Raw genomic sequence first — 56,330 nt, 5'->3', positions numbered from 1 at the left:
GCCTTCTCCTGCTTGTATCGTCCTCCGCATTTCGAATGATTCGAGACGCCAATGAAGCTTTTCGACTGCCCGCATTGCGGCCACCGTCTCTATTTCGAGAACGCGCAATGCCTGAACTGCGCCAGCCTCGTGCTCTACGATCCCGAGCATGCGCGCTTCGCGCTGTCCGGCGCCGACGTATTCCATTGCACCAATGCCGACGAATGCGCCTGCAACTGGATGGCGGAGCCCGGCCACGCCTTCTGCCGCGCCTGTGCGCTGAACCAGCTGATCCCGGATCTGTCGGTCGACGGCAACCGCCGCCGCTGGATCCGTGTCGAGGCGGCAAAGAAGCGTGCCGTGTATTCGCTGCTCGCCTTCGGCCTGCCGGTCGCACCCAAGAAGGACGTTGGCGACGAGACCGGCCTCGCTTTCGATTTTCTTGCCGATCCGATCGGCGGCGGTCCGGGCGGCGAGCGTATCCTGACCGGCCACGACAACGGCCGGATCACGCTCAACGTCGCCGAGGCGGATTCGGCAGAGCGCGAGCGGCGACGCGTCGAGATGGGCGAGAACTACCGCACGCTGCTCGGCCATTTCCGCCATGAGCTCGGCCATTACTATTGGGACCGCCTGATTCGCGACGATCCGCAGAAGCTTGCCGGTTTTCGCGCTTTGTTCGGCGACGAGCGCGCCGACTACGAACAGGCGCTGAAGACCTATTATGCCGATGGCGCGCCGCCCGACTGGCAGCAGCGCCATATTTCGGCCTATGCGACGTCGCACCCATGGGAGGACTGGGCCGAGACATGGGCGCATCACATGCACATCACCGACACGCTGGAGATGGTGCATGCTCTGAATTTCCCGCTCGGTCGGCTGGAGACCGTCGAAGCCAACGAGCTGCCGCGCGCCGATACCGGCGGCGAGCTGCAGCCGGCACCATCGGAACCCGCCGCCAGGCCGGAGCCTTTCGAAAGAATCCTCGACCGCTGGCTGGTGCTGTCGGAGGCGTCCAACTCGATCAACCGCTGCATGGGCCTGCCCGATCTCTATCCCTTCGTCATCTCGGACGTGGCGGCGCAAAAACTTGCTTTTGTTCACGAGCTTTTGACCGACCTGCCGAAAACGACTGGAACAAATCGTGAGCCGGCGGAAGCCTTTTAGCCGGAACGCATGCGGCTTTGCTTCGTTTTCCGTCCCAAGGGACTGTGAAACGGAGAGAAGACCATGAAACGCATATTGTTTCCGGCGGTGGCCGGAGCGCTCATAGCGATGTCGGGTTCTGCTTTGGCCGACACCGCCGTCTCGGCCATCACTGATCTCAATGTACGCGCCGGCCCCGGCCCGCAATATCCGGTGATCGGCGTGCTCGCGGCCGGCCAGTCGGCGACGCTCGACGGCTGCATCGCCAACAGCAAATGGTGCACCATCGCCGAGGCCAACGGCCAGGGCTGGGTCTATTCCGACTATGTGACGGCCGATTTCGGCGGCAGCCGGGTGGTCCTGACACAGCGTCCGGCCAGCGCCGACATTGCCGTCGTGACGCCGCCCGCCGATAGCGTCGAATATTCCGACAGCTATACCGGAGCGATCGTCGCCGGCGAGGCGATCGAGCCTATCCGGAGACCGCCGGCCGAGATCCGTACCTATGTCCGTACGCATCGGCTCGATCCGGTCTATCTCGAGGGCGAGGTGGTGACGGGCGCTACGTTGCCTGACACCGTCGAGCTGCGTGAGATTCCAGACTATGATTACCGCTACGTCTATGTGAACGGCCAGCCGGCACTGGTCGATCCGGGCAGCCGGCGTATCGTGTACGTCGTGCGCTGACGTTGCAAAACAGGGCGGTCGCCCTGTAATGGCGGCCGCTCGCACTCCCGACATTGCCACAGACCGGTGTTGCCCCTGCAATACCGGTTTCCACATCGGGGCCGATGTTCTAGATCTTGCGAGCCGAAGCACCAGCCAGCGAGCCCGCGTGACGATCGACCCAACCGCCTTCCAACTGTACCGGCACACCGCCAACAACAAGAGCACTTTGCCGCGGCTTCTGCTTGGAACGGCGGTCGTTATCCTGTTCTGGCTCGGAACGACTGCCGCCGTGCTGTTCGGCGGCGCCTATGCCTTTGCCGTTTGGCAGGCGTCGTCTGGCACCGCCCCGCCAGGTGGAGGAGCGGTGCAGGATTTCATGGCCTCTCCAGCGGGCATCCTGGCGGCGCTGGCTTCATTTGCCGGAATCTGGCTCGGCCTTTGGGCTGCCATGCGCTGGATCCATCGCGAGAAGCTGACCGCCCTGATCGGCGTCAGCCGGCGCATTTCGTGGTCGGGGTTCCTGAAAGGGCTGGCCGCGGTGCTGATCACCTCGCTGCTTTCCGAGATCCTGCTTTATGGTTTGCAGCCCGACATCACGCGCGGCGCGATCGGCCTGTCCTCGTGGCTTTTGTTCCTGATCCCGATCGCCGCCCTGACCTTTCTGCAGACCTCGTCGGAGGAGATGCTGTTTCGCGGTTATCTGCTTAGGGGTCTGGCGAGGCGGTTCCAGAACCCTTTCATCTGGGCGCTGCTGCCGGGATTGCTGTTCACCTCGCTGCACTGGAGCCCAGGTTCGAGCGCTGCCATCAATGCCTGCGTGCTGGCCTCGATCGCCGCCTTTGCGCTGTTGCTGACGCTTCTGGTCTATGCAACCGGCAATCTCGGTGCCGGCTTCGGCGCCCATCTCGGCAACAATCTGACCGGCTTCCTGCTGATTTCGCATCAGCAAAGCTATAATTCCTTCGCCCTGTTCAACGCCAAGCCGCTCGAAGCCGCCGGCTGGACGACTTTAGATGCCGCCCTCATCGCTGCGATAGGGATCGTCAGCAGCCTGTTGACCGTTCTGCTGCTTTTGCATCCGCGCTCGCCGCTGAAGGTCGAGCCGGATATGGTGCGCGCCGGCAGCGTGCGCTGATGCGCCTTGCTTGGCCGTCCTGAGGATATTTGGCGCAAAGCTGACCAAAGCTTGACTCCGCGGCCGATTTCCTGTCTACACGCCGCGAATTCCGCGACGAGTATTCCTCCGAGCAAACCGACCGGGACGCCGAAACCTCTTTGAGGTGAAGTGCTGTAAATCGATCCCGGAGGCCAACACCCGGCAGCGCTGTGCGCCCCCGGGTGCTTTTTGGCTTTGGGCTTTGCCCGGACCGGCTTTTGCTTGGACAGTTGGCGCGAACGCATTACCTCTCGGGCATCATCCGGGTGCCAGGGAAAAGGAAAAAGAATGTTTGAATCGCGACAGGAACGCACAAGAGGCGTTGAGGGCCATCGGCCCGACAGGGATCAAAATGAATCCAAGGCGCTGTCGCGCGGCGGGTTGACCAATGTTTGAGTCCCTACAAGAGCGCCTTGGCTCCATCCTGAACGGCCTCACCGGCCGCGGCGCCTTGTCGGAGGCTGATGTCTCGGCGGCGCTGCGCGAGGTGCGCCGTGCGTTGCTCGAGGCCGACGTGGCGCTGGAAGTGGTGCGTTCCTTTACCGACAAGGTGCGCGAGAAGGCCGTCGGCGCCGCCGTGGTCAAGTCGATCAAGCCCGGCCAGATGGTCGTCAAGATCGTCCATGACGAGCTGGTCGAAATGCTCGGCGCCGAGGGCGTCGCCATCGACCTCAACGCACCGGCTCCGGTCGTCATCATGCTGGTCGGCCTGCAGGGTTCCGGCAAGACGACGACCTCGGCCAAGATCGCCAGGCGCCTCACCGACCGTCAAAACAAGAAGGTTTTGATGGCCTCGCTCGACACGCGGCGTCCCGCCGCGCAAGAGCAGCTCCGCCAGCTCGGCGAGCAGGTCAAGGTCGCCACATTGCCGATCGTCGGCGGCCAGACGCCGGTCGATATCGCCCGCCGCGCCGTGCAGGCAGCCAAGCTCGGCGGCCATGACGTCGTCATCCTCGACACCGCCGGCCGCACCCATATCGACGAGCCGTTGATGGTCGAGATGGCCGACATCAAGAAGATGTCGTCGCCGCACGAGATCCTGCTGGTCGCCGATTCGCTGACCGGCCAGGACGCCGTCAATCTGGCAAAGAGCTTCGACGAGCGCGTCGGCATCACCGGCCTCGTGCTGACCCGCATGGACGGCGACGGTCGCGGTGGTGCAGCGCTCTCGATGCGTGCCGTCACCGGCAAGCCGATCAAGCTGATCGGCACCGGCGAAAAAATGGACGCGCTGGAGGAATTCCACCCCAAGCGTATCGCCGACCGCATCCTCGGCATGGGCGACATCGTCAGCCTCGTCGAAAAGGCGGCCGAGAACATCGACGCCGAGCAGGCGGCGGCAATGGCCAGGAAGATGCAGTCGGGCAAGTTCGACCTGAACGACCTCGCCGGCCAGCTTCAGCAAATGTCGAAAATGGGCGGCATGGGCGGCATCATGGGCATGATGCCCGGCATGGGCAAGATGAAGGACCAGATGGCCGCCGCCGGTCTCGACGACAAGATGTTCGGCCGCCAGCTCGCCATCATCTCGTCGATGACCAAGGCCGAGCGCGCCAACCCCGATATTCTGAAGCACTCGCGCAAGAAGCGCATCGCCGCCGGCTCGGGCACCGACGCTGCCGAAATCAACAAACTGTTGAAGATGCATCGCGGCATGGCCGACATGATGAAGGCGATGGGCGGCAAGGGCAAAGGCGGCGGCCTGATGCGCGGCATGATGGGCGGGCTCGCTTCCAAGATGGGGCTCGGCGGCATGATGCCTGGCGGCCCAGGCGGTCCCGGAGGCGGCATGATGGGCGGCGGCATGCCGGATCTCTCCAAGATGGACCCCAAGCAGCTCGAAGCCTTGCAGAAGCAGGCCCAGGCGGCCGGGCTCGGCGGCATGAAGGGCTTGCCCGGTGGTCTTCCCGGCGGCGGTGGCCTGCCTGGGCTGCCCGGCGGTATGAAACTTCCCGGCCTGCCGGGCGGTGGCGGGCTGCCTGGCCTCGGCAAGAAGAAGTGAGGGCGCCATGAACGAAGAGAAGGACATGGCGGACGCGCGTGCGGCGCTGGCCAATTATCGCGCCTCGATCGACAACATCGACGCGGCGCTGATCCACATGCTGGCCGAGCGCTTCCGCTGCACCAAGGCAGTCGGCGTGCTGAAGGCGGAACACGGCCTGCCGCCTGCCGACCCGGCGCGCGAGCAGCAGCAGATCGCCCGCCTTCGCCAACTGGCGAAGGACGCCCATCTCGACCCGGATTTCGCGGAGAAATTCCTGAACTTCGTCGTCCGCGAAGTGATCCGCCATCACGAGCAGATCGCCGCATCCAACGGCGTGACGAAAACCGGCTGAAGACCAGCCACCAACCGATCAACCAAATCAGAGCTTTTAGGAGAAAAGAAATGCCACTGAAAATCCGATTGGCCCGTGCGGGCTCGAAGAAGCGTCCCTATTACCATGTCGTCGTCGCCGACGCGCGTTCGCCGCGCGACGGCCGTTTCATCGAGTCGCTCGGCTCGTGGAATCCGCTGCTGCCCAAGGACGGCGAACGCGTCAAGGTCGACGCCGAGCGCGTCAAGCATTGGCTGGCGCACGGCGCCCAGCCGACCGACCGCGTGCTGCGCTTCCTCGATGAAGCCGGCATCGCCAAGCGCGAAGCCCGCTCCAACCCGAAGAAGGCCGAGCCCGGCAAGAAGGCGCAGGAGCGCGCAGCCTTGCTGAAGAAGGCGCAGGAGGATGCCGCCGCGGCCGTTGCCGCCGCTGCAGCCGCGCCGGCCGGGGCGGAAGCCGCCAGCGCCGAATAAATCTTCTCCACAACCACGAAACGGCGGGCTTTGCCCGCCGTTTTGCCGTTCATCTGCATGGTGCGGCCGATCAATAGCCCTCTGGGCAGCTCGCAACGTACACACGACCGTTACGATCGCGATAACGGCACTGGCCGCTTTCGCTGGCACGGCCGATCAGCGCACCGGCCAAGGCGCCGGCCGCACCGCCGATCACCGCGCCCTTGGTCGGGTTGCCGGCCACCGCAGCGCCGACCGCCGCACCGCCCAGGCCACCAACGGCCGCGCCTTGCTCAGTACGGGAACAGGCACCGAGCGGCACCAGCAGGGCCATCAAGATCATCACCTTTTTCATTGTCGTTCCTCTCCAACAGGGTGCCGTCCTCGCCGCTGCACCCCCTAACTCGCAACCAGGCGATTTGATCCAAAGAAGAAGATCGGCTGCCGCCCGGCGGCGCTCAATTTGATCCAAAGAGTAGAAAAGCGGCGGCGGACCACACCCTCTCCGGCGGCGTGGTCACCATCGAACGGCTTTCGAAGTCGCCACTATTGGCTGAACGGGATCAGCGCACGCACCCTTGGATCGCGCAGATACAGGCCACCCCAGAGGATGGCCCCGAGATAGACGCCGAACAGTATATGCGAGAACAAAGGGCTACCGATACGCACATGCGTGGCGACGGCGCCGCCGAGATAGGCGGTAAGCAGGATGGCACCGAGCACCGAGGTGCGTGGCAGCGCGTAAAGCACGGTCGAAACCAATCCAATGATGCCGAGCATGCGCGAGACATTGGCATCGGCCGGCCAGCCGAGTTGCACCATGGTCTGGGTGACGATTTCGAGTGGCGGCAGCTTGATGACGCCGTCGAAGATCATGAACAGCACGATGACGGCGCTGAGCGCGCGGCCGGCCCATAGGGCACGCCGTGAGACGGGTGCTGCCTGAGACATGGTCATTGATGTTCCCTCCGGTCGTTGTGAGCACTGGCTCTTTCGCCAGCTCGAAACCAAGGACGCGGCCCATGACGGCAATCCGACACGCCTCCAGCTCTTTTTCAGCTCCGGGGGACGGCGACCTTGGATGTGCAAGTTCAGCCGGCAACCAACCTGGCCAGGTCCACCTTGCGTGGTGAGGTGGAGGGCGTTATTGAAAATCCGTAGGGGTGTCTTCCGACGCTCGACGGCAGCAGCCGCCTGATCGCACGACGAAAGCAACCGATGGCCGGAGAGACCGACCTGAAAAAGTTGCTGGCGGCAATGACGCCGGAATTGCTTGCCGGCGTTCATGTCTTCACCACGTTGCCACCCGATGCGCCCGTTCCCGACAGGCTCCACCCGGTGATGCTATTTCGCGAGCGCGAGGGCATGACGCTGATCGTGCTTGAAGACCAGGCCAAGGCCGCTGGCCTGAAACCCGTGTTCCGCTGCCGGATGCTGACGCTGAACATCCATTCGTCGCTGGAAGCGGTCGGCTTCCTCGCCGCCATCACCGCTCGGCTGGCCGCCGCCGGCATCGGGGTCAATCCGGTCTCGGCCTTCTACCACGATCATCTGTTCGTGCCCGCCGACCGGGCGGAGAAGGCGCTGGAGTTGTTGTTGGACCTGGCGGAGGAGAACCGGCTGTGACACCGGCGCCTTGCTGCCTATTTGAGACGCCTGTGCTGCCCCTCATCCGCCTGCCGGCACCTTCTCCCCGTGAACGGGAAGAAGGGCGCTAACGGCCGAAGGCCGAGCCCGCGACTGCGGGCCGCCGGTTATCCGGCGCCCCCGCGGAGGGCCAGCCGCGAAGCTGCGATGCGGCCCGTGAGCGAAACAACGGCCGAAGGCCGAGCCCGCGACTGCGGGCCGCCGGTTATCCGGCGCCCCGGCGGAGGCCAGCCGCGTAGCGGCGATACGGCCGTGAGCGAAAAGTTATGCTGCCTTCTTCTTCGGCTGGATCAGCCCGCGCTCGACCAGCAGCTCGGCGATCTGCACCGCATTGAGTGCCGCGCCCTTGCGCAGATTGTCGGAGACGATCCACATCGACAGGCCGTTGTCGATGGTCGAGTCCTCGCGGATGCGCGAGATGAAGGTGGCGTCCTCGCCGGCCGATTCCAGCGGCGTGATGTAGCCGCCGTCCTCGCGCTTGTCGATGACCTGGCAGCCCGGCGCCTCGCGCAGGATCTCACGCGCCTCATCGGCGGTGATCGGCTTTTCGAACTCGATGTTGACCGCTTCCGAATGGCCGATGAACACCGGCACGCGCACGCAGGTCGCCGTCAGCTTGATCTTGGGGTCGAGCATTTTCTTGGTCTCGGCCACCATCTTCCACTCTTCCTTGGTGAAGCCGTCGTCGAGGAAGACGTCGATATGCGGGATGACGTTGAAGGCGATACGCTTGGTGAACTTCTTGACGTCGACCTGGTCGGCGACGAACACCGCGCGCGTCTGCGTGAACAATTCGTCCATGCCTTCCTTGCCGGCGCCGGAGACCGACTGGTAGGTGGCGACGACGACGCGCTTGATGGTGGCGGCGTCATGCAGCGGCTTCAGCGCCACGACCAGTTGCGCCGTCGAGCAGTTCGGGTTGGCAATGATGTTCTTGCGCGTGAACAGCGAGATCGCATCCGGGTTCACTTCCGGAACGATCAGCGGCACGTCCTGATCGTGACGGAAGGCCGACGAATTATCGATAACGACGCAGCCCTGCTTGCCGATCTTCGGCGACCATTCCTTGGAGACGTTGCCGCCGGCCGACATGATGCAGATGTCGGTGTCAGAAAAATCATATTGGTCGAGCGCCCTGACCTTCAGCGTGCGGTCGCCGAACGACACTTCCGTGCCCTGGCTGCGCCGCGAGGCCAGCGCCACCACCTCGCTCACCGGAAAGCCGCGCTCCTCCAGTATGTTGAGCATTTCCCGGCCCACATTGCCCGTGGCGCCGACGATCGCAACCTTGAAACTCATCAGAAATCTCCTGTCCCTCTCCACTCGGTTTCTGGAGAAAACCCGCCGGCCGATGCGGGTTTCAACCCCCGGGCCGGACCCGGGAGAGGGTGGTTAGGCCAAGGGAATCAGACCGTTTTGGTGGTCGTTTTGCCGGTTTTTTTGAGCAACAACGTGATTTTGCTGGAACGAGGAGACGCAGCGACGCGCCCGGCCCAATGGTTCGCATCGGGGCCGGGGATGTCGAATGCAAGGAGCGCCATCAGAAGGCCGCGCATCGAAAACTATCCCGTTCGGTGCCGGCTTTTACGCGGTTTGCGTCCAGAGTCAATCGCAACCAGGCCGACCCGCCCGCCCTGTACAATGACAGCGGCACGAAGTACGAACGAGCATCGTCTGGCTCGTGGCGCCCGTCCGTGGCGCTTGCCGACATTTGACCCGTCGCCGGGTATTCAGAATCCGAATTTCGAAAGAGCAAGATGTCCAATTTCGAAGCTATTGTTCCCGCGCTGGCAAAGGCGCTGGAAAAACGCGGCTATGTCGAGCTGACGCCGGTGCAGAAGGCCGTTCTCGAGCTTGGCCAGGCCGATGCGCTGGTTTCGGCCCAGACCGGCTCCGGCAAGACTGTCGCCTTCGGCCTGGCCTTGGCGCCGACCCTTCTCGATGGCGCGGAGCGCTTTTCCCATGCCGCGGCACCTTTGGCGCTGGCCGTGGCGCCGACGCGGGAGCTGGCCCTGCAGGTAACGCGCGAGCTGGAATGGCTCTACGAACTGACCGGCGCCACGGTGGCGTCCTGCGTCGGCGGCATGGACATGCGCACCGAACGGCGCGCGCTGGAGCGTGGCGCCCATATCGTCGTCGGCACGCCCGGCCGCCTGCGCGACCACATCACCCGCAATTCGCTCGACATGTCGGCGCTCAAGGCAGTGGTGCTCGACGAGGCCGACGAGATGCTCGATCTCGGCTTTCGCGAGGATCTGGAATTCATCCTCGATGCTGCCCCGGCCGAGCGCCGCACGCTGATGTTTTCCGCCACTGTGCCGCGCTCCATCGCCACGCTGGCCAAGGGCTATCAGCGCGATGCGGTGCGCATCTCGGCCTCCGGTGAGGAAAAGCAGCATCTCGACATCGAATACCGGGCGCTGAGCGTCGCCCAGGCGGACCGCGAAAACGCCATCATCAACGTGCTGCGCTTTTACGAGGCCAAGAATGCGCTGGTGTTCTGCAACACCCGCGCCGCCGTCAACCATTTGACGGCGCGCTTCAACAACCGCAACTTTTCCGTCGTGGCGCTGTCCGGCGAGCTTAGCCAGAACGAGCGCAGCCACGCGCTGCAGGCGATGCGCGACGGCCGCGCCAAAGTCTGCATCGCCACCGACGTCGCGGCGCGCGGCATCGACCTGCCCAATCTCGAGCTGGTCATCCATGCCGACCTGCCGACCAACCCGGAGACGCTCCTGCACCGAAGCGGGCGAACGGGACGGGCGGGACGCAAGGGCGTCAGCGCTCTGATCGTGCTGAACAATGCCCGCAAGCGCACCGAGCGGCTGCTGCAGAGTGCCGGCCTTGCGGCGACCTGGGCGAGCCCGCCCTCGGCCGACGACGTGATCCGGCGCGATGACGAGCGCATTCTCGCTGATCCGGTCTTCAGCGAGCCTGTGAAGGATGAGGAGCGCGGCTTCGTCCAGGCGCTTCTCGATCAGCACGGACCCGAACAGGTTGCCGCCGCCTTCGTGCGGATGTGCCGCTCCAGCCGCTCGGCGCCGGAGGATCTTCCGGACGTGGCGCCGTTCAGGCCGTCGGGCGAAAAATTTGCGCGCCGGGACGAGGCGCCGAGCCGCCGCGACGATTTCGGCGACAGCGTCTGGTTCTCGCTGTCGGTCGGACGCCGGCAGAATGCCGAGCCGCGCTGGCTGATCCCGATGCTGTGCCGGACAGGCGGCATTTCCAAGCGCGAGATCGGCGCCATCAAGATGCAGCCGGAGGAAACCTTCGTGCAGATCGCGGCGGACTGGGCCGAGCGCTTCCTCGCTGCGATCGGTCCCGACCGCAAGCTGCAGGGCAACATTGCGGTCAAGCGGCTGGACGGCACGCCGGATTTGTCGCGGGCCGGCCATCAGGAACCACGGCCCGACAAGAAGCCGCACCGCGGCAAGCGCACCTTCGATCAGAACGCGCCCAAATTCGAGAAGCGCGCACCGGTCGACCAGCGCCCGGCATTCGAGGCAAAGCCCTGGGCCGGGAAACCGGCCAAGGCGAAGTTCGAAGGCGGACCGGCGAAACACAAGAAATCGAAGAAACGGCCGGGGTAAATAGCCGGCACTCTCCATTTCCGCACGCCCCTTGCGGTCTGCCCGAACTTTGCACAGTCTGGGCCGGGCAATCGGGGGCAAAACATGCGCGGCGAAGTTCTTCATTACGACGAAGACCAGGGCTTCGGGTTCATCACCGGAGCCGACGGCAACCGCTACACTTTGGCACGCGAAGATTTACGCCGCGAAGCATCGGTTGCCGGAGGCACGACAGTCGAATTCCAGCCGGCTGGCGGACAGGCACGCGATGTTTTTTCGATCCGCGCCCAACCTGCCAGTGCGCCCGCCGACGCCTCCCCTGCAACCGCCGCGCCATCTCAGGCCGGCAATGCGCCAGCGGCACGTCAGCCGCAACATTTCGGCCGTTCCGTTGAACAAAGTCCGGCCGAATCCGCCAGCCTGTGGAACTATTTCTGGCTGGGCCTGACCGAGAATTACTTCAACTTCGCCGGCCGTGCCCGCCGCAAGGAATATTGGGGCTATTGCCTGTTCTGGACGATCGCGCTGATTGTGGCGATAGGATTGGGCGTCTTCATCGACAATGCCATGGGCAATCTCGACAACAGTGAATTGCCGGCAGTGACGGTCGGCCTCTCGGGCCTCTTCCTGCTGGCGACAGCCCTGCCGTGGTTCGGGCTCAACGTGCGTCGCCTGCACGATATCGGCCTGACCGGCTGGCTCATCCTGCTTTTCCTGATCCCGACCTTCGGCACCGTGATCATCCTGATCTTTGCGTTGATCCCGACCCAGCCGCGCGAAAACCAGTGGGGTCCGGTGCCGGCGGGAACCAGGGTTTAGCCGGAGCATCCCTCCACTTCGTCATCCCAGGGCGGAGCAAGGAGCGAAGCGACGCCGCGCAGACCCTGGGATCCATGCCGTTACCTCGCGGCAGTGCGCCTGCGGACCAGAACCGCACGCTATCACCCTGTTCCGCGAAAAGTTCGAACCTCTCTGGATTGTTTTCTCGATCAGCTCGATCTTCCATTGGCGTGGCCAGCGCTTCGGCGACTTCTCGCGCTGGATGGCGTCACGAATGTCGAAATGTTCCTCGTACCAGACCAGACGCTGCACGCCGTAACGGCTGGTGAAGCGTGAGCCTTGGCCGGTTTTGTGCTCCGGCACACGGCGGCCGAGATCGTTGGTGACGCCGATATAGATCGTGCCACGCTTCTGGCTCGCGGTCATGTAGGCATAGCCGGTCATGATGTAAGCGTAGTTGGCGCTGTTGGGGATGCAAGTGTAGTTCTGAACCGCTGCATTCTTCGGCTGATGTGACGGCATGGATCCCAGGGTCTGCGCCGCGTCGCTTCGCTCCTTGCTCCGCCCTGGGATGACGAAGGCGGGGGTTACGGCTAATCGCAGATGTTGGAGATTGGCGGCTGGAGATGATCCGACAACTCCCGGCCACAATCCCTCTTTCAGGCTCAACGCATTAGATCATCTGCGTGCAGAGGCACCAGTTGCGGCATCCCCGGTCGCCGCCCAGCGGAGGTCGACCGCCATAGGATTAGCCCAGGAATTTGGCGATGATCGCATCGCCCATCTCAGCGGTGCCGACCTCGGTCATCCCCGGCGAATGAATATCCCTGGTGCGCAAGTCCTGGTCGAGAACGGCGGCGATCGCGCCTTCCAGCCGGCCGGCCTCGGCCACCATGCCGAAGGAATAGCGCATGCACATGGCGAAGGAGGCGATCATGGCGATCGGATTGGCGATGCCCTTGCCGGCAATGTCGGGCGCCGAGCCGTGCACCGGCTCGTAGAGCGCCTTGCGCTTTTTTGTCTTCGCATCCGGCGCGCCGAGCGAGGCCGACGGCAGCATGCCGATCGAGCCGGTCAGCATGGCGGCGATGTCGGACAGCATGTCGCCGAACAGATTGTCGGTGACGATGACGTCGAACTGCTTGGGCCAGCGCACCAGCTGCATGCCGCCGGCATCGGCCAGCATGTGGTCGAGCTTGACGTCGGCATACCTGGCCTTGTGGGTTTGCGTGACGACCTCGTTCCACAGCACGCCTGATTTCATCACATTGCGCTTTTCCATCGAGGTGACGTGGTTCTTGCGCGTACGTGCCAATTCGAAGGCAACGCCCGAAATGCGCTCGATCTCGAACGTATCGTAGACCTGCGTGTCAATGCCGCGCTTCTGGCCGTTGCCGAGATCGATGATTTGCTTCGGCTCGCCGAAATAGACGCCGCCGGTGAGCTCGCGCACGATCAGGATATCGAGGCCTTCGACCACTTCCTGCTTGAGCGAGGAGGACGCCGCCAGCGCCGGATAGCAAATGGCGGGTCGAAGATTGGCGAACAGTTCCATGTCCTTGCGCAGCCGCAGCAGACCCGCCTCCGGACGCACCTCGTAAGGCACCGCATCCCATTTCGGCCCGCCGACGGCGCCGAACAGCACCGCGTCCGCCGCCATTGCCTTGGCCATGTCGGCATCGGAGATCGCCGCGCCGTGCGCGTCATAGGCGCAGCCGCCGACCAGCCCCTCGTCGGTGACGAAATCGCTGCCGAACCTGTCGTTCATGGCGGCGATCAATTTCTTCACCTCGGCCATCGCCTCGGGGCCGATGCCGTCGCCGGCAAGCAGGAGAAGATTTTTCGAAGCCATGAGAACCGTCCCGATTGTTTTAGCGCACGAACGCGGCCTTGCTAAACGCCAAGCGGCCGGCGCGCAAGCCTGCGGTTCAGAGCATCGGACCCAAAAGCGGAAACCGGTTTTGGGAAAATCCGGTGCTCAAGACAAATCGCCTACAGATGCGAGAGAATGTTGACCAGCCTGCCGAATGGGTCGCGTACGAAGAAGCGCCGCACACCCCAGGGTTCGTCCGCCGGCCCGTATTCGATGACGAAGCCGGCGGCCTTCATCGCTTCCAGCGCCGCATCGACATCGTCGACCTCGATCGACAGGTCAGGCACCGGCGTGCCGGAGCCACCTTGGGCCATGAAGCTGACCTGTACGGTCATTGTTTCTTGCGAGCCGTAGGTCGTAATCCAGCCTTGATCCATCAGCACGTCAAGACCAAGCACATCCTGATAGAAGGGTTTTGCCGCCGCGATATCCTGCGTGTCTATGTTTGCAACGATGCGTCTGACCTTCACCATGGGCCGATCCTCGTTCTAACCGTGTCGTTGTCGCAACCGTGACAGGCATCAGGCTGTGCGCCGTAGCGCCGTCACCTCGATCTCGATCTTCATCTCCGGCTTGTTGAGCTGGCACACGATCATCGTTGCCGCCGGCCTGATCTCGCCAAACGCCTCGCCGAGGATCGGGAACACCACATCCACGAAAGCCGCATCGGTGATGTAGTAATGTGCCCGCACCACGTCGGCCATTTCGAAACCGCCATCGGCGAGCGCCTTGGCGATCGTTGCCAGGCAATTGCGCGTTTGTGCCTCGACGGTCTCCGGCATCGACATGGTCGCATAATCGTAGCCGGTCGTTCCGGACACGAAACACCAGTCGCCCTGCACCACGGCGCGCGAATAGCCGGCGGTCTTCTCGAAGGGCGAACCGGTGGAGATCAGTTTTCGCATGGTGTCCTCCGATGGTTGTGAGTATTTTGCAGGGACGACGCCGATCCCGCCATGGGCCAACACAGATGGATAGGCGGTGCAACATCTTTGATGTCGGCGGGACGGCCTTCTGCCGGGCGTTCGTCGTTCGGAAAGTCAGGCAATTAACTTCACCTTCGCTACGCGGACCACTCCTTACCCCGCTAGGGGAGGTCGGCAGCTTCGACGGCCGCTGCAATTTCTGCTTGCATTGAGGAACAAAAACAGAACTATATAAGTATCCGCGAGGGCAGTCGCAGTAACTCCGAGGGAGGATCAGAACCATGTCATGCCGCGTCGACGCGCTGGCGCCCGCATTTGTTGCAGGGCTTTTGCGCGTGCCGCTGTTGGCGCTGCTCCTCGCGGGGATTGTGGTGCTTAGCGCAATGAGCAGTTCGGCACACGCCGCCGGCAAGGATTATGCTGCCTGTTTCAGCGACGGCAAGGTCGGCGCCGACGAGCAGATCGCCGCCTGCACCGCTATTGCCGAGGACAGCGAGGAGATCCCCGATCTGCGCGTGAACGCCTATTTCGTGCGCGGCCTAGCCTACACCCGGAAGAACGATATCGACCACGTCATCGCCGATATAACCGACGTCGTCGTGCTCGATCCGACTTACACGCGCGCTTTTACCAATCGCGCCATTGCCTGGGAAGACAAGGGAGACTTCGATCGAGCCGTTGCGGACTATACGCGCGCGATCACGCTCACGCCGGACGATGCCAGCCTCTACGTCGATCGCGCCGGGGCGCTCGGCAAGAAAGGCGAGCACGATCGCGCCATTGCCGATTGCGACAAGGCGATCGACATCGACCCTGCCAACGAGATGGCCTATGGCGTGCGCGGCATTGCCTGGAAAGACAAGGGCGACGCGGCGCGGGCCCAGGCCAATTATGACAAGGCACAGAGCGTGCGAACGGACCCTGTCACGCCTTACCATGACCGCGCCCTGTCATGGATCGCCAAGGGCGAGCGCAGGCGCGCCGAAGCCGACTGCAAGCATATTGCCGGGGTCGATGTAGACAAGGGGCGCGATTGCGCGCGCCTGATCATCGAGGCTTTGGGCGAACCGGACGACGGCAGTGGCGGCGCAACCGGCTCAAGCGCCGCTTCCGCCCAAAATGCGAATGGAGTGGAATGGCAGAACAAGGGCGACCATACCCGCGCCATTGCCGCGTTCGACGAGGCGATCCGGCTGGATCCGGCAAACTCCAATTTCTACTTCAACCGCGCCAAGAGCTGGGGCTCAAAGAAAGACTATGCGCGCGCTCTTGCAGATCTGGATGAAGTCGTCCGCCGCGACCCGGCCGACGCCCAGGCCTACCGAGTACGCGGCATGATGATGGCCCGGATCGGCAATTCAAAGGAGGCATTTGCCGATCTCGACAAAGCCATCTCTTTGATGCCGGCCGATCCAAAGTCGTACTTTATCCGGGCCCTTGTCTGGAAGGCCAGCGATCCGGACAAGGCAATCGCCGATCTGGACAAGGCAATCGCGCTCGATCCGACCAACGCCGATTACCGCAAGGAAAGGCTAAGCGTTCAACTCGACAAGCGCAGGGCAATTCCGAAAACCGCGCAAGCAGCCGACCCCGTGGCCAGCCAGGCTTATGATGCAGGCGCAGCCGCCGACGCGCCGGCCGCGCCACCAGCGGCCAAGCCAGCCGCACCTCCCGCATACGAGCCGCTGCAACTCTACCCCAAGAAGGAGGATCATTCCGAACTCGTTGCCTGGAATCTGAAATGGGGGCTAGAGCAACAGCTCCAAGGGGATGTCGCCGGCGCAATCGATGCGTTCAGCTTTGCGATCCAGCTCGACCCCTACAACGCCGAAGCGTTTTACGACCGGGCGCTTGCCGAGGCGTCGCAAGGCAACGACGCCCTTGCCGCCACCGACTGCAGGCGCGCCGTCGACCTCGACCCGAAGCGGGCGGGCTCCTGCATCGAACATGCGCCGGGCGAACCAGCCCGGTCGGCCGTCGGGAAGATAAGAGACCCCGCGGCTGCAAAAGTCCTGATCGAGCGCGCCGAGGCGCGACTTGCAGAATATAGCAGCAGCGGCGCGCTTCTCGATCTGGCAAAGGCCATCAGCCTCGACCCGGACAACGCCGACGCCTATCTCGTCCGCAGCCGCGCCAGGGCATTGAACGGCGACGAGGCCGGGGCCGCAGCGGATTGCCGGCGCGCCACCGAACTCGATCCGAAGCGGGCCGGAGCCTGCGGCGGACAGGTTGCCGACGGTGAACGCGGACCGACCCCGCAGCCGGACAGTCAGGAGGCGAAGCCTCAAGCTCCGGATATCATGGCCACGGACGACACGCTGGCGGCAAAGGCCTTGGAGGCGAAGGACCCGCGCGCGCTGGAAGCGGTGCTTGGCGGTGATGCCTTCCTGGACATGGGCAAATACGACGAGGCGATCGGCGCATATGATCAGGTGATCGCGCTCGATCCCAACAACCGCTTCGGCTATTTCGGCCGCGGCAGGGCCTGGACCGCCAAACGCGACTACAGCAGAGGGATTGCCGATTACGACAAGGTCATCCAGCTCGCTCCCGATTTCGCCGCGGCCTATTTCCGCCGCGGTCTCGCCAAGGTGACTACCGACGACGCCGACGGCGCTCTCGCCGATTGCGACCGCGCCGCAACGCTCGAGCCGAAGGCGCGCGACGCTCACTATTGCCGGGGCATGGCGTGGCACGCCAAGGGCGACGCAGGGCGCGCGATCGCCGCCTATTCGGTGGCAATCGTGATCGACGCGAAGGATGACGCCAGCTATTACGCGCGCGGCATGGCGCGGGCCGACCAGAAGGACTATGACGGCGCCATCGCCGACTTCGACCAGGCCATAAAGCTCAATCGTCGCAATTCAGACTATGCGGTCGCCCGCAAGGCGACGGTGGCTGCGCTGGCAAAAGGTGCTGGCGCGCCGGACGCCGTCGGCTCGGATCAGAAAAACCTCAAGGCTTTCATCGATCGCGGCGATGCCTTCTACGACAAAGGCAAATACGATCGCGCCATAGCCGAATACAGCAAGGCGATTGCGCTCGATCCGAGAAAGGCCTCGGCCTATGTCGGCCGCGGCACGTCGCTTGTCGAGAAGGGCATGTATGACGCAGCCATCAACGACTTCGGCAAGGTGATCGAACTCTATCCCAGCTATCTAGACGCTTATATCGGCCGCGCCGTCGCGTGGACGAACAAGAACGAACTGGATCGCGCCATCGCCGACTATAGTCGCGTGCTCGCATTCAAACCGCAATATGCGCCGGCTTATTTTGCGCGTGGCAGCGTCTGGTTCACCAAGGGCGACTTCGACCAGGCGATTGCCGACTTCGACCAGGCGCTGAAGTTCGATCCAAAGATGGCCCCCGCCCGCAAGGGCCGCAAGTTGGCGATAGTGGCAAGAGACGAAGCGAACGCATCGAAGATGTCGGGCAAGGCCGCTGGCCGGGCTGGCGAGCAAGTGACCAGGCCGGGTTGGACTTCGCTGGCCGCGCAGACGTTCAACAAGGGTCGAGCGCTGTATGGAAAGGACGACTATGACGGCGCCATAGCCCTTTACGACAAGGCGATTGCGTTCTTTCCGGCATTCCACGATGCCTATCTGGCCCGCGCCATGTCATGGGAGGCCAAGGGCGATTACGCTCATGCCGTGGCTGATTACAGCCAGGCGATCGCGCTCAACCCGAATTTTGCCGAGACCTACTATGACCGCGGCCAGAACCGCGGTTCCCAGGGAGATTACGACGGGGCGCTTGCGGATTACGACAAGGCCATCACCCTCAATACCAAGGACGCAAGGGTCTATGCCGATCGGGGTCTCATATGGATGGGCAGACATGAGGACGCCGCGGCACTGCGCGATTTCGAAAGGGCGCTCAGTCTCGACCGCAAAAATCTCTTTGCCTATCTGGGCCGGGGCGTCATACGGATCAGCAAGGCGGACTATGACGGGGCCATCGCCGATTTAAGCCAGACGATAAAACTCAAGCCGGATTTCGCCACCGCCTATAAAGTGCGAAGCCGCGCGTGGGACACCAAGGGCAACCATAAGCGTGCCGAGGCCGACCGCAAGAAGGCATTGCGCCTCGGAGCGAAGTGAGGCTTGGCTTTTCGAACGACGAACGCCCGGAGCGGCAGCGAAGGGCCGAGGCCGGCAGGACGGAGGCGATGGAAAGGATCCCGACAAACTGCTTTTTCCTGCAGCCGTGCCAGTGAATTGGGCCGAAGTCACGACATGGCTCAGTCGCCAGACTAGAGTCTTTCACGTTTTGACGGAAGCGTATCCGGCGTTTGCGAAGTAGTTCTTGCATTCGCCGGGTTCGATCGTCGCAACGAGTTGGCCGATGTGGCGCCAAGTGTCCTCGACGGTACGTTTCTGAGCTTGGCGCATCCAGTGTTTGATTTTGGCAAAGGCCTGCTCGATCGGATTGAGGTCTGGGGAGTAGGGCGGTAGGTACCAAAGCCTGGCGCCGGCAGCCTTGATCATCTGCCTGATGGCCGCCGACTTATGACTTCCCAGATTATCCATGACGACGATGTCGCCGGGTTTCAGCACGGTGATGAGCTGCTGCTCGACATAGGCGCGGAAGCATTGGCCGTTGATTGGCCCGTCGAAGACGCAAGGTGCCGCGAGCCTATCGCTGCGCAGCGCGCCGAGGAAGGTCAGCGTGCGCCAGTGGCCGTGCGGAGCCAAGCCGCGCAGCCGCTTGCCCTTCGGCCCCCAACCGCGCAGCGGAGCCATGTTGGTCTTGATCCAGGTCTCATCGATGAAGACCAGATGCTGCGGATCGAGGCCGGCCTGCCAAGAGCGCCATCGCTGACGCCTGCGGGCAATATCGGCGCGCGCCTGCTCAAGGGCGAACAGCGTTTTTTTGAAGCTCAGGCCCTCGCGCCTCAAGAACATCCAGACCGCGTTGTGCGAGACCTTGACCCCGCGTGCGGCCAACTCGTCCTTCAAACCGTGCAGCGTCAGATGCGGTGTCTCACGTATACGCGTCTCGATGAAGGCACGGTGCGGCTCCAGCAACCTCTTGCGATGTCCACCCATCTTGCCCGGCGCGACCGAGCCGGTCGATTGATGGCGCTGCAACAACTTCACTGCCGTCGAAACCGCAATGCCGAACCGTTTGGCGGCCGACCGGCGGCTCTCGCCACTCATAACCGCCGCCACCACCCGCTCGCGAAGATCATTGGAAAGAGGTCGGGTCATCCGATGCTGGCCTCCACTCCAGCCAGCATCTTGAATCACAAAACAGATAAATCTGGAATCCCCTTTGATTCCGTCAAAGGCGGAACCGCTCTAGTTCGCCGACCCCAGCGCCTTGTCCAGCGCTTCCTTCACATCGGCCGGCCATGTAGCAACCGCCGGCCATGCGTCCGGCTCCGGTTTGTCGCCGCGCCTGGCGAAATAGAGCTTATGGTTGACCGGGTCGACCGCCATGAAGCCGTCATTGCCGCCGCAATCGTGCGGCACGCAGCCGCTGGCAAAGAAGGCGCCCGCGGCGGTTTTCTCGGTGCCGCCGCCGACCAGCAGGCTGGTCGCCATGTCGGGCATGTCCTTGCCGAGCAGCGTCTCGGCTAGTCTGTAGACAGCCTCGTTGTGGAAGGCGTCGATGATGTTGTCGTATTTCGCCGGATCGACGTCTTTCCAGTCGGTGCCCGGCTCCGGCATATAGGTCAGATTGCCGGACGTCGTCAGTCCGTCCGTCGGCGACCATTGCAGCGCCGGCTTGGCATCGCCCGGCAGCAGATAGGGCACGAAATAGATGGCGCTGTCGGAGATCGCTGCCGGCGGCGCGCCGCATTCGTCCTGCTCGACCGTGACCGTCTGGATCGTGCCGCCTTCCGGCTTCCACACGATCACCTTGGCCGGGCCGCATTGATTGCCGCCGTCGCCGACATCGACCAGTGCCACCTTGACGCCGCCGACCTCGACGATCTTGTCGAAGAAGACGTCGTAATTGCGCGCCAGTTCCTTGCCGTCGAAGGCGAGCACCCGTTCCCCGTACTCTTCCTCCTGGGTGATGGTCAGCTGGCCGCCCTCGAACGGGATCGGCGCCTGTTTGTCATTGTCGGCTAGGGCCGCATTGCTCAACGCGCCCTGGTCGGCGGTTGTGCCGGGCGCATCGTCAGCCGGCACGAGCACCGTGTCGGTCTGTGCATGCGCGCCAGCCATCGTCATCAGAATCCACGCCAGCGCGCAGGCGCCGGCAAGAAGCGAACGTGTCATGACTGTCCCTCCGTTCAGCCTCCACGAACCCGGCCTGTCGCGACCGGATCATCGTACCGCTCAGGCCCAGGGCCGCAGCTCGGCGTTCTTCTTCTCGAACGAAGCGATGGCGCCGGCCTTCTCCATGGTCAGGCCGATATCGTCGAGGCCGTTCAAGAGGCAGTGGCGCTTGAACTCGTCGAGATCGAACTTGACCACGCCGCCGTCCGGCCCGCGGATTTCCTTGGCCTCGAGATCGACCGACAGCGTCGCGTTGGAACCGCGCGAGGCGTCGTCCATCAGCTTCTCCAGATCTTCCGGGCTGACGGTGATCGGCAAGATGCCGTTCTTGAAGCAGTTGTTGTAGAAAATGTCGGCGAACGAGGTCGAGATGACGCAGCGGATGCCGAAATCGAGCAGCGCCCACGGCGCATGTTCCCGGCTCGAGCCGCAGCCGAAATTGTCGCCGGCGACCAGGATCTGCGCCTTGCGGTAGGCCGGCTTGTTGAGCACGAAGTCCGGGTTTTCCGAGCCGTCGTCCTTGTAGCGCATTTCGGCGAACAAGCCGGTGCCGAGGCCGGTGCGCTTGATCGTCTTGAGATAATCCTTGGGGATGATCATGTCGGTGTCGACATTGACGATCGGCATCGGCGCGGCGACGCCGGTGAGCTTGGTGAATTTTTCCATGGTTCTTGCCCGTCTTCTTCTCGTTGCGGGGAATTGCTGGAGCCCGGTTTACACAAAGCCGCGGGCAAATAAAAGGCGGCTGTTTTTGGACTTCCGTCGTCGATCGAAACACAAGATCGGTACAAAACAGCTTCAAAACCACCGGCCGATGGTGCACTTTTGTCGATATGACAACGCGATCCAAGGTTCTCTACGCCAGCGAACCGGGCCTCGGCACCGCCGAATTCCGCCGCGTGCTGGTGGAATCCGGCCTCGGCGAGACACGGCCCGTCGATGACGACACCCGATTGAACGCGATGTTGTCGGGGGCCAATTTGGTGCTCACCGCGCGTCTCGACACAGAAGGCAAGCCGCTGGTCGGTGTTGCCCGCGGTGTCACCGATTTCTCGTGGGTCTGTTACGTTTCCGAGCTCGCCGTTTGCAAATCGGCGCAAGGGCTGGGTATCGGCAAGGGCCTGATGGATAAAGCACGCCGGCAACTCGGGCCGTCCGTCGCCATCAGCCTGATCTCCATGCCCGACGCGGTCGGCTTCTATGAGCGTATCGGCATGGAGCGCATGCCCAACGCATTCTGGTTCGGCCGCAAGCGCTGAAATCCACTTCCAGCAACCTCAACCTGGGCATCCTTGGCTAGGGTTCTGCCTCTTGATATGCAACCAAATGGTTGCATATTAGGGTCATGAGCATGGATGATGTCTTTCGGGCCTTGGCCGACCCGACACGCCGGCGATTGCTGGACAGCCTTCATGCCAGGAACGGACAGACGCTGAACGCGCTGTGCGGTGAGATGGACATGACGCGCCAGGCGGTGACCAAGCATCTGGCGATCCTGGAAGAGGCAAACCTCGTCACCACCATCCGCAAGGGACGCGAGAAGCAACATTATCTGAATCCCGTTCCCATCAACGAGATCGCCGAACGCTGGATCGGCAAATTCGAGCGGGGGCGACTGGGCGCCCTCAGCGATTTGAAGAAACGTCTCGAAAGGGAAGACTGATGAGCAACATTTTCGTTTATGTCACCTACATCCGCACCTCGCCCGAAAAACTCTGGCAAGCACTGACCGAGCCGGAGTTCCAGCGGCAATATTTCCTCGGCGCCCAGATGCTAAGCGACTGGAAACAAGGTTCGGCGTGGAAGATGGTTTACACCGACGGCCGCGTCACCGACAGCGGCGAGGTCCTCGAGATCGATCCACCCAAGCGCATCGTGCTCAAATGGCGCAACGAGTTCATGCCCGAGGTCAAGGCGGACGGCTACACACGCTGCACCTTCGCCCTCGAGCAGGAGGGCGAGATGATGAAGCTCGCCGTCACACACAAAGCCGATGGGCCGCACAAGCTGCTCGGCCATGTGGCGAACGGCTGGCCGCTCATCCTGTCCAGCCTGAAGAGCCTGCTGGAAACCGGCGAAGGGCTGTCGCGCCCGGCGTCGAAGGCTTGAGGTCGTTTCGATGGCGAAACGTTTCTGGAGGACAGATGATGCACGGTTCCGCGGTGCACAGCATGACCAATGGTGAGACCGTTATGGCGAGCGCCGATGTTTGCGCGCCGCCCGAGCGGATCTTTGACGCGCTCGCTACACGCGAGGTCGAACGCTGGTGGGGGGCCGCCAAGACTTACCGGATGACCGGATGGGCGGCCGACCTCCACGTCGGCGGCCGCTGGAGCGTTACTGTCGAGACCGCGGCTGGCAGACACCTGCCCGCCAGCGGTGAATTCCTGGAGATCGAGGGGCCGCGTCGGATCGTGCAGACGCGCAGATACGACTGGGACCATCCGACGCTTGGCCGCCGCGAAACCAAAGTCGCCTGGCTGCTGGAGCCGATCGCCGGCGGCACACGCGTCACCATCTGCCATGGCGGCTTTGCCGGCCTCGCTGAAGCCGCAACCGAGCATGCGGAAGGCTGGGGTAGGGTGCTGGGCTGGCTTCAGGCGTATCTTGGTGCAGGCGGCTTGGTGGCGGCTGATCTACCGAGCGACGCATCGCTTCGCGCCAGCGTCAAATTACATTCAGTTCCCTGAACGCCCGCCCTTCAGCGACCCGGCTGTACCCAAACGCGGAGCAATCCACCGTGCGATAGCCGCCATGCACGATCAGTTCGGCCAGCGCTTTGCCGACCGCCGGCGCCTGCTGCAGGCCGTGGCCGGAGAAACCGTTGGCGAAGAGGAAATTACCGACCTCGGGGTGCGGGCCGATCACCGCGTTCTGGTCGAGCGTGTTGTAGTCGTAATGGCCGACCCAGGCGCGCGTTGGCTTGATCGCCTCGAAGGCCGGAATGCGGGTCGCCAGCACCGGCCAGATCACCTCTTCGAACAGCGGCCAGTCGGGGTCGAAGTCGGTGGGATCGGCTGGTCCTTCGCCCTCTTCCGGCTCGGCGCCACCGGTGATGTAAACCGAGCCCTCCGGCCGGACATAGATGCCGCTCGGGTCGACCAGCAGCGGCATGTCGTCATATTTTTCGCGTGCCTCGAAGACGAAGACGTTGCGCTTGCGCGGCTCCACCGGCAGCGCCAGCCCGGCCATTGCTGCCACCTTGCCGGCATTCGGCCCGGCGGCGTTGACGACGGTGCCGGCCTCGAGCCGCTCGCCATTGTCCAGAAATACACCACTGACCCGGCCGCCTAGCCGCTCGATACCCGTCACCGACGCCGTGATGAAATCGATGTTCTTCGTCCGCAGTGCCTTGCGGAACAGCATCAGCATCGCATGCGCGTCGAACCAGCCTTCGCCGCTGCGGCCATAGGCGCCGGCGGAAATGCCCTCGACCGACAGCCACGGAAAGCGGCGGACGAGCGTCTCGGCATCCTCGAGCACGATGTCGGCGCCCTCGGCCATCTGCGCCTCGTGGTTGGCTCGCAGGATCGGCAGCCCGTTCTCGCCGGCAAGGATGAGATAGCCGCCTTCGCGAAAACCGATATCGGCGTCCGCGCCAAACTCTTCCGTGAGCCGCCGGAACAGTTTCAGCGTGAACTGCGACAGCCGGATGTTTTCCGGGATCGAGAACTGCTGGCGAATGGAGGCGCAGGACAGCGTGGTCGCCGCATGGGAAAATTGCGGGTCGCGCTCGACAAGCGCGATCGAGCCCGAAAACCCTTCCTCGCGCAGATAATAGGCGACCGAGGAGCCGACGATAGCTCCGCCGATGATGACGATGTCGTAGTGCACCTTTTCGCCCTTCCGATCTGAACCGCCGAGTCACGCCGCCGGCAGGATGATCTCGAAGCGCGTGCCGCTCGCCGAGTCAACCAGCCGGATCGTGCCATCATGCGCTTTCAGGAGGGCCAGCACGATGCCGAGGCCCATGCCGGTGCCACCGGAATCGCGGCGCGTGGTGAAGAACGGCTCGAAGATGCGGCCTCGGTTGCTGGGCGAAATGCCGGCGCCGTCATCGTCCACCACAATGGTGGCCTTGCCGTCCGCGCTTGCTGCCGTGACCGAAACCAGCGTCGCGCCGTGCCGCGCCGAATTGTCGATGAGATTGGCCAGCACGATCGCGGCGTTTTCAGCCGACATGCGCAGGCCGATATCGGCGCCCGCCTCGAGGCGTACCGCCAGCCTGTCGTCGCCCGGCAGCAGCGCCAGTGCCGCACAAAGCGACGTGTTTTCGCCGCTCGGCTCGAGATTTTCGGCGCGCGCCAGGTCGAGCAGGCGTCGCACCAGCAGGTTGAGCCGGCCGGCATCGGTGACGATATTGTCCGAAAACCGCCGCCGCTCGACCTCGTCCATCGCGCCGCCCGAATCGCGCAGCAGTTCGGCGGCCCCCCGGATCGCCGTCAGCGGCGATTTGAGCTCGTGCGAGACGTGGGTGGCAAAGGTCTGGATGCCGTCGGAGCGAGCGTGCAGCTTTTCGGCCATGTCGAGGAAAGCAGCGGAGAGCGCAGCCATTTCGCGCGTGCCGTGGTGATCGAGCGGCCTGATCGCCTCGCGGTCGCCGGCGGCGATGCGTTTCGTGCGTTCCATCAGCGCATAAATCGGCCTGCTGACGGTGCGCAGGAAGACCAGCCCGATCAGCAGTGCGCCGCCGAGGATGGCGATTGCCGCCAGCGCCACCTTGCCGCGCTCGCCATAGAGATGCTTGACGATGTTGTTCGGCGTCCGCGACAGGTAGACGACGCCGGCGACCTTGCCGGAGACGGCAACCGGCATGGCGACGAAGACGCGAACCTTGGTGCCGCGGCTGACCGAATAGAGCGGCGGCGACGGCTGGTCGGGAACCCGCAGCCTGAGCGCGCTGGCGTAGCGGCCGGCAAGTGCTGCGCGAACTTCTTCGACGGCGACGAGCGACAGGCCGGCTTCCTCACGGCCGGCGATGATCACGCCTCTGGGGTCGAGCAGCCGGAAGCCGGCAAGCGTAGTCTTTTGCGTCTCGACAAGAATGCCCGACAGCCGTGCGCCGATTGCCGCGAAGGCAGGATCGACGCTGGCCGCGATGGCTGCGGGCCGGGTCGGCAGGATCCTGTCGGATGCAAGATCGAGGCGCGGTTCGATCGGCTGGTAGGGAGAAGCCCGATCCCTTGTACTGGGTGGAGGTATGGGTGTGCCGAGCTTTTCCGGGGCAAGGCCGGCCTCACGGACCTCTTGCGCATAGATCGCGCCAAGGGCGGCACCTTGTGCGATCAGCTCGGCCTCGGTCTGGCGGATCAGCTGGTTCTCGTAGAGCCGGAAGAAGAACAGGCCGGCCAGCGGCAACGCCATCACCATCATCAGGATGGCAATGACGACCGTGGCGAGCCGAGGCCGCCATTTGCTGCCAACCCATTTTTGGGCGCTCAACTCCCGCATTTACCCAGCCGGAAGCCGACGCCGTGCACGGTCTCGATTGCATCGAGGCAGCCGACTGCCGCCAGCTTGGCGCGGATGTTGCGGATATGGCTGTCGACGGTGCGGTCTGCGACATGGATGTTGGCGGCATAGGCGTTGGCCATCACCAAGTCACGGCCGAGCACATGCGCCGGCCGCGCCAGAAATCCTTTCAGGATCGCGAATTCGATCGAGGTCAGCGCCAGCGGCTTGCCGTCGAAGCTGCCTGTATGGCTTGCCGGAACCAGCAACAGTCTGCCATGCGAGAATTGCCGGTCGTCAGCTGGTTCCGGCGCGGGCCGGGCGCGCCGCAGGATGACGTTGACGCGGACGACCAGCTCGCGCGGGCTGAACGGCTTGGTGACATAGTCGTCGCCGCCCATCTCCAGCCCCAGGATGCGGTCGATCTCTTCATCCCGCGCGGACAGGAACAGCACCGGCACGTCGGATGTGTGGCGCAGCCGCCGGCACACTTCCAGTCCGTCCATTTCCGGCATGCCGATATCGAGCACGACGAGATCGGGCGCACGGCGTTCGATCGCCTGCAAGGCAGCCGCGCCGTCCGGCACCGCCAGCGTTTTCATGCCGGCCTTTTCCAGTGCGAAGCAGATGATTTCGCGAATGTGCGGATCGTCGTCGGCGACCAGTATGTGGTGCGGCATCAAATCAGCGGCCCGGCATGAAGGGTTCGGACATCGGAGGAACCACGAATGCGCCACGCCTGTCGAGGGTGCGATTGATCCGCCAATTGCGAAAGCTCCACGCGCGCCAGTTTTCCTGGCCGGCGCGGAAGCGTGCTTCGTCCTGTGCATACCAGCCTGCGAGTTCGCGGATGGAGGCATCCTCCGCAGAAACCGTCCTGCTCTGGTGCTGGACGAAGCGATCGAGGGCCGGCAAGGCGCCGGGGCCGAGCGAGCGCAGGTACCAGACGTCGAGCTGGGTGCCTTGGCCGGTCATTTCGAGGCAATGGTCGACATTGTAGTTGGCGATCAGCGCGGCAAAGTTGATGAACGAGCAGGCATAGAGCGTCGCCGATAGCGTCAGAAGATTGGCGGAAAGCAGCCATTCGTTGGACTTTTCGCGCGCGATGCGGGCGATGATCAGGACAAGGCCCGCCGCCACCAGCCCCATCCAGACGAAGGCGGCGACACGCCAATAGGTCAGCGCATAGATGCCGATATAGAGATCGAGCCGCAGGATCGACGAGATCACCAGGAGGATGTTCTGCGCCACCCACACATAAACCAGCCGGCGTATGAGCGGATCGCCGGAGGTCGCACTTCCCGGCCTCAGCGCCGCCAGCACGAAGCCGGCGGCCAGCAGCGCCGTGACGATCAGCGGGTAGGCGCCGCGATGCGCGTAGGCGGCATAGGTCAGCCCGTCGGGAAGCGCGATACCGCCCCACAGATAGGTGGCGTCGAGTGCGCTCTGCACCGCGAACAGGATGTTGAAGACAACAAGCGCGCGGAGAATGGCGGCCTTGCCGAAGACGATGTCTTCGATGGTGGTCCTGGTGGCCGGCGTCGCCGGTGCGCTGGCTGGCGACACTTTGCGGCGGCGGAACAAGCGCGGCAGCCGCGGCCGCAGAAAGGCCCAGACGCCGGCAAGCACGAACAGCCAGAAGGCGAGACGTGGCAGCTGGATGAGGTTGAGCAGTGCCATCAGGTCGATCAGCGAGAACCAGTATTCGATGACCGGATTGGCGGCGCCGAACAGGGCGAGGAACACCGCGCCGAGGCTCAGCGGCATGACCCAGACGGCGATCGCCGCAAGGCGCACGCGCCGCCGGCCAAGCCGCCGCGCCGCCGTGCGCCAGCGGAGGAAATCCAGGACGAGCCGAAATGGCGTTGCCAGCAGGAACAGCGAGAGTTGGCCGGCGACGCGGGCAAGGCCGCGCCGCAACCGTCCGGCCAGTGAAAGCGCGAAGATGGCCGTCGCCGCCAGCGCGATCGAGACGGACAGTGCGCTGACATTTTCCACAAGCGGCAGCAGCGCCACAAGCAGCGCAACCGGCTTGAACCAGAACCTGCCATCGTTGAAGACGCCGAGAGGATGGAGAGCCATGCTCCCCGCGGCAATCGCAACGCCGAACAGGAAAAGTGTGATGCCCGCCGGTTGGCCATAGAAAAAGAAATCAGCCAGCGCGACGAGCAGGACGGCAATGCCGAAGCGGCTGCAATAGCTCGGCGCCGCCGAGAGGAATACTATCATGATCGGGCTTTCTCGGTGGCTTTGATGCGGCCGGTGGGCAGGGATTTGCGGACGAAAGGGAGGAGGGTTGCCAAAGTCTGGGGCGGATCGACGAGCCACCAGCTTTCGCGGCGAAGCCGGTACGGCAGGGACCAACGGGAGTTCGTTTTTTCTTGCATGCCGCCCCTGTCGCATTCTGTCGGGCGGCAAGCGGGGCGGAGACGAGGAGATTTTCCGAAATTGCGTGCAGTTTTTGTGCACGGCTTGCCTCGGCCGGCTGCAGGCGGCATAGATCGGAGATGACCACCGAAAGCTATCGCCCGCGCCGCTCGGTGCTTTACGTCCCGGCCTCGAACGACAAGGCGCTGGCAAAAATCCCGTCGCTGGCCTGCGATGCCGTCGTCATCGATCTCGAGGACGCCGTCGCCCCGGTTGACAAGCCTTCCGCGCGCGAAAAGCTGGCGGCGATTTTCGCCGGCCGTTCCGATCGGCGCTGCGAGATGGTCGTACGCATCAACGCGCTGTCGAGCGAGTGGGGCGGCGCCGACCTGCTGGCCGCGGCCAAATGCACACCCGACGCCATCTTGCTGCCCAAGGTCGATACGCCCCGCGACATCCTCGAGGCCGGCGACGTGCTCGACGACAATTTTATCCCGGACGAGGTCAAGCTGTGGGCGATGCTCGAGACGCCCAAGGCGCTGCTCAACATCGGGCCGATCGCTGAGCTCGGCCGCGATCCGGCCTCTCGACTGGTTTGTTTCGTTACCGGAACGAATGATCTGGTCAAGGACACAGGCATTCTCGCCACGCCCGACCGGCGCTATCTCGTGCCATGGCTGATGCAGATGGTGCTCGCGGCGCGTGCCGGCGGCCTTGACCTGCTCGATGGCGTCTTCAATGATTTTAGCGATATGGACGGCTTTGCGCGCGAGTGCACGGAAGCGGCCGCCATGGGTTTTGACGGCAAGTCGCTGATCCATCCAGCCCAGATCGAGGCCGCGAACCGCGCCTTTGCACCGTCGCCTGAAGCATTGGCCGAGGCGCGCACGATCAAGGAAGCCTTCGCGCTCGCCGAAAATACCGGTAGGGCGGTAGTTGCGCTGAACGGCAAGATGGTCGAGCGGCTGCATCTGGCGCAGGCCGAAAAACTGCTGGCGAAGGCCGCCGCTGTTCGCGCATGATTATCGCAACTGACGACAGGATTGAAGAATGAAACTCTACCGCTTTCTGTCCGGCCCGGACGACGCCAGCTTCTGCCACAAGGTGACGGCGGCGCTCAACAAGGGCTGGCACCTGTTCGGCTCGCCGACCTATGCCTATGACAAGGAGGCCAAGACCATGCGCTGCGCCCAGGCGGTGGTGAAGGACATCGAGGGCCAGGAATACGGCCCCGACACCAAGCTCAGCGACTGGTAGGCTTTGCAAAAGCGCCGAAGCAGGGTGTGTTGAGATTCAGGTCAGGCCGCGCCGAGAATGGTGGATTCCGAGAACCGGAGCGGAGCGTACTTTTGGGTACGTGAGCACCGGAAGCGCAGGAAACCGCCGTTCGCAGGCCGGCATCACCTGAATATCAGCACATCCTACTCCGCTGCCTCTTCGATCTTCTCCATATCGTCGTCCGACAGGCCGAAATGGTGGCCGATCTCGTGGATCAGCACATGGGTGACGATGTCGCCCAGCGTTTCCTCGTTCTCGGCCCAGTAGTCGAGGATGGCGCGGCGATAGAGCGTGATGCGGTTCGGCCCCTCGCCGGTCTGCGGATTCCAGCGCTCGGCGATGCCGCGCCCCTCGAACAGGCCGAGCAGGTCGAAGGGCGTTTCCAGCGAAAGGTCGTCCATGATCTCGTCGGTCGGGAATTCGGCGATCTGAATGACGATCTCGCCGGTCAGCTTGCGAAACTCCTCGGGCAGATGGGCATAGGCCTCCAGCGCCAGGAGCTCGATTTCCTCCATCGTTGGCGAAAGCTGGTCGTGCCAGATGCGTGTTTGGTAGATGCGAGCCATGCTTTGTCCTTTGATCCCGGCATATAGGCTTTCAGGCCGGACTCGGCAAATGATCGGACTGGAGCGCCCGTGTCATGCCCCAACTACAGGAATAAATTCTCCATGACTCCGCTTGACTCTTCGGGCGGCCTCTGGAATCTATAGGAACATAACAGGAACAATTGTGAGTGGAAGCTGACCGTCATGGCGACAAGCGCCGTGGCGCGGGAGACTGTTTTTGCCCTGCGCCGCCAGATCGCGAAGATCGAAGGGACCTTGCCCGAACGCCTGGAGGCGCCGGCCGGTTCGTCGTTTGACGCGGATGTCCCTCGTCAGAGTCCGGCACCCTCTCGGCATCCGGCACCCGCTCGGAATCTGACCATTGTCCGCCGCGGCCTCGCCGTGGCGCCGCCCGATGCGTTTTTGCGCACCGGCGCCGAGCGCCTCGATGCTGCGCTGAGCGGCGGCCTGCCGAAGGCGGCGCTGAGCGAGTTTCATGGCGCCGCGACCCGCGATGCCGGGGCCGTCGCCGGTTTTGCCTTGTCGCTCGTCAGCCTGATCCTCAGTCAGGGGCCGCGACTGCCGGTGCTGTGGATCGGCACATCCGAGGTTTTCCGCGAGGCCGGCTTTCCCTATGCCCGGGGGCTTCACGCCTTCTTCGGCATCGAGCCGGAGCAATTGCTGTTTTCCGAGGCGCCAAGGCTACCCGATGCGCTGTGGGTCGCCGAGGAGGCTGCCAGGATGACGGCGCTGGCCGCTGTCATCCTCGAAATCCGCGGCAGCCCGCAGCGGCTGGACCTCACCGCGACGCGGCGGCTGCACGCCCGGGCGCAGAGTGCCGGCCGGCCGCTGTTCCTGCTGCGCCAGGCCGGCGAGCCCGAGCCGACGGCAGCACCGGTCCGCCTCGTCCTGTCGCCGGCACCGGCGGCAGCGCGCGAGACGCTCGCCGGCCCGCTCGCCGGCTCGATCGGCCGGCCCGCCTTCACCGTCACCATCGGCAAGAGCCGCACGGCCTTGCCCGGAAAATTCACACTGGAGTGGAACCCCGATGAACGCATATTCGAAGAAAGACGGGGCGAGGAAAGAAGGTCTCAGGAATGGACCCCAGAACGGCCAAAGAGTCCTGTCCCTGTGGTTTCCGCATCTCGCCGCCGAGAGGATCCTGCGGCAGCGTCTGGGGCGGTCCTGGCGTTCCCGGCCGTCGGATCACCTGCCGCCATCTCACCCACCGCTCGTGATCAGCCATCGCCAAGGGAACACCCAGCGCATCGCCGCCCTCGACGAGCGGGGCGAGGCGCTTAATCTGAAGCGCGGCATGGGCATAGCCGATGCGCGCGCCATGCATCCCTCGATCGACATCGTGGAGGCCGATCCGGAGGCCGACCGGCGCCTGCTCGAAGGCCTCGCCGACTGGTGCGACCGCTATACCCCGCTGGTGGCGCTCGACGGGACCGACGGCCTCTATCTCGACGTCACCGGCTGCACCCATCTTTTCGGCGGCGAACGCTCGATGCTGGACGATATCCTGTCGCGTTTTTTCCATCAGGGCTTCGATGTCCGCGCCGGGCTTGCCGCCACGCCTGGTGCTGCCTGGGCGGCGGCGCGGTTTGCCGGCGACCGCATCGTTCCCGATGGCGAGGAGGAAGCGCTTCTCGCGCCCTTGCCGCTGGCGGCGCTGCGCATCGGCCCGGAGGTCCGCGCCAGCCTCGAAAGCGTCGGCCTGCGCACGGCGGGCGCCGTCATGGCAGCACCGCGCGCGCCGCTGGCCCGCCGCTTCGGCGCATCGCTGCTCTTGCGCCTCGACCAGGCGCTCGGCCGCCTTGAGGAGGCCGTGTCGCCGCGCCTGCCGGTGGCACCGCTTTCGGTCGAGCGTCACCTTGCCGAGCCGATCATGCTGACCGAGGACATCGAGCGGCTGACCGGCATGCTGGCGACCACCTTGAAGAGCGACCTCGAGCGTCGCGGCGAGGGCGCAAGGCGGCTGGCGCTGCTGCTTTTCCGCGTCGATGGCGGCGTCAGCCGCATCGCCGTCGGCACCTCGCGGCCTCTGCGCGAGCCGCGGCTGATCCAGAAATTGTTCCACGAAAGGCTTGCCGCGCTCGAACAGGATATCGACGCCGGCTATGGCTTCGATCTCGTGCGCCTTTCGGTGCTGACTGTCGCCGCCTTCGACATGCAGCAGGCCGACCTTGCCGGCGAGACGAACGACGACGGTGCCGATATCGCGCTTTTTGCCGACCGCATTCGCGCCCGGCTCGGCGAAGGCGCGGTCTTGAAGCCGGTCGCCGTCGAGAGCCATTTGCCGGAGCGCGCCGTCGCCACCCTTCCCTTCACGGAGGCGCCGCAGAGAAGCTCGCCGCCGAAGCAGCCCGACAAGGCGAAGGACGCTCCCTCGACCGTCTTCCAGCCGGAACGGCCGATCCGGCTTTTCCGTTCGCCCGAGCCGATCGAGGTGCCGGCCACCGAAATGCCGGAAGGCCCGCCTTTGAACTTCCGCTGGCGGCGCGCGCTCTACCGGGTCGCGCGCGCCGAAGGGCCGGAGCGCATCGCGCCGGAATGGTGGCGAGAGGCGGCGGGACGAGAAGATGAGCCAACCCGGGATTATTTCCGCATCGAGGATGCCGACGGCCGCCGTTACTGGCTCTATCGCCAGGGCCTCTACGGCGCCTCGCAGCCTTCGCCGCGCTGGTTCATGCATGGGATCTTCGCATGAATGCGCTGACGGCCATCCCTTATGCCGAATTCGGCATCCAGTCGAACTTCTCGTTCCTGCGCGGCGCCTCGAAACCGGAGGAGCTGGTGGTGGCGGCAAAATTCCTGGGGTTTTCGGCGATCGGTCTCGCCGACCGCAACACGGTGGCGGGCGTGGTGCGCGCCTGGCAGCAGGCCAAGGTGGAGGGTGTTTCCTATCATCCCGGCTGCCGCCTGGTTTTTTGCGACGGCACGCCGGACATCCTCGCTTATCCGCAAGACCGCAAGGGCTGGGGTCATCTCTGCCGCATGCTGACGCAGGCCAATCTGCGTGACGAAAACGAAAAAGGGGCGACGCTCCTCAAACAGAGCGATCTTCTCGAATGGGGCGATCTCCTGTCGCTGGCCATCCTGCCGGATCTATCGGCGGGGGCGAGCGATAGCCTCGCTTTGATTAGCCGGCTCCGGGATCGCTTCGGTGAAAACCTGCGGCTGGCGGTTTCGCCGGATTACCGCGGCAACGACCGCTTCCGTATCGAGCAGGCGGCGGTGATGGCGGAGCTGGCCGGCATCCCGCTGATGGCGACCAACGATGTGCTCTACCATACGTCGGAACGGCGCCCGCTGCAGGACGTGCTGACGGCGATTCGCCTCAATGTGCCCGTCGCCGAGGTGGGGCTGGAGCTGGCGGCCAATGCCGAACGTCACTTAAAGCCGCCGGTGGAGATGGCACGGCTTTTCCGCAGACATCCGCAAGCGCTGGCGGAAACGCTGCGTTTTGCCGGCGAGCTGACCTTCTCGCTCAGTGACCTGCAATACAACTATCCCGACGAGCCGACGGAATCGGGCCTCGGGCCGCAGGCCGAGCTGGAAAGGCTGGCCAAGGAGGGTGCCGCCATCCGCTACCCCTCGGGCGTGCCGGCTTTTGTGACGCAGCGCATCGAGGAGGAGCTCGCCCTGATCGAGCGCCTGAACTACGCGCGCTATTTCCTGACTGTCCACGACATCGTCAAATTCGCTCGCAGCCAGAACATTCTCTGCCAGGGGCGCGGCTCCGCCGCCAACTCGATCGTCTGCTTCTGCATCGGCATCACCGAAGTGGGCCCGGACAAGATCGACACGCTTTTCGAGCGCTTCATTTCCGAGGAAAGAAACGAACCGCCCGACATCGACGTCGATTTCGAGCATGAAAAGCGCGAGGAGGTCATCCAGTATATCTATTCCAAATACAGCACCAAGCGCACCGCGCTGGCCGCCGCCGTCGTCAGCTACCGGGGCCGCTCGGCGATGCGCGAAGTGGCCAAGGCGATGGGCCTGTCGGACGACGTCCGGGGCGCGCTGTCCAGTTCGATCTGGGGCTGGTCGACCTCGGAGCTCGGTGAAAAGGAGACAAAGGCCGGCGGCCTCGATCAGACCGATCCATCGACAAGGCATGTGATCGAATGCGCCAACGAGATCATGGGCTTTCCCCGTCATTTGTCGCAGCATGTCGGCGGTTTCGTCATCACCAGGGACCGGCTCGACGAGATCGTACCCATCGTCAAGACGGCGATGGACGAGCGCAAGATGGTCGAGTGGGACAAGGATGATCTAGACGCGGTGAAAATCCTTAAAGTGGACGTACTGGCGCTCGGCATGCTGACCTGCCTGCAGCGCGCCTTCACCCTGCTCCGGGAGCATTATCCGGAAGCGCGGGACGCGTACGGCCGGCCTTATGTGTTGGCCACTCTGCCGGCCGAGGACAAACATGTCTACGACATGATCTGCCGCGCCGATACGATCGGCGTCTTCCAGATCGAATCGCGCGCGCAGATGTCGATGCTGCCGCGGCTGCGGCCGAAAAGCTTCTACGACCTCGTCATCGAGGTGGCAATCGTGCGGCCCGGCCCCATCCAGGGCGACATGGTCCACCCCTATCTGCGCCGGCGGCAAGGCAAGGAAAAACCCGAATATCCCAAGCCGGAACTGGAAAAAATACTCGGCAGGACGCTGGGCGTGCCGTTGTTTCAGGAGCAGGCGATGAAGATCGCCATCGTCGCCGGCGGCTTCAGGCCGGGCGAGGCCGATGAACTGCGCCGCGCCATGGCGACATTCAAGCGCACCGGCACGATCGGCAATTACCGCAAGAGAATGGTCGACGGCATGGTCGCCAAGGGCTACGAAAAAGACTTCGCCGAGCGCTGCTTCAAGCAGATCGAGGGTTTTGGCGAGTATGGCTTTCCCGAGAGCCACGCCGCCTCCTTCGCCCTGCTGGTCTATGCCTCCTGCTGGTTCAAGACCTTCTATCCCGACGTGTTCTGCGCCGCGATCCTGAATTCCCAGCCGATGGGGTTTTACCAGCCGGCCCAGCTTGTCCGCGACGCGCATGACCACGGTGTCGAGATCCGCGAGGTCGACGTCAATTTTTCCGGCTGGGATTGCGCCTTGGAGCAATCGCCTTTCGATCCGGATCGTATCCTTGACCGCCATGCCCAGATGCGCGGCGTCATCCGGACCAGCCATGCCGTCCGGCTTGGCTTTCGCCAGGTCAAGGGGCTGTCGAAGGAGCGCATGGAAGCGTTTGTGTCGAGGCGCGGCGCCGGCTATGCATCCGTGCGCGACGTCTGGCTGCGCTCGGGCCTCAACGTCGACGAGATCGAAAAATTGGCGCAGGCCGACGCTTTCCGCTCGCTTGGATTGAACCGCCGCGACGCTCTATGGGCGGTCCGCGCGCTCGACGGCAAGAGTGCCGCCGAAAAGCTGCCGCTGTTCGATCAGCCGGCGATCCGCTTGCGCGATCTCGAGCCAGAAACCAGGCTCCCGACAATGCCGCTCGGCGAGCACGTCGTCCACGATTATCGCTCGCTCGGCCTGTCGCTGAAGGCGCACCCGGTCGCCTTCCTGCGTCAAAGGCTGGATCGTTCCGGCGTTACGCCCAATGCGCGCCTCGGCCAGGTGCGGGACGGCCGGCGCGTTTCGGTCGCCGGCCTCGTGCTGGTGCGGCAGCGGCCGGGCAATGGCAAGGCGATTTTCCTGACGCTGGAAGACGAGAATGCAGTCGCCAACATCATTTTCTGGGAAAGGACTTTCGACCGCTTCCGCCCCATCGTCATGGGCGCACGTCTCATCCGCGTCACCGGCAAGCTGCAATCGGAATCGGACGTCATCCATATCGTCGCCGAGAAGGTCGAGGATCTGACGCCGTGGCTGTCGGTGCTGCTGGAAGAGGCAGGACCTGCGGATGAGCCTTCGAGCAGTGCAGACGAGGCTCAGCCGGGCAGCATCGCGCAAACGGAACTATTGGGAAAGGCGGAGAAGGTCATGCCCAAGGGACGCAATTTTCAATAGGCCCGCTGTCTTCGTCAGAGCGCTGCTGCGGTGCTGAACTTTGATGCCGGCGGGACAGAGGGGGGTGCGAAAGATCGCTACAGACCGGCCTTATCCCGTTCCACCCAGGCGCGGCGGCGGTGGCATTGCATCGTCTATGGCGATGACGCGCGCCTCCGATGGCAGCATGATCGGAATGCCGTCCCGCACCGGATAGGCAAGCTTTGCCACCCGCGAGATAAGCTCGCCGCGCTCCGGATCCCAGGCAAGCGGCCCCTTGGTCAGCGGACAGGCCAGCAGTTCCAGCAGCTTGGGATCGACAGTCCTGTTCCCGTCACGTCCATCCGCCATTCGATCCATCCTTCCACAAGGGAACTGCTTCAGGTTTCGAGCGCGGCCTCCCCTTCTCCCCTTGTGGGAGAAGGTGGCCGAGCGTAGCTCGGTCGGATGAGGGGTGTTCCAGCCTGGCACCGACGGCACTCCGTCCAGCACCCCTCAACCGTCTCGGCGCTGCGCGTCGATCCACCTTCTCCCACAAGGGGAGAAGGCAAGAGCCTACTGCAAACTCGAACCGAAATCCTCATTGTCTCGCGCCAGCGCCATTTCGGTGATGGCGATCAGCGTTTCGGCGCGTGTCTTCAGATCGGCCGCTTCGAGCAGCGCCTGCTTCTCGGCCGGCCCGTAGGGCGCCATCATCGACAGCGCGTTGACCAGCATGGCGTTTTCGGCGCGGCTGACGCTTTCCCAGTCGGCCTCCAGATCGTTGGCCTGCAGATAGGCGCGAAACGCTTTGAGCAGCGCCGGCCGGTCGATCTCGGCGTCTGCCTGCTCTTCGTCGAGATCGGCGAGAAAAGGTGCCAATCGGCACTGGCGGAACGGCGTTTTGACCGTGAGCTCCTGGACAATGCGGAACCGGCACACGCCCTGCAGCGAAATCAGGTAACGGCCGTCGCCGCTCTCGGACAGCGCAATGATGCGCCCGGCACAGCCGACATTGCACAGCTCCGGCTCGCCGTCGGGACGCAGCGCACCGTCGAGGCTGGGCTGGATCATGCCGATCAGCCGCGGCCCGGCGATCGCTTCGTCGACCATCTGCAGATAGCGCGGCTCGAAGATGTTGAGCGGCATGCGGCCTCCAGGCAGCAGCAATGCGCCCTCGAGCGGAAAGATCGGCATGGTCGATGGTAAGTCCGCAGCGAGTCGGTAATGCGCGTTTCCCGCCTGCACCTCAATCCTCCGATCGCTTTGTCAGGAAGCGCACCAAATCCGTCTCCTCCCGGCCGGCACAAGGCGCAACACCGGAAATCTGAAATCAAACGCCGTCCGAAAACCTAATCTGGCGCAGCTGCCGCCCACCGCAAGCCCGCGCGACAAAACAGTCTGCGCCGGCTCAGGAAAACAGCAGCGACGACAATTTGCGCCGTGCCGACAGCGTTGCTTCGTCGGTCATGCCCCATGCCTCGAAGAGCTGCAGCAACTGGGTTCTGGCGCCGTCGTCGTTCCACGAGCGGTCGGCCTTGATGATCGCCAGCAGATTGTCGGCCGCCGCCATGCGATCACCCTTGGCGTTCTGGATCATGGCAAGCTCGAACCGTGCCTGGTGATCCCCGGGATTTTCGGCCAGCCGCCGTTCCAGTTCTGCCGGATTGCCCAGTTCCGCGGCTTGCGCGGCGAGCGCCATTTTGGCCCGCAGCGCGGCGAGCTGGGGCGCATCCTTCTTCGCTTCCGGCGCCCGCGCCAGCACCGCCTCGGCACCTTCGGCATCGCCGGCCTCGAACAGCAGATCGCCCAAGCCGGCGATCGCCTCGATCGTCTCCGGCGCCTGTTCCAGGATGGCATCGTAAATGTCGGCCGCTGTCTGCACATCCCCGGCGTCGCGCGCCTCGGCAGCCGCGGCCAGCGCTTCGGCCACTTGCGGCGCGCCACCGTTCTTGCCGCCGACCTTCTGGATGAATTGCGTGATCTGGCTCTCGGGAATGGCGCCCATGAAGCCGTCGACCGGCTGGCCGTCCTTGAAGGCAATGACCGCCGGTATCGACTGGATGCCAAGCTGGCCGGCGATCGACGGATGGTCGTCGATATTCATCTTGACCAGCTTGACCTTGCCACCGGCGGCATTCACCGCCTTCTCCAGCAGCGGCGTCAATTGCTTGCAGGGGCCGCACCACGGCGCCCAGAAATCGACCAGCACCGGCTGGCGACGCGATTCCTGGATGACGTCGGCGGCAAATCCAGCGGTCGTTGTGTCCTTGATGACGTCGGCCGGCGCCTCCGCAAGCGCGACCTTCTCACGCGCGGCATCGGTGCCGCCATATTGCACGGTGGTGGCATACTGGCCGCCATTGCTGCCAAACGGGCCGCCAAAGGGGTTGCTATCGCTCATCTCGTCGCCTTTCGGTCGCGCCGCCGGCCAAGGGACGGGCGCAACATCCTTATTTAGAACCCGGTTTCAGTCACCCATGTGGCGATCATGCCGAGACTTTCAAGATAACAGCATCATGTCCGGTTGCCTCGACGAATTTGACTAGGTCCGGGGCAGCGATGGAAGTCGTCGCTTCGTTGGTCAGCGGGTGGGCATTGACCACCGCATGGCTCATCAACTCCTCGTCCAAAACGACCTTGACCCTTCGCTCGGTGTCGTTGATCAGCCCGAACACCGTGACCGCACCCGGGACGACGCCGAGAAGCTCCATCAGCATCTCCGGCCGGCCGAAGGACACGCGGCCGGCAGCGCCGATCAGATGGTGGATCTGCTTGAGATCGACCACCGCCTCCTCGTCGACGCTGACCAGGAAGAAATTGTCCTTCTTGTCCTTGAGGAACAGGTTCTTGGTGTGGCCACCGGCAATCTCGCCGCGCAGCGCCTGCGAATCGGCGACCGTGAACAGCGGCGGATGGCGCCGGGTCGATACCTCGATCCCGAGTCCTGAGAGAAAGGCGAAAAGTTCGGCTTCGGTCTTCGGCATCGGTCTTCTTCTGATGGCCCGCTTCAACGGCTTGTTCGGCTAACGCCGTTTACGGCCAATGATGCGGCCAAGACAAGCCCGTCGCGCAAGGCGGGGGTGATTGCCTTGCGAGGTCTCGCGGGAGGGCTTGTCCGCATTGCCGGCGAAGCAAAAAGCCTGCGAATTCCCTGTTGCAATCGCCGCGCTCTTCAGCCATATAGGCGCGGCTTGCGGCCCAAAAAGCCGCGCGAGCGGGTGTAGCTCAGGGGTAGAGCACAACCTTGCCAAGGTTGGGGTCGAGCGTTCGAATCGCTTCACCCGCTCCAGTTTTCTATCGGAAATCAAGTGATTAAGAGGCGCCTTTCGGGGCGCCTTTTGCTTATGTGCCTTGGCGGTGGGGCGGTGGCAAGCGGGAGCATTGACGGAGTAGGGGGCACGTTCGACCCGCCCGGCCAGCGCCACCAAGGTATCAACGAGGTGCGCGGCATCAACAGCGTCGTCTACGACGTGACGTGCAAACCGCCAGGCACCATCGAGTGGGAGTGAAGGGAAACGGCGGCAGTAGGGTGTCTCCGCAGCGATTTTCGCTGCCGCGCAGTTGCCGTTCCAGTCCGAATCTCACTCCCGGCGGGGCGTATAGAACATAAGATAACGCCGTTATTCATCGAAGAGCGTCCGTTCGTTCGCCGCGTCGTATTTGCGGAGGTCGCCTCTCATCCGGTCCCGCCACCGCTCCATGAATGTCAGAGTTTCGGGCGCATGAAGATGAGCAGAGAGGGATGCTTGATCTCTCCACCGCTCTGCGACGAGCAGACGCCCGGCGGCACGATCATCCACGACAACAGCGTAGAACAGGCCCCCGTCACGCTGCTTGGCAGTGTGCGCAAGCGCCTCGATATCGGTGACGAACTCGGCCACCGCGGATGGTTCGACGTGGACATATCCGGTCACGATAAGCATCGTTTTTTCCCCTGAGCCTTCCCCATCCTTTCGATTATGCAACGGTCAGGACGATCTTTCCCTGGATGTTCCCGCGAGCGGCGCGCTCGTGTGCTCTTGCCGCCTCGGCGAGGGGGAACGTGCTGTCAATGACGATGCGGACGGTGCCATCGTCCAGCAGGCGAGAGGCTTGCGCTAGTTGTGCGCCATTCGAACGGACCTGCGTGGTCGAAACCGTGATACCACGCGTTTCGGCTTCGTCGTGGCCGGTAAAGCCAAGCGGGTACACCGGTAGCAGGGCACCACCCCGCTTCAAGGTGCGGAGGAAGCGGCCGGTGTCCGGACCGCCGACGGCATCAAGCACGAGATCAACATCGCGCACGACCTCGTCGGCCGACGTTCTGGTGTAATCGATGAATTGATCGATGCCGAGGTCGCCCATCAGACCCCGATTCTTGCCCGATGCCACGGCAATGACACGCGCACCCTTCCATTTTGCGAGTTGCACGGCCAAGTGCCCGACGCCACCTCCGGCGCCGTTGACGAGAACCGTCTTGCCCTCAAGGGGCACCGGCACATGCGTGAACGATTGGAACGGGTTGGGTTCGTCGTGACCCAACTCGATCAGGAACTGCCAGGCGGTAAGCAGCGACATGGGCGCGCCGGCCGCATGGACATGATTGATGTTGGCTGGTTTCCGCGCCAGCTGCGAAGCTGGCACGCTGACATACTCGGCATAGGCTTTGCTGCCTTCCATGACATGCTCTGGGAAACGCACCATGGCGTAGACTTCGTCGCCGACGCCAACGCCCCGCACGTCGCTGGCGACAGCCTCGACAACGCCCGACATGTCCGATCCGAGGATCAGCGGAAAGGCGGGATAAGGTTGCCACTCCGGAGGGAGCGACCGGTAGCCATCCCGCAGATACCAGTCCGGCGGATTGAGGCCGACCGCGTGGACCCGGACCAGAACCTCACCCGGCGTCGCAGCGGGGCGGGGCGCATTCTCGTAGCGCAATAAGTCTGGACCGCCGAACTCGTGCAGACGGACTGCTTTCATCACATCGCTCATCATCACTCCGTTAGGTGTGTCCAAGGTTGAACGTGATGTAGTCAAATCGTACAAGATTGATAATTGTGCTCGAATTCGCTTTAGTAATTCCATGAGGGAACAAATAGCACTTGAAAGGCTAACGGGGCTGATCGCCTTTGCCCGTGTCGGGTCGATGGGCAGCTTCACCGCGGCCGCCCGATCCTTGTCGATTTCGCCCTCAGCTATCAGCAAAAGCATCCAGCGGCTGGAGCAGAACCTGGGCATATCCCTCATTACCCGCACGACCCGCTCGCTGACCCTCACACCAGAAGGGCGCGACCTGCATGAGCGCGCGCTTAGGCTGCTGCGCGAAGCAGAGGAGATCGAGCAGATGGCGACGATGGCGCGCTCGGAACCGTCAGGCACTCTGCGGATCGCCACCTCACTGCCGATCGGCATCCATATGATCGCACCCACACTGCCGAGTTTTCGCCGGCTGCACCCCAAGGTCGCAGTCGACCTTCGCTTGAGCGACCAGTTCGTCGATATCATTGAAGAGCGAATCGACATTGCGGTGCGGATCGGCGATCTCGCTGACTCGCGGCTGTTGTCGCGCCAGTTCGCACCGCATTGGCTCTGCTGCTTCGCGTCGCCAGCCTATCTGGCCGCACGGGGCACTCCTTTGCATCCGGACGAACTGGAAGGACACGACACTGTGACCCTGCGCTATCAAAGCAGCGGCCAAGTGTTGCGCTGGCCTTTCCGTGTCGGCGATCGGGAAATCGAAATCATGCCTCCATCCGGCATTGTCGTGGACGCGAGCGAAGCGCTGATCGCAACGCTGGTTGCAGGCGGCGGCATCGGCATCAGCGCAAACTTCATAGCGGCGCCCCATGTCGCGCGCAGCGAATTGGTGCCGGTGCTTTCCAACCATGCGGTCGAGCGGCACAATATCACGGCGGTCTGGCCGGAGAGCCGGCGCGCCAATCCCGCTGTGCGCGCCTTCCTCGACCTGTTGCAGGGTGTGTCGAGAAACAGGTGAAGGTCACGGCCAGCATTTGGCCTGAAGACACCGGGCAGGGGAAACTCAGCCGCAGGTGTCGACCGTCCGCTGGTCGGCGCCATTGGCGCCTTAACCGTCTCGGCAGCTACGCGACGAAGCGGACCACGCCGCCATCCACCCGCAAAGCCGCGCCGGTTGTCGCCGAAGCCTGCTCCGAGCATGCGTAGATGATCATGTTGGCCACCTCATCGGTGGTCGCGAAGCGTTGGATGAGGGTGGTCGGACGCATCGCCTTCAAGAAGCCCTGTTCGGCCTCCTGCTGCGTGATTCTGTTTGCGTCAGCCTGCTTCGCCATGAAGTCGCCCAGGATCTCAGAGCGGGTAGGTCCCGGCAGGACGGCGTTGATTGTGACACCCGTGCCCGCGACCGCCTCGGCGAGCCCGCGCGACACCGCGAGTTGAGCGGTCTTGGTCATGCCGTAGTCGAGCATTTCCTTGGGGATGTTGACTGCGGACTCGCTACTTACAAACACGACACGGCCCCAGCCCTTCGCCACCATCCGCGGCAGGTAATGACGGGTCACGCGCACGCCACTCATTACGTTTAACTGGAAGAGGCCAAGCCAGTCTTCGTCGGGGATCTTCGCGATGTCCTCGACGCCACTGTAGCTCCGGATGTGAGCCGTACCAACATTGTTCACAAGTATATCGGCGTCCGGCGCCTGCGCGATCAAGGCCTCGGCGCCCTCCGCTGTCGCAAGATCGGCGGCGATGCCCGAGATGTCGCTTCCGGGAAAGGCCTGCCGCATCTGCCGCACCGCCTCGTCGACCCGGGTATTCCCACGGCCGTTGACGACGACCTATGCACCGGCACGGGCCAACCCCTCCGCCGTCGCGCGGCCGATACCGGCGGTGGATCCGGTGACAATCGCCTTGCGGCCGCTGAGTTCAATATTCATATCATTTATCTCCAATGGTAGGTGGGTGATCATCCGCCGATCCAGGCTGGAAGCGCCCGTCGTCTGTTGAGTACCGACAATATTCGGACGAAGGCAGGCCCAGTACTGTTCGGTCGAAAGCGTTGCGGCCCAAGCAACGGGCCAAGCCTCAAGACACGCGCATCAAGTTGCCTTGCTTACCACTTCCGCCTCCGCAGCGCGGGCGAGGCTTTCGACCCATTCCTGGTGATAGCGGTAGAGTGCACCGGGATGCTTGCGCCCGAGTTCCTCAAGGAACCAAGGGCCCTGCTGCGTTTCTTCGGTCAGCACATGGCAGCCATCGACCGTAGGGGTGATGACCCAGCCGTGGTATGCGCTCGAGCCGGTCTCGTCGCCATCGACGGTCGTCGCCCACGCGAGCCTGCGGAAGGGTTCCCACTCCGTCACGACCAGACTCATCGGAAAGCCAACCGTCACCCGGCTGTATCTGGTTTCAAGCGCCAGTTCCGGCTTGCCGGTCAGGATCTTGACCTGATTTTCGGCGGGAAAGTAGCTCGACCAATTCTCGGCATCGACCAGCAGCTTCCAGACCACGTCAGGCGGCGCCTTCACGTCAATGTCGTTGAGTGCGTAGATAGCCGACGTTTTCGGATCATATCGCTCGGGCCAAATCACGTGGTCATACATCGGTCACTGCTCCTTCTTGAACAAATCCTGGAAGATGAGCTGGCCCCAGGTGCGGCCGCGTGCGTGCACCAGCACGCCACCCTCGTTGAGCTTTCCCAGCTTGACGGGTGCGAACCCGAGTTGTTTGGCCAAGGCCGCCACGGGAGCGATCGCGTCCTCGTCGTCGCTCGATAGAAAGACGACCCGGTGGCCGCCCTCGACGATCGGATCGGCAGCCAGGGTGGCCGCAATCAGGTGATTGAACCCTTTCACGAACTTGGCGCCGGTAAACGCCTTCGCGACGAAAGCGGAGGACGGGAGACCGTCCAGCTCTTCAGGGACCGGAAAGAGGTTCATCGCGTCGATGACCGTCTTGCCTTCCCAGCTCGGCAGGGCTTTCGCAACCTCGCGGTGCTCCCCGAACGGGACCGCCAAGATGATTGTGTCGGCCTCGACTGCATCCCGCAGCGACTTGGCAACGACCGTGGGTCCAATCGCCCGAGCCTGCGGCGCCAACGCCTCGGGCGGCCGGCGGCTCGCGACGGTCACGTCGATGTTTTTACGGGCGAAGGCGTGGGCGAGGGCCTGGCCTATCTTACCGAATCCTACAATTGCGTAGCTCATAATATTTCTCCGATCCGTGTTAATATTGTTTCCCCGGCCCTCAACGGTGCTGGGTTATTTACCGAGCCCTACGGCGTCCCGAATAATCGAATGGGGCGCCCGGCCGGGCGTGGCGCGTCAGAGTTGCGCAAGGCCGCCGTCAACGGCGACCTCGCTGGCGGTCATGAAGCTGCTGTCCGGCGACGCGAGAAAGGCAGCCGCCGCCCCGATCTCCGCCGGATCGGCCATGCGCTGGAGCGGGGTCATCGAGGCGAAGACCTTCTGGCCCTCCTCGCCGAGCGCTTCCTTCGCGAGTTCGGTCGCCGTCGGCCCGGGCGACAGCACGTTTACCCGGATGCCGGTGCCCTTCAGGTCCTCCGCCCAGGTCCGCGCGAGATTGCGCACTGCCGCCTTGCTCGCACTGTAGGCAGTGAATCCCGGGGCGCCCGTGGTACCGGCGCTCGATCCGGTCAGAATGATCGAACCGCCCGGGCCCATCAGCGGCAGCGCCTTCTGGACCGTGAAGATCGTACCCTTGACATTGGTGTCGAAGGTTTCGTCAATGTGTTCGGCGGTAATCTGACCGAGGGGAAGCTGGCTTCCCGCCCCGGCATTGGCGAAGACGATGTCGAGGGTTCCGCGCTCGGCCTTCACCGACGCATAGAGTCGGTCGAGGTCGGCCAGATCGGAGACCGAGCCCTGCACCGCGCGGGCATTGGGTCCGAGGTCGGCCACAGCGGCGTCGAGCGCTTCCCGCCGGCGACCGAAGATGAAGACGAAGGCGCCCTCCTCGATGAAGCGTTTTGCTGCGCCGAGGCCGATGCCGGTAGCGCCGCCGGTGATCACGGCGGTCTTTCCATGCAGTCTGTTCATGTGGTGCATCCTTTAGTCGTTCGGGAACGCTCCCGAGACCCTCGAAATGGGTCCGCCGGCGTCAGTTGTTGAGTGCGGAAGCGCGCACATCGGTGGTGCAAAATCGATCCGGCTGGACGCCAGCCGCGACGATCGGTGTCCGCCGTTGGGAATTGGGCCGCGCTCGTCGACATAGGCTATAATGACCACCCGTACTGCTGTTCGATGTGTTAGATACGGGCTTTGGAAGGCGCACCGCGCGGTGCGGGATTGCACCATGATCGACTGGGATGACGTTCGCTATTTTCTTGCCGTCGCGCGCGGAGGCTCCGTGCGGGCCGCCGCCGAGCGCCTCGGAGTGAATCACTCGACCGCGCTGCGACGCATCGCTCAGCTCGAGGAACGCCTCGGGGCGCAGATGTTCGAAAAGCTGCCTTCGGGCTACCGCCTGACGGCTGCGGGCGAGGAGGTCCTCGAGCTCGCGAACCAGATGGAAGCGTCGTCACACCAGCTGGAGACGCGCGTCTTCGGGCGCGACCAGAGCGTGCGCGGGCTTCTGCGGGTGACGCTGGCACCGCCCCTCGCGACACACCTGCTCATGCCGGACTTCGCCGATTTCGCGCGTCTGCATCCGGACATCGAGATGGAAATCTTGTCGTCCGGCGAGTTGGCAAATCTGACCAACCGGGAGGCCGACGTGGCGATCCGCGTCGTCTACGACCGCAAAACCCTGCCGCTCAATCTTCACGGCCTGAAGGGACCGGAGCTGTTCGGCGGCGTCTACATGTCCTGCGATCGACTAGCCGCATGGCGTGCGGGCGCGCCTGATCCCATCCGGTGGATCGTCATAAGCATTCATGGAATTCCGGATTGGGCCAGCGAGGGTGAGGTTCGCACCACGGGGGTTCCATTCAGGACCACGGACGCCGAGGCGCAGATCGTTGCAGTACGGCAAGGGCTCGGGATGACGACACTGCCGTGCTTCGTCGGCGATGCCGACCCCCTACTGGTGAGGGTGCCGGGCACCGACCTGCACATGTACGGAACGCTCTGGCTTCTGACACAGGGGGAGACACGCAAGACGAAGCGCGTGCGGCTCTTCACGGAGTTCGTATCCCGCAGGCTCGCCGCGTACGCTCCGCTTCTCGCGGGGCTGTCCATATCGCGCGACTGACGCCTGGCAGGTCGCCGATGGCGCTTGCCGCAATCCGGTCGGGAGCCGAGTTGCGATCGCTTGAAGCCGCGTCGTTCAATCTACGAATGTTGCGCCGCATCGCAACCGGCGCGGGGTCTGAACGCATCCGAAAATACGTTTATGGTACGCCACAATATTTGTTTCGTCTTAACGGTCGAAGACAGAAGAGTATTCCTGCCACGGGTGATGCGCGGAAAGCCGGGTTGTGACCGGCAGGTGTCGCAGCTTTCCTACTCCGTTGTGCTCGCTTTTTTTCTGCGCCGAATAGTGTGCGACTGCGCGACGGCCATTTTCAACTCGGGTGTGATCTCCAACGGCGCATTCTCTGCCCCATGTGGGTTCTGTAGCCCCTGAACCTGGACGGTCGGAAATGGCAGTTCGATGCCCTGCTCCTTGAAGACCTGGCGGAGGCGTACATAGAATTTGCGTTTCATACCGAAGGCGCCTCCCGGCTTGGTTGTGGCCTTGACCCTCAATACGATGCCGTATTCGCCGAACTCCTGTACGCCCTGCATCTTGATCGGGTCGAGCACCCAGTGTTTGAACTCGGGATCTTCCGCCAGTTCGAGGCCGATCCGCTTGATCAGCTTGCGAGCGAAGTCGATATCGGTGTCATAACCAACGGTGATGTTGAATTTGTCGATAACCCAGTCACGGCTCTGGTTCTGGACTGCCCCGAGTTCACCGAAAGGTATCGTGAACAGCGGACCACGATGGTGGCGCAGCTTCACCGAGCGCAGCGAAAAGCTTTCGACAGTACCCTTGTAGTTGCCCGATGAAATGTATTCGCCAACGCGAAACGCATCGTCGAGCAGAAAAAACACGCCTGAAATGACGTCCTTGACGATGGTTTGTGCCCCAAAGCCCACGGCGACGCCGACGACGCCAGCGCCGGCGATCAATGGGCCGATCTGGATACCTAGCGAGGCGAGCATCATAAGCACCGCCATCACGATGATCGAAGCGAGCAGAATGTTCTGGAGGATCGGCAAGAGCGTGTGCAGCCGCGCCTGCTGCGGATCGAGGACCGGGACATCCTCGTCGCTGATCACAGGGTGCGGTGTTTCGATGCCCAGCTTTCGTTCGATCAAAGCTTTGATGATCGACCAGCCGAAATCGGCTGCTAGGGCAATGACCACGACATTGATCAAGCCGCGCAATATGAACGTCGTCGTCGTATCGCTGCCCCGCATGGATTGCATGTCCAGACCCCAGACACGTGCGAGAAGGTAAGCCGCCGCCAGGATGAAAATCATTCGGATTCCGCGATCGATGACAGCGATCGTCACCGCCGGGATCGTGGGCTGGCCGACATCTTCCGAACCTGGCCGCAGAACGAAATTAACCCCGCGCTGCGTCACCACGATTGCCAAAGGCAGGAAGAATGCGGCGAAGGTGAACCAGAAGTATGTATAAAGGCCGGCGATACGCTGCAGGAACAGGACGACGAAATAAGCAGTCAATAGCCATGTCGCTTCCGTGTGGCCGATGTGGCGGGCACCGTCTCGCTGCGTTCTTGGCCGACGCCAAATGGCGAGCAGCAGGAGCAACAGCAGCACGAAATCGGCGCCCAGTGACAGGACCATCATTCCATCCTGATCGATGCCGAGACCTGGCAAGAGGATAAACGCGGCGCCGAAGAAGGCGAAGACGCCGACGATCCGGGGTAGCCAATAGGACCAATGGTCAGCCGCTTCGTTGGTGATCGGCAAAGCACGAACCTCGACGGCGTTCTCGACGTTCATGAAGGAGGGGACGAGCATGGCCATGACGTACATGCGCACACCCCATGTAACGACTGCCGCCATCAGAAATGTCAGTACAATCTCGCGGATAAGCATCGGCCAGTCGAACAACATGAACGCGCCGGCGCTGCCCAGTGCGAAAGAGACTATCAGCGTGCTGGAATAAAGCAGGCGGCCACCAATCTTCTTGGCTCGCCCAATGGGCGTATCCTTCGGTTGCGCGATAATCCAAAGGCGAAATGGACGGGTGAGCTTGAACGTTGCCCAGGTGAGTGCCAGGCCGGCGGCGATGAACATCGCAATCAGCACGAATACGCCGGCAGGCCCCTTGCTGGTCATATCCGCCATCGTCTCTGCCCGAACGCGCGCGAACTGGCCTGGCAGCAAGGGCAAAGTTCGCACGATTCTTTCGATATGATGCCTGACCCCATCGAGCGTCGAGGATGCCATCGTATTCATCTGGCCGGGTGCGGCCACGGCGTCGGACGATGCGTCGGTCGGCGAAGCTCTTCTCTCGGCGGGCGCTCCCGTTGAACCGGCGTCCTGATTTCGCTGTTCGGCCACCCAGGCCTTCACTGACGGATCGTCGAGAAGCTCGAACAGCTGTTTGACCCTTTCAGGCGGGACCGTCGCCGCCGCCTGCGCCTGTGCCGGACCAGCCAACAAAAGGGCGATCCCAACGACGAGCGGTCTGGCAATCAGGGCAAACATCGCAGTCAGGTCTCCGAGACGCCGTGCCGGGCGCGCCAGGGCCCTGGCTCCCAATCGTCGAGTGATGCGTAGCATCGTGCTGTTAACCTTCCGGTCAGATCGGCGAGCAACGACATCGATGTCCGTTGTTGCCCTACCTTGAAGAAACCGATGTTGCGGTGCAAGACGTCATTGTTCCGAACCAGAGCGTTACGCCGGCTACTTCGCGGTGTCTACTTAGCCGCCGGGGGAAGGCATTCCGGCCTAGGCCCAGCCTCCAGCCGTTATATGAACTGGGCATCGGTCGCTCGGCGGTCGACTGCTTCGCGCACCGTTGCGGGCATTCGAAACCATGATGTTGCTTGAGATGCAATGCGCTCCAGGGTCGGCACCGCCATGCGGCAAATCAGGCCGTGAGCCGCCACATTCGCACACGACCTGTCCCACGCAATTCCGTTTCCGCGAGTGGGTCGCAGGCAAAATTTGGTCCAAGCAGTTTGTGAGTTGCGTCCGAAATACGGATCTCATCGGGCTCCGCGGACGTTTGGATACGTGCGGCGAGATTGACGGTGTCGCCCCACAGGTCATAGGCAAACCGCCTTTTGCCTATGACGCCCGCCACGATTGGTCCTGAGTGAATTCCAATTCTGAGTCTTATCGGTTCTCCTGCGAAGCGTTCGAGCTTAACCGCCTTCCGCAGTTCAAGTGCATAGTGCGCAAGGGCTTCCGCATGATCGGATCGCGCGGCGGGCAGGCCAGCGACCACCATCACACAATCGCCGATTGTCTTGATCTTTTCGCAGCCGTATCGCTCCGAGAGCAGATCCGCCGCCTTGAAGAAGTAATTTAAAATAGCGAGCGTCGTCACGGCTCCGACGTTCCGCGCTCTTTCCGTAAAACCGACGATGTCGGCAAAAAGCACACTCACCTCTGCGTAGTTGTCTGCAATTTCTTCGTGCGCTTTTAGCCGCTCCGCGATAGACGCCGGAAGAATGTTGAGGAGCAGGGCTTCGGCGCGCTGGTATTCACGCGACAATCCCTCTTGGCTCGCCCTCAACGCCTCGTTCATCGATTGTAATTTCTCGTTGAGTTGACGCTCCCTCTCTTGCAGGAGCGTCATTTCATAAGCCTTCTGTTGAAGTCGCTGCCTATTGTCGCGTTCGGCAGTGGCGTCAAGAAAGAGCAGCCACACGCAGGCATTGTCAGCAAAAAGATGGAGGTCCGCGACACGCCCGCTGGGCAGTTCGACCATGGCCATATGATATGGAAGCTCCGGGCAGGGCAGCAAACCTTCCATGAATTCAAGCTGCTCGGCAACAGGCTTACCTATGCGAACTGATGAGAGTCCGTAATGTTTAACGTTACCGCCCTTCTCAGCTATGCAAAGCTGGGCATCGATTTTCAGATATGCGACGGAGTGCTCGTTGTAGAAGAAATCGTAAATCCAGCTTCTGACTTCTCGTGGCAATTCGTGCATGGTCTATTTGCTAACCATCGAAGCAAGCTGACGAAACGCATCATCAACATGTTCACCCGAAAGCGCACTTGTTAGATAGATTTGCCATCCAAGTTGCCTCAGTTCGTCAATTTCACTATCCGATATTGCCCACCGGTCGGCCAGATCGGATTTGTTGAACAGCAATACAAACGGCATAGCGCCGAATTCAGCCTCGGCCCGCTCGCGCAACGTGAGCGCCACTTCAAGAGTAGCGGCGCGGGTTCCATCGACGACAAGCACGAGCCCGCTCGCACCTCGCACATAGCTGACGCGGAATGAGCCGATATCGTCTTCGCCGGCCAAATCCCACAAAATCAGATCCACGATTTTGTCCGGGAATGCGACACTCTTCTTGTCGATTTTCACTCCCACCGTGGTCAAGTAGGTTTCTGAAAAGATGCTTTGCACAAACCTGCGAACCAGACTCGTCTTTCCGACAGCGAACCCGCCCAACATGCAGATCTTCTTTTGCAATTTCCTGGGCTCCGCCCTAGTGGAAGTTTGCCGTAACCGAAACTCTGCGGTTGGCGGAGTTCCCCGTTCGGCTATTTTCAATCTCCGCTGGCTCAAAGGTGCCCGCGCCGCGAACCAAGAGCAACTCCGGATCGACGCCGCGCTTCTTGAGAAGCGCACGAACTGTTTCCGCACGCGCGGCGCTGATCGACAATTTGGCCGTTTCACGGCCCGTCTCGTCCGAATGGCCGGTCAACATGAACTGTGCTGTTACGCCTGCGTTGCGGGCGTCCTTGGCCAATTGCTTCAACTGGTTCGCCAAATTGTCGAGAACCGGCAGTTGCTCTGGTCCCGGTACAGCCTTGCCAGAATCGAAGAAAATGTTGACCGCTTGAATAGCCTCCCTCAAATGAGTGAGTTGCGGAGGGGTCAACTCACGCAGCTCGGAGAGTTCTAGAGAGAGTCCGTCTGCGGACAGCTCTTGGGCGGCGACCCGCGCCCGATCTATCCAGGCGGCAGGAGCCTCACCCTGGGCAACGATGCGATCCTTGATGATCGAAAGCCGTACTGAATCCGGCGGAGTCAGCGACGCCATCAGCCGCTTCACCACGAACTTCGGGTCAAGGCTTTGATAGAATTGCCACTGCGAATGAACGCGAGCAGGATCGACCCCTGTTCCGGACAGCAGAGCCTTCGGGTCGGCGGCCTGCGGGTCTCTCAGGCCGGAAATATAGAAATGTCCGCCCCGCGCCGTTTGTTGGGCGACAATGATTCCGGCTTGGGCCTCCAGTCGCGACACATAAGTCTGCCAGTGCTCCGCCGCGCGTGCTTCGGGGCTCACATCACGCACCTTGGAGATGTCGAATTCCGGTCCGCCTGCCGAAAGCTGTCGGGCCGCTGCGCGCGCCCGATCTATCCAGGTATCGGGAGCCTCACCCTCGGCAACGATGCGATCCTCGACGATCGAAAGCCGAACCGATTTCGGCGGGGTCAGCGACGCTATCAGCCGCTTCAGGACGAACTTCGGATCAAGGCTCTGATAGAATTGCCACTGCGAATGAACGCGAGCGGGATCGACCTGCGTTCCGGCCAACAGCGACTGCGGGTCGGCGGCAAGCGGGTCTCTCAGGCCGGCAATATAGAAATGTCCGCCCCTCGCGGTTTGTTGGGCGACGATGATGCCCGGTTGGGCCTCCAGTCGCGACACATAAGTCTGCCAGTGCTCCGCCGCGCGTGCTTCGGGGCTCACATCACGAACCTTGGAGACGTCGAATTCCGGTCCGCCTGCCGAAAGTTGTCGGGCCGCTGCGCGCGCCCGATCTATCCAGGTATCGGGAGCCTCACCCTCGGCAACGATGCGATCCTCGACGATCGAAAGCCGAACCGACTTCGGCGGGGTCAGCGACACTATCAGCCGCTTCAGGACGAACTTCGGATCAAGGCTCTGATAGAATTGCCACTGCGAATGAACGCGGGCGGGATCGACCTGCGTTCCGGACAGCAGAGCCTGCGGGTCGGCGGCAAGCGGGTCTCTCAGGCCGGAAATATAGAAATATCCGCCCCTCGCCGTTTGTTCGGCAACGATGATGCCCGGCTGGGCCTCCAGTCGCGACACATACGCCTGCCACCGCTGCCCGGCTTGCCAGGAAAGAAAGAACCAACCGCCTGCGGGAATCAAAACCAGCAGGACTGCAGCCAAGACCAGCCACGGAAATCCCTGGTTTGATTCCTCCTGCTTCAGTTCAACGCAGGTCTGCAACTCCGTCTCTACGCCGGCCAACTGCGAACTGTCGCCGTCAAACTGCTCTAGAGCCTGTGAGTATTCATCATGGATGCGAAGCAATACATCGCGAATTATTTCATGTAATTCCTCCGGCGGATTTCCCCGGATCACCGCAACCAAGGTCGCAAACGGTCCAACTTCCGACCAGAGACGAAGCTCCCCGAAGCGGATCGTGTCCAGGCCGCTCTGTTCTTTCTCGTTAAATGAGTCCCTTACAAAATCTTGAATTGCACTAAGCATAGAAGAAATGAGTTGGGGGTCTTCGCTAGTTGCATTATCAGCAGTTACGTGCGCTATCAAAAGCCCGGAATTGCGATTGATGAGAAAGACATGTTCCACACGATAGACAAGAGAATGCTTAAGAACAACTTCTGAGAAACTTGCCCCTGTTCTCCAAGCTTCAAGTCTCCACTTGAGCCCATGCCAGGTAAATATATGTCTTAAAGTTTCATTCAGCGACTGAAAGGTTTGGTCGATCTTTTCGCCGATCGACTTGCGAATAGCCGGCAGAAACACCGGATACAATATGTCCGTAAGCGTACGCGGGCTCTTCTGGATGGACCGTTGCACGGCCCTCTCGACAGCTGGCGCAAGGGCCTCTCCGAGTTGCGCGTGAGGCGCACGTGCGGCTGCACTGGGGAGGACGCCCCCCACTGCGGCCGCAAGCTGCTCTGGTTCGTCGAGCAGGTGCGTAACTCGTGAAAGCTCCGAAATTTCGCGGCCGACCAGCAACTGGCGCAGCGTTTCCATGCGAGGGTCGGCGGTTGGGATTCCGTCGAGACGCGCACGATAGTCCGGATCAACATTCCGGGCAATTTCGATCAAAAGGCGAGCCAGAGCCTCGCGATCAATCTCTGTATCGTTCGAAGCTCCTCTTTGAGGAAGGCTGATTGGGTCGACGGTCGACGTCAAGTTCCGATCAACTCACTTTCCACGTACGCTCCGAGTTGTTCTTGCTGCCTACGGGATCCTGATTTAGACATTTTGCAACCTCGACAAACAGGCCAGCCAAAAGATTTCGGTCGGTCTTGACGTTGCCGAGATCAGAAAACATTTTCTCCATCAGCATCTGAATGCTTTCATTCTTTTGCTTGATTTCCTCGCGCAGCAAATGATCGTTTCGATTTATCCGGTCCGCAACTTCCCGCTCAAGCTCGCTCAACTGATCCGACAACGCGCGCACCTGCTTTTCGAGCGCCTGATTTTGCTCGCGAAGATTCCGATCAATCTCCTTGTCGGCGTCGGCTCGCGCGTCTTTTTCATTCCGCAATTGCGCCGCAAGCGAGTCGACCTGCTTCTTTGCATTTGACTCGTACATTTCAAGATTGCGCTTGGCCTCGGATTCGACATCCTTGAAGCGCTGCAAGACCCGTTCTTCAAGCTTGGAAAAGCGGCGGTCATAGTCCTGCATCTGGTTGCCGAACAGCAGATCACGTATCTTGTCGACACCTACAGCGTCGCCGGGGGCCCCGCTCTCGCGAGCCTGGCCCGCCATGAAGGTCAGCCCGCTTCCTTCTGCATTACTTATCAGATTTGCGTCCGCTTTATTTGCCGTAGAAGCGGTACTCGAAGATTCCTTGGCCATCCCATGCCCCTCCCTTTGAACATTGTCGCACGCTAATTTAGCAACTGGTAAACTTGCCAGCAAAACTGCCGACCCGCAAGCCGGAATCTTCTCGGCTTAAGTCGGTTCGTACGTCCCCATTCGGGTAGATTCGACATGCGGCTCGATCCAGATCAGCTCGCGTCTTCGCCCGCGACCATCTCTTTGCAGATGAAATGCGCGAAAGGAATGCCCGGCGCATCGGCCTCCGCTCTAAGCCGTCGGGCATGCGCGCTTGCCATTCGGCCTGTCTTCAAGTCTTTTTGCCCGCCTCTAATTCGCCCTTATCTTGACAGGGCAATGCTGCCAGCCGATGCCGTCATCCGGTTTTGACATTTGCCGACTCTTGCCGAAGAAGACGAAAGCTCGATGATCCAGGACAATGCTACCGCAAGGCGGTGTGGTACCGATGTTCAATGCCGAGCAAACCGTCGGCGCAACGCTTGCCGGCATCCGCCGGCAGACCTGCCAGATGCTGGATATAGTGGTGATGGACGATGGGTCGACGGACTGATCGGCGTCGATTGTGACGGCCTCCGCCCGAGAAAGATCAACACATCTTGTTCTGCCTCGAACCAGGCGCGGGTAAGACGGCGTGGCGCATGATCCCTTGGTTTCAATCGTGGTTCCTGCGCACAACGCGGACGTAACACTGGCGCGCGCACTCGACAGCCTTCTCGATCAGGAAATAGTGGATTGGGAGGCGATCATCGTCGACGACGCCTCCACGGACCGCACCCCCGCGATCATCGCCGGTTATGTAGAGCACGATGCCCGATTTCGGGCGTTGAGGTCTTGTGCGCATAGCCCCGCCGGCGCGCGCAATAGCGGGATTTCGACAGCGCGCGGCCGCTGGCTCATGTTTCTGGATGCGGACGATTGGGTGGATGCCAGCTTCCTTGCCAAAATGCTGGCCGCACTGAAATCCGCTCCCGATGCAGTAGCCGCCTATTGCGGTTCCCAGCGCGTGATGCCCGATGGCGAACTCACCCCGGCGAGCATCGCAACGGAGGTCGCGATCCAGCCCTTCGAAACATTCGCCCGCCGGTGTGCTATCCGCACTCACGCGCTGCTGGTCGACCGGGAGACAATTGTCGAGTTGGGCGGTTTCGATGTATCTCTGCGCACCTGCGAGGACTGGGATCTGTGGCAGCGCCTCGCACGTCTGGGCAAAAATTGGGTGATGGTCGACGAGCCGCTCGCTTTCTATCGGGCCAGCCCCAATGCGCTCAGCCGCAATTCGGCGCAGATGCTGGCAGATGCTGAAATCGTGATCGCTCGCGGCTTTTCCGCCGATCCCAGGGTCAAACACCCGGCATCGGCACACGCCAATGGAGCGATTTTGGCGAACGGCGGCACCGCTTCCGAAGCGCTCGCGTGGTTCGCGTTGTGGAACGCCGCGTCAGATTGCGGCTGCGGCTCGCGCTCGATCAACCCGCAATCCCTGCGCGCGCTCCCGCTAGGACGGAAATGGGCGCGTGAGATCGCCAAGGTGGCCGTCGATGGCCTTATGGCAGGAAGCCTGTCGGTGCCAGCGCAATTGGCTGCCAGGTGGGACAGGTTCGGCGGCTCCCTCACCGAGCTGATCATCGAACTCGGCAAGGTCTGGAACAATCCCGACGCGGCTCGCCGCGTCCAGTATCACCTTGAGCAAATGCTGCTCGATGTCGACGATCTTGCCGCGCCGCGCAGGCTGGCGCGGACATTTGGAATTCGTGTCGACGCGCGAAATCCGGCCTCGATCGAAGTGCCGGAAGGAATAGATCAAATCTATGCCTATCTGATGCTGGATGGCCAGATCGAGGCTCTCGTGCAGTTCGGCATACTCGGGAACGTGACAAGGCGTCATTGGATTGAATTGATCCTGAATTTCGTGCCCCCTGAGCGGCTTGTGCACAGTGCCGCGCGGCTTGCGAGGCGATCGCCCGTACATGCACCGCAAAAGGGCGCCGGTGCCGATAAGTCAAACATGTTTGCAGCCGAGGCATTGTTGTCCATGGCGGGA

Annotated in this window: 52 protein-coding genes, 1 tRNA gene and 3 pseudogenes; 25 read left to right on the top strand and 31 right to left on the bottom strand. The window is 62.7% G+C overall.

From position 1 onward, the window contains the following. Window positions 1-51 precede the first annotated feature (51 nt). The 6 genes from NKI19_RS26465 to rpsP all read left to right on the top strand — a co-directional run bounded on the left by NKI19_RS26465 (window position 52) and on the right by rpsP (window position 5,738). A complete protein-coding gene (locus tag NKI19_RS26465; protein ID WP_352491668.1) occupies window positions 52-1,146 on the top strand; it encodes a zinc-binding metallopeptidase family protein in 1,095 nt (364 codons plus the stop codon). 63 nt (window positions 1,147-1,209) lie between these two features. After that, the gene (locus tag NKI19_RS26460) at window positions 1,210-1,812 is read left to right on the top strand and encodes a DUF1236 domain-containing protein (protein ID WP_292664090.1); all 603 of its coding nucleotides are present in this window, start codon (window positions 1,210-1,212) and stop codon (window positions 1,810-1,812) included. Window positions 1,813-1,960: 148 nt separating this feature from the next. Continuing rightward, entirely contained in the window at window positions 1,961-2,929 is a 969-nt protein-coding gene (locus tag NKI19_RS26455) for a CPBP family intramembrane glutamic endopeptidase (protein WP_352491669.1), read from the top strand. A 409-nt stretch (window positions 2,930-3,338) separates the two neighbouring features. Further along, the gene (ffh, locus tag NKI19_RS26450) at window positions 3,339-4,952 is read left to right on the top strand and encodes a signal recognition particle protein (RefSeq protein WP_352566666.1); all 1,614 of its coding nucleotides are present in this window, start codon (window positions 3,339-3,341) and stop codon (window positions 4,950-4,952) included. A gap of 7 nt (window positions 4,953-4,959) precedes the next feature. Beyond that, complete coding sequence (locus tag NKI19_RS26445) at window positions 4,960-5,286, top strand: chorismate mutase (RefSeq protein WP_352491671.1); 327 nt, start codon at window positions 4,960-4,962, stop codon at window positions 5,284-5,286. A 50-nt stretch (window positions 5,287-5,336) separates the two neighbouring features. Further along, window positions 5,337-5,738, top strand: a complete 402-nt coding sequence (rpsP, locus tag NKI19_RS26440) for a 30S ribosomal protein S16 (RefSeq protein ID WP_352491672.1) — start codon at window positions 5,337-5,339, stop codon at window positions 5,736-5,738. 70 nt (window positions 5,739-5,808) lie between these two features. On the opposite strand, the gene NKI19_RS26435 is transcribed toward rpsP, so the two are convergent. Further along, window positions 5,809-6,072 (bottom strand): YMGG-like glycine zipper-containing protein, encoded by a 264-nt coding sequence (locus NKI19_RS26435; RefSeq protein ID WP_023680734.1) that lies wholly within the window; start codon window positions 6,070-6,072, stop codon window positions 5,809-5,811. 191 nt (window positions 6,073-6,263) lie between these two features. Then, window positions 6,264-6,674 carry a DoxX family protein gene (locus NKI19_RS26430; RefSeq protein WP_352491673.1) on the bottom strand — a complete coding sequence of 137 codons (411 nt, stop codon included), beginning with the start codon at window positions 6,672-6,674 and terminating at the stop codon, window positions 6,264-6,266. Window positions 6,675-6,935: 261 nt separating this feature from the next. Between NKI19_RS26430 and NKI19_RS26425 the strand changes: the two genes are divergently transcribed. Next, on the top strand, window positions 6,936-7,343 hold the full coding sequence (locus NKI19_RS26425) for an ACT domain-containing protein (protein ID WP_352566668.1): 408 nt from the start codon (window positions 6,936-6,938) through the stop codon (window positions 7,341-7,343). A gap of 285 nt (window positions 7,344-7,628) precedes the next feature. Here the strand turns inward: NKI19_RS26425 and NKI19_RS26420 are convergent, their stop codons facing one another. Both NKI19_RS26420 and NKI19_RS26415 read right to left on the bottom strand, forming a co-directional pair. Next, window positions 7,629-8,663 carry an aspartate-semialdehyde dehydrogenase gene (locus tag NKI19_RS26420; protein ID WP_352566670.1) on the bottom strand — a complete coding sequence of 345 codons (1,035 nt, stop codon included), beginning with the start codon at window positions 8,661-8,663 and terminating at the stop codon, window positions 7,629-7,631. A 107-nt stretch (window positions 8,664-8,770) separates the two neighbouring features. After that, window positions 8,771-8,920, bottom strand: coding sequence for a hypothetical protein (locus NKI19_RS26415; RefSeq protein WP_352491676.1), 150 nt, complete (start codon window positions 8,918-8,920; stop codon window positions 8,771-8,773). 201 nt (window positions 8,921-9,121) lie between these two features. Between NKI19_RS26415 and NKI19_RS26410 the strand changes: the two genes are divergently transcribed. Further along, window positions 9,122-10,954: a DEAD/DEAH box helicase gene (locus NKI19_RS26410; RefSeq protein WP_352491677.1), complete on the top strand. Its 1,833-nt coding sequence runs from the start codon at window positions 9,122-9,124 to the stop codon at window positions 10,952-10,954. An 84-nt stretch (window positions 10,955-11,038) separates the two neighbouring features. Continuing rightward, window positions 11,039-11,752, top strand: coding sequence for a DUF805 domain-containing protein (locus tag NKI19_RS26405; protein WP_352491678.1), 714 nt, complete (start codon window positions 11,039-11,041; stop codon window positions 11,750-11,752). Between the two features lie 124 nt (window positions 11,753-11,876). Here NKI19_RS26405 and NKI19_RS26400 read toward each other — a convergent pair. The 4 genes and pseudogenes from NKI19_RS26400 to NKI19_RS26385 all read right to left on the bottom strand — a co-directional run. Next, window positions 11,877-12,157 (bottom strand): annotated as a pseudogene (locus NKI19_RS26400) (GIY-YIG nuclease family protein); the annotation flags it as partial. A gap of 304 nt (window positions 12,158-12,461) precedes the next feature. Beyond that, entirely contained in the window at window positions 12,462-13,565 is a 1,104-nt protein-coding gene (gene leuB / locus NKI19_RS26395) for a 3-isopropylmalate dehydrogenase (RefSeq protein ID WP_352566671.1), read from the bottom strand. Between the two features lie 140 nt (window positions 13,566-13,705). Then, the gene (locus tag NKI19_RS26390; protein ID WP_352491738.1) at window positions 13,706-14,056 is read right to left on the bottom strand and encodes a VOC family protein; all 351 of its coding nucleotides are present in this window, start codon (window positions 14,054-14,056) and stop codon (window positions 13,706-13,708) included. A gap of 51 nt (window positions 14,057-14,107) precedes the next feature. Next, the gene (locus NKI19_RS26385) at window positions 14,108-14,491 is read right to left on the bottom strand and encodes a RidA family protein (protein WP_352491680.1); all 384 of its coding nucleotides are present in this window, start codon (window positions 14,489-14,491) and stop codon (window positions 14,108-14,110) included. Between the two features lie 302 nt (window positions 14,492-14,793). On the opposite strand from NKI19_RS26385, the gene NKI19_RS26380 reads away from it, so the two are divergent. Further along, window positions 14,794-18,612 carry a tetratricopeptide repeat protein gene (locus NKI19_RS26380; RefSeq protein ID WP_352491681.1) on the top strand — a complete coding sequence of 1,273 codons (3,819 nt, stop codon included), beginning with the start codon at window positions 14,794-14,796 and terminating at the stop codon, window positions 18,610-18,612. A gap of 162 nt (window positions 18,613-18,774) precedes the next feature. Here the strand turns inward: NKI19_RS26380 and NKI19_RS26375 are convergent, their stop codons facing one another. From NKI19_RS26375 to leuD, 3 genes are read right to left on the bottom strand one after another with little or no spacing between them, the layout of a single operon-like run. Then, window positions 18,775-19,758 (bottom strand): IS630 family transposase, encoded by a 984-nt coding sequence (locus tag NKI19_RS26375; RefSeq protein ID WP_352491739.1) that lies wholly within the window; start codon window positions 19,756-19,758, stop codon window positions 18,775-18,777. Window positions 19,759-19,812: 54 nt separating this feature from the next. After that, window positions 19,813-20,742, bottom strand: coding sequence for an Ivy family c-type lysozyme inhibitor (locus tag NKI19_RS26370; protein ID WP_352491682.1), 930 nt, complete (start codon window positions 20,740-20,742; stop codon window positions 19,813-19,815). A gap of 60 nt (window positions 20,743-20,802) precedes the next feature. Beyond that, window positions 20,803-21,408, bottom strand: coding sequence for a 3-isopropylmalate dehydratase small subunit (gene leuD, locus NKI19_RS26365; protein ID WP_292663076.1), 606 nt, complete (start codon window positions 21,406-21,408; stop codon window positions 20,803-20,805). A 167-nt stretch (window positions 21,409-21,575) separates the two neighbouring features. Between leuD and NKI19_RS26360 the strand changes: the two genes are divergently transcribed. The 4 genes from NKI19_RS26360 to NKI19_RS26345 all read left to right on the top strand — a co-directional run bounded on the left by NKI19_RS26360 (window position 21,576) and on the right by NKI19_RS26345 (window position 23,432). Further along, window positions 21,576-22,001 carry a GNAT family N-acetyltransferase gene (locus NKI19_RS26360; RefSeq protein WP_352491683.1) on the top strand — a complete coding sequence of 142 codons (426 nt, stop codon included), beginning with the start codon at window positions 21,576-21,578 and terminating at the stop codon, window positions 21,999-22,001. Between the two features lie 92 nt (window positions 22,002-22,093). Continuing rightward, window positions 22,094-22,405 carry an ArsR/SmtB family transcription factor gene (locus tag NKI19_RS26355; protein ID WP_352491684.1) on the top strand — a complete coding sequence of 104 codons (312 nt, stop codon included), beginning with the start codon at window positions 22,094-22,096 and terminating at the stop codon, window positions 22,403-22,405. Further along, complete coding sequence (locus NKI19_RS26350) at window positions 22,405-22,851, top strand: SRPBCC domain-containing protein (protein ID WP_352566673.1); 447 nt, start codon at window positions 22,405-22,407, stop codon at window positions 22,849-22,851. Before NKI19_RS26355 ends, NKI19_RS26350 begins: the two co-directional genes overlap by 1 nt. 35 nt (window positions 22,852-22,886) lie before the next feature. Then, complete coding sequence (locus NKI19_RS26345) at window positions 22,887-23,432, top strand: SRPBCC family protein (protein WP_352491686.1); 546 nt, start codon at window positions 22,887-22,889, stop codon at window positions 23,430-23,432. Here NKI19_RS26345 and NKI19_RS26340 read toward each other — a convergent pair. From NKI19_RS26340 to NKI19_RS26325, 4 genes are read right to left on the bottom strand one after another with little or no spacing between them, the layout of a single operon-like run. Then, window positions 23,410-24,576 (bottom strand): NAD(P)/FAD-dependent oxidoreductase, encoded by a 1,167-nt coding sequence (locus NKI19_RS26340; RefSeq protein WP_352491687.1) that lies wholly within the window; start codon window positions 24,574-24,576, stop codon window positions 23,410-23,412. The genes NKI19_RS26345 and NKI19_RS26340 overlap by 23 nt on opposite strands. A 30-nt stretch (window positions 24,577-24,606) precedes the next feature. Beyond that, window positions 24,607-26,193, bottom strand: coding sequence for an ATP-binding protein (locus tag NKI19_RS26335; protein ID WP_352491688.1), 1,587 nt, complete (start codon window positions 26,191-26,193; stop codon window positions 24,607-24,609). Beyond that, complete coding sequence (locus NKI19_RS26330) at window positions 26,181-26,873, bottom strand: response regulator (RefSeq protein WP_352491689.1); 693 nt, start codon at window positions 26,871-26,873, stop codon at window positions 26,181-26,183. The genes NKI19_RS26335 and NKI19_RS26330 overlap by 13 nt, the downstream gene beginning before the upstream one ends. Before the next feature lie 4 nt (window positions 26,874-26,877). After that, entirely contained in the window at window positions 26,878-28,422 is a 1,545-nt protein-coding gene (locus NKI19_RS26325) for a DUF4153 domain-containing protein (RefSeq protein ID WP_352491690.1), read from the bottom strand. Window positions 28,423-28,700: 278 nt separating this feature from the next. Between NKI19_RS26325 and NKI19_RS26320 the strand changes: the two genes are divergently transcribed. Together NKI19_RS26320 and NKI19_RS26315 are read left to right on the top strand one after the other, a co-directional pair. Then, on the top strand, window positions 28,701-29,582 hold the full coding sequence (locus tag NKI19_RS26320) for an HpcH/HpaI aldolase/citrate lyase family protein (protein ID WP_352491691.1): 882 nt from the start codon (window positions 28,701-28,703) through the stop codon (window positions 29,580-29,582). A 28-nt stretch (window positions 29,583-29,610) separates the two neighbouring features. Then, window positions 29,611-29,817 (top strand): DUF1737 domain-containing protein, encoded by a 207-nt coding sequence (locus NKI19_RS26315; protein ID WP_352491692.1) that lies wholly within the window; start codon window positions 29,611-29,613, stop codon window positions 29,815-29,817. A 164-nt stretch (window positions 29,818-29,981) separates the two neighbouring features. Here the strand turns inward: NKI19_RS26315 and NKI19_RS26310 are convergent, their stop codons facing one another. Beyond that, window positions 29,982-30,404, bottom strand: a complete 423-nt coding sequence (locus NKI19_RS26310; protein WP_023721935.1) for a metallopeptidase family protein — start codon at window positions 30,402-30,404, stop codon at window positions 29,982-29,984. Between the two features lie 183 nt (window positions 30,405-30,587). Here NKI19_RS26310 and NKI19_RS26305 point away from each other — a divergent pair, with 183 nt between their 5' ends. From NKI19_RS26305 to NKI19_RS26295, 3 genes are read left to right on the top strand one after another with little or no spacing between them, the layout of a single operon-like run. Next, window positions 30,588-31,685, top strand: a complete 1,098-nt coding sequence (locus NKI19_RS26305; protein WP_352566675.1) for an ImuA family protein — start codon at window positions 30,588-30,590, stop codon at window positions 31,683-31,685. Beyond that, window positions 31,618-33,096, top strand: a complete 1,479-nt coding sequence (locus NKI19_RS26300; RefSeq protein ID WP_352491694.1) for a DUF6504 family protein — start codon at window positions 31,618-31,620, stop codon at window positions 33,094-33,096. Before NKI19_RS26305 ends, NKI19_RS26300 begins: the two co-directional genes overlap by 68 nt. Further along, window positions 33,093-36,401 (top strand): error-prone DNA polymerase, encoded by a 3,309-nt coding sequence (locus NKI19_RS26295; RefSeq protein WP_352491695.1) that lies wholly within the window; start codon window positions 33,093-33,095, stop codon window positions 36,399-36,401. Before NKI19_RS26300 ends, NKI19_RS26295 begins: the two co-directional genes overlap by 4 nt. Before the next feature lie 90 nt (window positions 36,402-36,491). On the opposite strand, the gene NKI19_RS26290 is transcribed toward NKI19_RS26295, so the two are convergent. From NKI19_RS26290 to NKI19_RS26275, 4 genes are all read right to left on the bottom strand, one after another. Beyond that, window positions 36,492-36,731, bottom strand: a complete 240-nt coding sequence (locus NKI19_RS26290; protein WP_352491696.1) for a Trm112 family protein — start codon at window positions 36,729-36,731, stop codon at window positions 36,492-36,494. Window positions 36,732-36,935: 204 nt separating this feature from the next. Then, the gene (locus NKI19_RS26285) at window positions 36,936-37,607 is read right to left on the bottom strand and encodes an LON peptidase substrate-binding domain-containing protein (RefSeq protein WP_023675985.1); all 672 of its coding nucleotides are present in this window, start codon (window positions 37,605-37,607) and stop codon (window positions 36,936-36,938) included. Window positions 37,608-37,770: 163 nt separating this feature from the next. Beyond that, window positions 37,771-38,763, bottom strand: coding sequence for a thioredoxin (trxA, locus tag NKI19_RS26280; RefSeq protein WP_352491697.1), 993 nt, complete (start codon window positions 38,761-38,763; stop codon window positions 37,771-37,773). A gap of 85 nt (window positions 38,764-38,848) precedes the next feature. After that, window positions 38,849-39,346 (bottom strand): prolyl-tRNA synthetase associated domain-containing protein, encoded by a 498-nt coding sequence (locus tag NKI19_RS26275; RefSeq protein ID WP_352491698.1) that lies wholly within the window; start codon window positions 39,344-39,346, stop codon window positions 38,849-38,851. Between the two features lie 230 nt (window positions 39,347-39,576). Between NKI19_RS26275 and NKI19_RS26270 the strand changes: the two genes are divergently transcribed. Both NKI19_RS26270 and NKI19_RS32910 read left to right on the top strand, forming a co-directional pair. Next, window positions 39,577-39,651, top strand: a tRNA-Gly gene (locus tag NKI19_RS26270). Window positions 39,652-39,721: 70 nt separating this feature from the next. Beyond that, window positions 39,722-39,871: pseudogene (locus tag NKI19_RS32910) on the top strand (GMP synthase (glutamine-hydrolyzing)); the annotation flags it as partial. Window positions 39,872-39,982: 111 nt separating this feature from the next. Here the strand turns inward: NKI19_RS32910 and NKI19_RS26260 are convergent. Then, a complete protein-coding gene (locus tag NKI19_RS26260; RefSeq protein ID WP_352491699.1) occupies window positions 39,983-40,285 on the bottom strand; it encodes a putative quinol monooxygenase in 303 nt (100 codons plus the stop codon). A gap of 34 nt (window positions 40,286-40,319) precedes the next feature. After that, window positions 40,320-41,339: an NADP-dependent oxidoreductase gene (locus NKI19_RS26255; protein WP_352491740.1), complete on the bottom strand. Its 1,020-nt coding sequence runs from the start codon at window positions 41,337-41,339 to the stop codon at window positions 40,320-40,322. 88 nt (window positions 41,340-41,427) lie between these two features. Between NKI19_RS26255 and NKI19_RS26250 the strand changes: the two genes are divergently transcribed. Continuing rightward, a complete protein-coding gene (locus NKI19_RS26250; protein ID WP_352491741.1) occupies window positions 41,428-42,339 on the top strand; it encodes a LysR family transcriptional regulator in 912 nt (303 codons plus the stop codon). A 106-nt stretch (window positions 42,340-42,445) separates the two neighbouring features. Here the strand turns inward: NKI19_RS26250 and NKI19_RS26245 are convergent. The 4 genes and pseudogenes from NKI19_RS26245 to NKI19_RS26230 form a co-directional block, all read right to left on the bottom strand. Beyond that, a pseudogene (locus NKI19_RS26245) lies at window positions 42,446-43,258 on the bottom strand (SDR family NAD(P)-dependent oxidoreductase). A 162-nt stretch (window positions 43,259-43,420) separates the two neighbouring features. Further along, window positions 43,421-43,924, bottom strand: a complete 504-nt coding sequence (locus NKI19_RS26240) for an SRPBCC domain-containing protein (protein ID WP_352491700.1) — start codon at window positions 43,922-43,924, stop codon at window positions 43,421-43,423. 3 nt (window positions 43,925-43,927) lie between these two features. Further along, a complete protein-coding gene (locus NKI19_RS26235; RefSeq protein ID WP_352491701.1) occupies window positions 43,928-44,527 on the bottom strand; it encodes an NADPH-dependent F420 reductase in 600 nt (199 codons plus the stop codon). A gap of 117 nt (window positions 44,528-44,644) precedes the next feature. After that, on the bottom strand, window positions 44,645-45,379 hold the full coding sequence (locus NKI19_RS26230) for an SDR family NAD(P)-dependent oxidoreductase (RefSeq protein WP_352491702.1): 735 nt from the start codon (window positions 45,377-45,379) through the stop codon (window positions 44,645-44,647). Window positions 45,380-45,635: 256 nt separating this feature from the next. Here NKI19_RS26230 and NKI19_RS26225 point away from each other — a divergent pair, with 256 nt between their 5' ends. After that, entirely contained in the window at window positions 45,636-46,532 is an 897-nt protein-coding gene (locus NKI19_RS26225; RefSeq protein WP_352491703.1) for a LysR family transcriptional regulator, read from the top strand. A gap of 251 nt (window positions 46,533-46,783) precedes the next feature. Here the strand turns inward: NKI19_RS26225 and NKI19_RS26220 are convergent, their stop codons facing one another. The 5 genes from NKI19_RS26220 to NKI19_RS26200 form a co-directional block, all read right to left on the bottom strand. Beyond that, window positions 46,784-49,009 (bottom strand): mechanosensitive ion channel family protein, encoded by a 2,226-nt coding sequence (locus NKI19_RS26220; RefSeq protein WP_352566677.1) that lies wholly within the window; start codon window positions 49,007-49,009, stop codon window positions 46,784-46,786. 385 nt (window positions 49,010-49,394) lie between these two features. Continuing rightward, window positions 49,395-50,465, bottom strand: coding sequence for an adenylate/guanylate cyclase domain-containing protein (locus NKI19_RS26215; RefSeq protein WP_352491705.1), 1,071 nt, complete (start codon window positions 50,463-50,465; stop codon window positions 49,395-49,397). 3 nt (window positions 50,466-50,468) lie between these two features. Then, entirely contained in the window at window positions 50,469-50,960 is a 492-nt protein-coding gene (locus NKI19_RS26210) for a Rab family GTPase (RefSeq protein ID WP_352491706.1), read from the bottom strand. Window positions 50,961-50,976: 16 nt separating this feature from the next. After that, the gene (locus NKI19_RS26205; RefSeq protein ID WP_352491707.1) at window positions 50,977-53,634 is read right to left on the bottom strand and encodes an OmpA family protein; all 2,658 of its coding nucleotides are present in this window, start codon (window positions 53,632-53,634) and stop codon (window positions 50,977-50,979) included. 7 nt (window positions 53,635-53,641) lie between these two features. Beyond that, window positions 53,642-54,307 carry a DUF3450 domain-containing protein gene (locus tag NKI19_RS26200; RefSeq protein ID WP_352491708.1) on the bottom strand — a complete coding sequence of 222 codons (666 nt, stop codon included), beginning with the start codon at window positions 54,305-54,307 and terminating at the stop codon, window positions 53,642-53,644. A 400-nt stretch (window positions 54,308-54,707) separates the two neighbouring features. Here NKI19_RS26200 and NKI19_RS26195 point away from each other — a divergent pair, with 400 nt between their 5' ends. Both NKI19_RS26195 and NKI19_RS26190 read left to right on the top strand, forming a co-directional pair. After that, entirely contained in the window at window positions 54,708-54,839 is a 132-nt protein-coding gene (locus NKI19_RS26195; RefSeq protein WP_352491709.1) for a glycosyltransferase family A protein, read from the top strand. An 81-nt stretch (window positions 54,840-54,920) separates the two neighbouring features. Continuing rightward, window positions 54,921-56,330, top strand: a 1,410-nt coding sequence (locus tag NKI19_RS26190; protein ID WP_352951250.1) for a glycosyltransferase family 2 protein, incomplete at its 3' end; no start/stop codon positions are given.

This window comes from Mesorhizobium sp. M0751 (assembly GCF_040320265.1).
In the GTDB taxonomy this organism is placed as follows: domain Bacteria; phylum Pseudomonadota; class Alphaproteobacteria; order Rhizobiales; family Rhizobiaceae; genus Mesorhizobium.
This window is presented reverse-complemented; position numbering and strand designations above follow the sequence as displayed.

Excerpts from the sequence above, each read along its gene's own strand:
- NKI19_RS26465 (WP_352491668.1), top strand. The coding sequence starts at position 52 with ATGAAGCTTTTCGACTGCCCGCATTGCGGCCACCGTCTCTATTTCGAG.
- NKI19_RS26460 (WP_292664090.1), top strand. The coding sequence starts at position 1,210 with ATGAAACGCATATTGTTTCCGGCGGTGGCCGGAGCGCTCATAGCGATG.
- ffh (WP_352566666.1), top strand. The coding sequence starts at position 3,339 with ATGTTTGAGTCCCTACAAGAGCGCCTTGGCTCCATCCTGAACGGCCTC.
- NKI19_RS26445 (WP_352491671.1), top strand. The coding sequence starts at position 4,960 with ATGAACGAAGAGAAGGACATGGCGGACGCGCGTGCGGCGCTGGCCAAT.
- rpsP (WP_352491672.1), top strand. The coding sequence starts at position 5,337 with ATGCCACTGAAAATCCGATTGGCCCGTGCGGGCTCGAAGAAGCGTCCC.
- NKI19_RS26435 (WP_023680734.1), bottom strand. The coding sequence starts at position 6,072 with ATGAAAAAGGTGATGATCTTGATGGCCCTGCTGGTGCCGCTCGGTGCC.
- NKI19_RS26430 (WP_352491673.1), bottom strand. The coding sequence starts at position 6,674 with ATGACCATGTCTCAGGCAGCACCCGTCTCACGGCGTGCCCTATGGGCC.
- NKI19_RS26425 (WP_352566668.1), top strand. The coding sequence starts at position 6,936 with ATGGCCGGAGAGACCGACCTGAAAAAGTTGCTGGCGGCAATGACGCCG.
- NKI19_RS26420 (WP_352566670.1), bottom strand. The coding sequence starts at position 8,663 with ATGAGTTTCAAGGTTGCGATCGTCGGCGCCACGGGCAATGTGGGCCGG.
- NKI19_RS26415 (WP_352491676.1), bottom strand. The coding sequence starts at position 8,920 with ATGCGCGGCCTTCTGATGGCGCTCCTTGCATTCGACATCCCCGGCCCC.
- NKI19_RS26410 (WP_352491677.1), top strand. The coding sequence starts at position 9,122 with ATGTCCAATTTCGAAGCTATTGTTCCCGCGCTGGCAAAGGCGCTGGAA.
- NKI19_RS26405 (WP_352491678.1), top strand. The coding sequence starts at position 11,039 with ATGCGCGGCGAAGTTCTTCATTACGACGAAGACCAGGGCTTCGGGTTC.
- leuB (WP_352566671.1), bottom strand. The coding sequence starts at position 13,565 with ATGGCTTCGAAAAATCTTCTCCTGCTTGCCGGCGACGGCATCGGCCCC.
- NKI19_RS26385 (WP_352491680.1), bottom strand. The coding sequence starts at position 14,491 with ATGCGAAAACTGATCTCCACCGGTTCGCCCTTCGAGAAGACCGCCGGC.
- NKI19_RS26380 (WP_352491681.1), top strand. The coding sequence starts at position 14,794 with ATGTCATGCCGCGTCGACGCGCTGGCGCCCGCATTTGTTGCAGGGCTT.
- NKI19_RS26370 (WP_352491682.1), bottom strand. The coding sequence starts at position 20,742 with ATGACACGTTCGCTTCTTGCCGGCGCCTGCGCGCTGGCGTGGATTCTG.
- leuD (WP_292663076.1), bottom strand. The coding sequence starts at position 21,408 with ATGGAAAAATTCACCAAGCTCACCGGCGTCGCCGCGCCGATGCCGATC.
- NKI19_RS26360 (WP_352491683.1), top strand. The coding sequence starts at position 21,576 with ATGACAACGCGATCCAAGGTTCTCTACGCCAGCGAACCGGGCCTCGGC.
- NKI19_RS26355 (WP_352491684.1), top strand. The coding sequence starts at position 22,094 with ATGGATGATGTCTTTCGGGCCTTGGCCGACCCGACACGCCGGCGATTG.
- NKI19_RS26350 (WP_352566673.1), top strand. The coding sequence starts at position 22,405 with ATGAGCAACATTTTCGTTTATGTCACCTACATCCGCACCTCGCCCGAA.
- NKI19_RS26345 (WP_352491686.1), top strand. The coding sequence starts at position 22,887 with ATGATGCACGGTTCCGCGGTGCACAGCATGACCAATGGTGAGACCGTT.
- NKI19_RS26335 (WP_352491688.1), bottom strand. The coding sequence starts at position 26,193 with ATGCGGGAGTTGAGCGCCCAAAAATGGGTTGGCAGCAAATGGCGGCCT.
- NKI19_RS26330 (WP_352491689.1), bottom strand. The coding sequence starts at position 26,873 with ATGCCGCACCACATACTGGTCGCCGACGACGATCCGCACATTCGCGAA.
- NKI19_RS26325 (WP_352491690.1), bottom strand. The coding sequence starts at position 28,422 with ATGATAGTATTCCTCTCGGCGGCGCCGAGCTATTGCAGCCGCTTCGGC.
- NKI19_RS26320 (WP_352491691.1), top strand. The coding sequence starts at position 28,701 with ATGACCACCGAAAGCTATCGCCCGCGCCGCTCGGTGCTTTACGTCCCG.
- NKI19_RS26315 (WP_352491692.1), top strand. The coding sequence starts at position 29,611 with ATGAAACTCTACCGCTTTCTGTCCGGCCCGGACGACGCCAGCTTCTGC.
- NKI19_RS26310 (WP_023721935.1), bottom strand. The coding sequence starts at position 30,404 with ATGGCTCGCATCTACCAAACACGCATCTGGCACGACCAGCTTTCGCCA.
- NKI19_RS26305 (WP_352566675.1), top strand. The coding sequence starts at position 30,588 with ATGGCGACAAGCGCCGTGGCGCGGGAGACTGTTTTTGCCCTGCGCCGC.
- NKI19_RS26295 (WP_352491695.1), top strand. The coding sequence starts at position 33,093 with ATGAATGCGCTGACGGCCATCCCTTATGCCGAATTCGGCATCCAGTCG.
- NKI19_RS26290 (WP_352491696.1), bottom strand. The coding sequence starts at position 36,731 with ATGGCGGATGGACGTGACGGGAACAGGACTGTCGATCCCAAGCTGCTG.
- trxA (WP_352491697.1), bottom strand. The coding sequence starts at position 38,763 with ATGAGCGATAGCAACCCCTTTGGCGGCCCGTTTGGCAGCAATGGCGGC.
- NKI19_RS26275 (WP_352491698.1), bottom strand. The coding sequence starts at position 39,346 with ATGCCGAAGACCGAAGCCGAACTTTTCGCCTTTCTCTCAGGACTCGGG.
- NKI19_RS26260 (WP_352491699.1), bottom strand. The coding sequence starts at position 40,285 with ATGCTTATCGTGACCGGATATGTCCACGTCGAACCATCCGCGGTGGCC.
- NKI19_RS26255 (WP_352491740.1), bottom strand. The coding sequence starts at position 41,339 with ATGATGAGCGATGTGATGAAAGCAGTCCGTCTGCACGAGTTCGGCGGT.
- NKI19_RS26250 (WP_352491741.1), top strand. The coding sequence starts at position 41,428 with ATGAGGGAACAAATAGCACTTGAAAGGCTAACGGGGCTGATCGCCTTT.
- NKI19_RS26240 (WP_352491700.1), bottom strand. The coding sequence starts at position 43,924 with ATGTATGACCACGTGATTTGGCCCGAGCGATATGATCCGAAAACGTCG.
- NKI19_RS26235 (WP_352491701.1), bottom strand. The coding sequence starts at position 44,527 with ATGAGCTACGCAATTGTAGGATTCGGTAAGATAGGCCAGGCCCTCGCC.
- NKI19_RS26230 (WP_352491702.1), bottom strand. The coding sequence starts at position 45,379 with ATGAACAGACTGCATGGAAAGACCGCCGTGATCACCGGCGGCGCTACC.
- NKI19_RS26225 (WP_352491703.1), top strand. The coding sequence starts at position 45,636 with ATGATCGACTGGGATGACGTTCGCTATTTTCTTGCCGTCGCGCGCGGA.
- NKI19_RS26220 (WP_352566677.1), bottom strand. The coding sequence starts at position 49,009 with ATGTTTGCCCTGATTGCCAGACCGCTCGTCGTTGGGATCGCCCTTTTG.
- NKI19_RS26215 (WP_352491705.1), bottom strand. The coding sequence starts at position 50,465 with ATGCACGAATTGCCACGAGAAGTCAGAAGCTGGATTTACGATTTCTTC.
- NKI19_RS26200 (WP_352491708.1), bottom strand. The coding sequence starts at position 54,307 with ATGGCCAAGGAATCTTCGAGTACCGCTTCTACGGCAAATAAAGCGGAC.
- NKI19_RS26195 (WP_352491709.1), top strand. The coding sequence starts at position 54,708 with ATGCTACCGCAAGGCGGTGTGGTACCGATGTTCAATGCCGAGCAAACC.